The organism is Enterobacter sp. 04-C-12-SI-ECC, from assembly GCF_047530715.1.
Taxonomy (GTDB): Bacteria; Pseudomonadota; Gammaproteobacteria; order Enterobacterales; family Enterobacteriaceae; genus Enterobacter; species Enterobacter bugandensis.
In genome coordinates this window covers 1-54,949 of the sequence record NZ_JBLKDI010000003.1, presented here as the reverse complement: position 1 = coordinate 54,949, position 54,949 = coordinate 1, and the positions used below count along the sequence as shown (strand labels likewise).

At 55.5% G+C, this 54,949-nt stretch carries 61 protein-coding genes and 2 tRNA genes (1 of these 63 cut by a window edge); 27 read left to right on the top strand and 36 right to left on the bottom strand.

The genetic code is table 11. The features are described 5' to 3' along the window. From fabD to yceD, 5 genes are all read right to left on the bottom strand, one after another. Positions 1–222 carry the 5' end (the start) of an ACP S-malonyltransferase gene (fabD, locus tag ACMWL8_RS06190; protein ID WP_045261642.1) on the bottom strand. 708 nt of this gene lie to the left of the window's left edge, so the window shows 222 of its 930 coding nt (coding positions 1–222); it begins with the start codon at positions 220–222; its stop codon lies beyond the left edge, outside the window. A 15-nt stretch (positions 223–237) separates the two neighbouring features. Continuing rightward, a complete protein-coding gene (locus ACMWL8_RS06185; protein WP_041910515.1) occupies positions 238–1,191 on the bottom strand; it encodes a beta-ketoacyl-ACP synthase III in 954 nt (317 codons plus the stop codon). A 6-nt stretch (positions 1,192–1,197) separates the two neighbouring features. Next, positions 1,198–2,232, bottom strand: coding sequence for a phosphate acyltransferase PlsX (gene plsX, locus ACMWL8_RS06180; RefSeq protein ID WP_028012715.1), 1,035 nt, complete (start codon positions 2,230–2,232; stop codon positions 1,198–1,200). An 80-nt stretch (positions 2,233–2,312) separates the two neighbouring features. Beyond that, entirely contained in the window at positions 2,313–2,486 is a 174-nt protein-coding gene (gene rpmF, locus ACMWL8_RS06175) for a 50S ribosomal protein L32 (protein ID WP_003857964.1), read from the bottom strand. Positions 2,487–2,502: 16 nt separating this feature from the next. Further along, positions 2,503–3,024, bottom strand: coding sequence for a 23S rRNA accumulation protein YceD (gene yceD, locus ACMWL8_RS06170; protein WP_021240759.1), 522 nt, complete (start codon positions 3,022–3,024; stop codon positions 2,503–2,505). A gap of 140 nt (positions 3,025–3,164) precedes the next feature. Here yceD and ACMWL8_RS06165 point away from each other — a divergent pair, with 140 nt between their 5' ends. Beyond that, on the top strand, positions 3,165–3,749 hold the full coding sequence (locus tag ACMWL8_RS06165; RefSeq protein ID WP_045261643.1) for a Maf family protein: 585 nt from the start codon (positions 3,165–3,167) through the stop codon (positions 3,747–3,749). A gap of 79 nt (positions 3,750–3,828) precedes the next feature. On the opposite strand, the gene rluC is transcribed toward ACMWL8_RS06165, so the two are convergent. Continuing rightward, positions 3,829–4,776, bottom strand: coding sequence for a 23S rRNA pseudouridine(955/2504/2580) synthase RluC (rluC, locus tag ACMWL8_RS06160; RefSeq protein WP_028012713.1), 948 nt, complete (start codon positions 4,774–4,776; stop codon positions 3,829–3,831). Between the two features lie 572 nt (positions 4,777–5,348). Between rluC and rne the strand changes: the two genes are divergently transcribed. Further along, positions 5,349–8,456 carry a ribonuclease E gene (rne, locus tag ACMWL8_RS06155; protein ID WP_241276962.1) on the top strand — a complete coding sequence of 1,036 codons (3,108 nt, stop codon included), beginning with the start codon at positions 5,349–5,351 and terminating at the stop codon, positions 8,454–8,456. Positions 8,457–8,497: 41 nt separating this feature from the next. On the opposite strand, the gene ACMWL8_RS06150 is transcribed toward rne, so the two are convergent. Beyond that, complete coding sequence (locus ACMWL8_RS06150; protein ID WP_045261645.1) at positions 8,498–9,436, bottom strand: LysR family transcriptional regulator; 939 nt, start codon at positions 9,434–9,436, stop codon at positions 8,498–8,500. A gap of 109 nt (positions 9,437–9,545) precedes the next feature. Between ACMWL8_RS06150 and ACMWL8_RS06145 the strand changes: the two genes are divergently transcribed. Continuing rightward, positions 9,546–10,760: an MFS transporter gene (locus ACMWL8_RS06145; protein WP_045261646.1), complete on the top strand. Its 1,215-nt coding sequence runs from the start codon at positions 9,546–9,548 to the stop codon at positions 10,758–10,760. Between the two features lie 75 nt (positions 10,761–10,835). On the opposite strand, the gene flgL is transcribed toward ACMWL8_RS06145, so the two are convergent. The 11 genes from flgL to flgB all read right to left on the bottom strand — a co-directional run bounded on the left by flgL (position 10,836) and on the right by flgB (position 20,684). Next, complete coding sequence (gene flgL, locus ACMWL8_RS06140; RefSeq protein ID WP_041910520.1) at positions 10,836–11,789, bottom strand: flagellar hook-associated protein FlgL; 954 nt, start codon at positions 11,787–11,789, stop codon at positions 10,836–10,838. Positions 11,790–11,803: 14 nt separating this feature from the next. After that, a complete protein-coding gene (gene flgK, locus ACMWL8_RS06135; protein ID WP_045261647.1) occupies positions 11,804–13,444 on the bottom strand; it encodes a flagellar hook-associated protein FlgK in 1,641 nt (546 codons plus the stop codon). Positions 13,445–13,519: 75 nt separating this feature from the next. Further along, a complete protein-coding gene (gene flgJ, locus ACMWL8_RS06130; RefSeq protein ID WP_045261648.1) occupies positions 13,520–14,473 on the bottom strand; it encodes a flagellar assembly peptidoglycan hydrolase FlgJ in 954 nt (317 codons plus the stop codon). Beyond that, on the bottom strand, positions 14,473–15,564 hold the full coding sequence (locus tag ACMWL8_RS06125) for a flagellar basal body P-ring protein FlgI (RefSeq protein ID WP_028012706.1): 1,092 nt from the start codon (positions 15,562–15,564) through the stop codon (positions 14,473–14,475). Before ACMWL8_RS06125 ends, flgJ begins: the two co-directional genes overlap by 1 nt. Positions 15,565–15,576: 12 nt before the next feature. Beyond that, positions 15,577–16,275, bottom strand: a complete 699-nt coding sequence (gene flgH, locus ACMWL8_RS06120) for a flagellar basal body L-ring protein FlgH (RefSeq protein ID WP_410396266.1) — start codon at positions 16,273–16,275, stop codon at positions 15,577–15,579. A 57-nt stretch (positions 16,276–16,332) separates the two neighbouring features. After that, positions 16,333–17,115 carry a flagellar basal-body rod protein FlgG gene (gene flgG, locus ACMWL8_RS06115; protein WP_000625853.1) on the bottom strand — a complete coding sequence of 261 codons (783 nt, stop codon included), beginning with the start codon at positions 17,113–17,115 and terminating at the stop codon, positions 16,333–16,335. Positions 17,116–17,126: 11 nt separating this feature from the next. After that, the gene (locus ACMWL8_RS06110; RefSeq protein ID WP_028012705.1) at positions 17,127–17,882 is read right to left on the bottom strand and encodes a flagellar basal body rod protein FlgF; all 756 of its coding nucleotides are present in this window, start codon (positions 17,880–17,882) and stop codon (positions 17,127–17,129) included. A 20-nt stretch (positions 17,883–17,902) separates the two neighbouring features. Continuing rightward, on the bottom strand, positions 17,903–19,111 hold the full coding sequence (flgE, locus tag ACMWL8_RS06105) for a flagellar hook protein FlgE (protein ID WP_041910523.1): 1,209 nt from the start codon (positions 19,109–19,111) through the stop codon (positions 17,903–17,905). Between the two features lie 26 nt (positions 19,112–19,137). After that, positions 19,138–19,848, bottom strand: a complete 711-nt coding sequence (gene flgD / locus ACMWL8_RS06100; protein ID WP_045261649.1) for a flagellar hook assembly protein FlgD — start codon at positions 19,846–19,848, stop codon at positions 19,138–19,140. Between the two features lie 11 nt (positions 19,849–19,859). Continuing rightward, the gene (gene flgC / locus ACMWL8_RS06095) at positions 19,860–20,264 is read right to left on the bottom strand and encodes a flagellar basal body rod protein FlgC (protein ID WP_013097138.1); all 405 of its coding nucleotides are present in this window, start codon (positions 20,262–20,264) and stop codon (positions 19,860–19,862) included. A 3-nt stretch (positions 20,265–20,267) separates the two neighbouring features. Further along, positions 20,268–20,684: a flagellar basal body rod protein FlgB gene (gene flgB, locus ACMWL8_RS06090; RefSeq protein WP_008500815.1), complete on the bottom strand. Its 417-nt coding sequence runs from the start codon at positions 20,682–20,684 to the stop codon at positions 20,268–20,270. Between the two features lie 157 nt (positions 20,685–20,841). On the opposite strand from flgB, the gene flgA reads away from it, so the two are divergent. From flgA to flgN, 3 genes are all read left to right on the top strand, one after another. Further along, positions 20,842–21,501, top strand: a complete 660-nt coding sequence (gene flgA, locus ACMWL8_RS06085) for a flagellar basal body P-ring formation chaperone FlgA (protein ID WP_028012702.1) — start codon at positions 20,842–20,844, stop codon at positions 21,499–21,501. A 93-nt stretch (positions 21,502–21,594) separates the two neighbouring features. Continuing rightward, entirely contained in the window at positions 21,595–21,888 is a 294-nt protein-coding gene (gene flgM / locus ACMWL8_RS06080; protein ID WP_014883360.1) for a flagellar biosynthesis anti-sigma factor FlgM, read from the top strand. A gap of 4 nt (positions 21,889–21,892) precedes the next feature. Beyond that, positions 21,893–22,318 carry a flagella biosynthesis chaperone FlgN gene (flgN, locus tag ACMWL8_RS06075; RefSeq protein WP_028012701.1) on the top strand — a complete coding sequence of 142 codons (426 nt, stop codon included), beginning with the start codon at positions 21,893–21,895 and terminating at the stop codon, positions 22,316–22,318. 59 nt (positions 22,319–22,377) lie between these two features. Here flgN and murJ read toward each other — a convergent pair whose 3' ends face one another. The 4 genes from murJ to rimJ form a co-directional block, all read right to left on the bottom strand. Continuing rightward, complete coding sequence (gene murJ, locus ACMWL8_RS06070; RefSeq protein WP_028012700.1) at positions 22,378–23,913, bottom strand: murein biosynthesis integral membrane protein MurJ; 1,536 nt, start codon at positions 23,911–23,913, stop codon at positions 22,378–22,380. Between the two features lie 129 nt (positions 23,914–24,042). Further along, positions 24,043–24,966 carry a Gfo/Idh/MocA family protein gene (locus tag ACMWL8_RS06065; RefSeq protein ID WP_045261650.1) on the bottom strand — a complete coding sequence of 308 codons (924 nt, stop codon included), beginning with the start codon at positions 24,964–24,966 and terminating at the stop codon, positions 24,043–24,045. 2 nt (positions 24,967–24,968) lie between these two features. Continuing rightward, positions 24,969–25,616: a YceH family protein gene (locus ACMWL8_RS06060; protein ID WP_045261651.1), complete on the bottom strand. Its 648-nt coding sequence runs from the start codon at positions 25,614–25,616 to the stop codon at positions 24,969–24,971. Between the two features lie 9 nt (positions 25,617–25,625). Further along, positions 25,626–26,210, bottom strand: coding sequence for a ribosomal protein S5-alanine N-acetyltransferase (rimJ, locus tag ACMWL8_RS06055; RefSeq protein ID WP_013097146.1), 585 nt, complete (start codon positions 26,208–26,210; stop codon positions 25,626–25,628). A gap of 236 nt (positions 26,211–26,446) precedes the next feature. Here rimJ and mdtH point away from each other — a divergent pair, with 236 nt between their 5' ends. The 9 genes from mdtH to ACMWL8_RS06010 all read left to right on the top strand — a co-directional run bounded on the left by mdtH (position 26,447) and on the right by ACMWL8_RS06010 (position 33,133). Beyond that, a complete protein-coding gene (gene mdtH, locus ACMWL8_RS06050) occupies positions 26,447–27,655 on the top strand; it encodes a multidrug efflux MFS transporter MdtH (RefSeq protein WP_045261652.1) in 1,209 nt (402 codons plus the stop codon). A gap of 123 nt (positions 27,656–27,778) precedes the next feature. Further along, entirely contained in the window at positions 27,779–28,339 is a 561-nt protein-coding gene (locus ACMWL8_RS06045; protein ID WP_028012696.1) for a lipoprotein, read from the top strand. Positions 28,340–28,465: 126 nt separating this feature from the next. Continuing rightward, entirely contained in the window at positions 28,466–29,512 is a 1,047-nt protein-coding gene (pyrC, locus tag ACMWL8_RS06040; protein WP_045261653.1) for a dihydroorotase, read from the top strand. Positions 29,513–29,586: 74 nt separating this feature from the next. Then, complete coding sequence (gene dinI / locus ACMWL8_RS06035) at positions 29,587–29,832, top strand: DNA damage-inducible protein I (protein WP_028012694.1); 246 nt, start codon at positions 29,587–29,589, stop codon at positions 29,830–29,832. 272 nt (positions 29,833–30,104) lie between these two features. Next, complete coding sequence (gene bssS / locus ACMWL8_RS06030) at positions 30,105–30,359, top strand: biofilm formation regulator BssS (RefSeq protein ID WP_023299782.1); 255 nt, start codon at positions 30,105–30,107, stop codon at positions 30,357–30,359. A 116-nt stretch (positions 30,360–30,475) separates the two neighbouring features. Further along, positions 30,476–31,594 (top strand): N-methyl-L-tryptophan oxidase, encoded by a 1,119-nt coding sequence (gene solA, locus ACMWL8_RS06025; protein ID WP_045261654.1) that lies wholly within the window; start codon positions 30,476–30,478, stop codon positions 31,592–31,594. Between the two features lie 60 nt (positions 31,595–31,654). Next, positions 31,655–31,768: a YceO family protein gene (locus tag ACMWL8_RS06020; RefSeq protein ID WP_052683044.1), complete on the top strand. Its 114-nt coding sequence runs from the start codon at positions 31,655–31,657 to the stop codon at positions 31,766–31,768. A 218-nt stretch (positions 31,769–31,986) separates the two neighbouring features. Next, the gene (locus tag ACMWL8_RS06015; RefSeq protein ID WP_028012692.1) at positions 31,987–32,553 is read left to right on the top strand and encodes a cytochrome b; all 567 of its coding nucleotides are present in this window, start codon (positions 31,987–31,989) and stop codon (positions 32,551–32,553) included. A 1-nt stretch (position 32,554) separates the two neighbouring features. Continuing rightward, positions 32,555–33,133 (top strand): YceI family protein, encoded by a 579-nt coding sequence (locus tag ACMWL8_RS06010; RefSeq protein WP_045261655.1) that lies wholly within the window; start codon positions 32,555–32,557, stop codon positions 33,131–33,133. Positions 33,134–33,174: 41 nt separating this feature from the next. On the opposite strand, the gene ACMWL8_RS06005 is transcribed toward ACMWL8_RS06010, so the two are convergent. After that, entirely contained in the window at positions 33,175–34,224 is a 1,050-nt protein-coding gene (locus ACMWL8_RS06005) for a rhodanese-related sulfurtransferase (protein WP_028012690.1), read from the bottom strand. Positions 34,225–34,445: 221 nt separating this feature from the next. Between ACMWL8_RS06005 and ACMWL8_RS06000 the strand changes: the two genes are divergently transcribed. The 3 genes from ACMWL8_RS06000 to ACMWL8_RS05990 all read left to right on the top strand — a co-directional run bounded on the left by ACMWL8_RS06000 (position 34,446) and on the right by ACMWL8_RS05990 (position 37,202). Further along, positions 34,446–35,372 carry a Kdo(2)-lipid IV(A) acyltransferase gene (locus ACMWL8_RS06000; protein WP_028012689.1) on the top strand — a complete coding sequence of 309 codons (927 nt, stop codon included), beginning with the start codon at positions 34,446–34,448 and terminating at the stop codon, positions 35,370–35,372. Positions 35,373–35,512: 140 nt separating this feature from the next. Continuing rightward, on the top strand, positions 35,513–36,730 hold the full coding sequence (mdtG, locus tag ACMWL8_RS05995) for a multidrug efflux MFS transporter MdtG (protein WP_045261656.1): 1,218 nt from the start codon (positions 35,513–35,515) through the stop codon (positions 36,728–36,730). Positions 36,731–36,827: 97 nt separating this feature from the next. Then, on the top strand, positions 36,828–37,202 hold the full coding sequence (locus tag ACMWL8_RS05990; RefSeq protein ID WP_028012687.1) for a MysB family protein: 375 nt from the start codon (positions 36,828–36,830) through the stop codon (positions 37,200–37,202). 6 nt (positions 37,203–37,208) lie between these two features. On the opposite strand, the gene ACMWL8_RS05985 is transcribed toward ACMWL8_RS05990, so the two are convergent. From ACMWL8_RS05985 to mdoG, 3 genes are all read right to left on the bottom strand, one after another. Next, the gene (locus ACMWL8_RS05985; RefSeq protein WP_013097162.1) at positions 37,209–37,436 is read right to left on the bottom strand and encodes a YceK/YidQ family lipoprotein; all 228 of its coding nucleotides are present in this window, start codon (positions 37,434–37,436) and stop codon (positions 37,209–37,211) included. Between the two features lie 84 nt (positions 37,437–37,520). Next, complete coding sequence (mdoH, locus tag ACMWL8_RS05980) at positions 37,521–40,049, bottom strand: glucans biosynthesis glucosyltransferase MdoH (RefSeq protein ID WP_041910533.1); 2,529 nt, start codon at positions 40,047–40,049, stop codon at positions 37,521–37,523. Then, on the bottom strand, positions 40,042–41,595 hold the full coding sequence (mdoG, locus tag ACMWL8_RS05975; protein WP_028012685.1) for a glucans biosynthesis protein MdoG: 1,554 nt from the start codon (positions 41,593–41,595) through the stop codon (positions 40,042–40,044). The genes mdoH and mdoG overlap by 8 nt, the downstream gene beginning before the upstream one ends. 254 nt (positions 41,596–41,849) lie before the next feature. Between mdoG and mdoC the strand changes: the two genes are divergently transcribed. Next, the gene (gene mdoC / locus ACMWL8_RS05970; protein WP_041910534.1) at positions 41,850–42,989 is read left to right on the top strand and encodes a glucans biosynthesis protein MdoC; all 1,140 of its coding nucleotides are present in this window, start codon (positions 41,850–41,852) and stop codon (positions 42,987–42,989) included. Positions 42,990–43,024: 35 nt separating this feature from the next. On the opposite strand, the gene ymdB is transcribed toward mdoC, so the two are convergent. From ymdB to csgB, 5 genes are all read right to left on the bottom strand, one after another. Continuing rightward, positions 43,025–43,567 carry an O-acetyl-ADP-ribose deacetylase gene (ymdB, locus tag ACMWL8_RS05965; protein WP_028012683.1) on the bottom strand — a complete coding sequence of 181 codons (543 nt, stop codon included), beginning with the start codon at positions 43,565–43,567 and terminating at the stop codon, positions 43,025–43,027. Between the two features lie 103 nt (positions 43,568–43,670). Further along, positions 43,671–43,991: a type 1 fimbrial protein gene (locus ACMWL8_RS05960; RefSeq protein WP_045261657.1), complete on the bottom strand. Its 321-nt coding sequence runs from the start codon at positions 43,989–43,991 to the stop codon at positions 43,671–43,673. A gap of 150 nt (positions 43,992–44,141) precedes the next feature. Beyond that, the gene (gene csgC / locus ACMWL8_RS05955) at positions 44,142–44,474 is read right to left on the bottom strand and encodes a curli assembly chaperone CsgC (RefSeq protein ID WP_041910536.1); all 333 of its coding nucleotides are present in this window, start codon (positions 44,472–44,474) and stop codon (positions 44,142–44,144) included. 60 nt (positions 44,475–44,534) lie between these two features. Continuing rightward, positions 44,535–44,993: a curli major subunit CsgA gene (csgA, locus tag ACMWL8_RS05950; protein ID WP_028012680.1), complete on the bottom strand. Its 459-nt coding sequence runs from the start codon at positions 44,991–44,993 to the stop codon at positions 44,535–44,537. A gap of 41 nt (positions 44,994–45,034) precedes the next feature. After that, positions 45,035–45,490: a curli minor subunit CsgB gene (gene csgB / locus ACMWL8_RS05945; RefSeq protein ID WP_028012679.1), complete on the bottom strand. Its 456-nt coding sequence runs from the start codon at positions 45,488–45,490 to the stop codon at positions 45,035–45,037. Positions 45,491–46,244: 754 nt separating this feature from the next. Between csgB and csgD the strand changes: the two genes are divergently transcribed. The 4 genes from csgD to csgG are packed head-to-tail and all read left to right on the top strand — an operon-like array spanning position 46,245 to position 48,586. Beyond that, positions 46,245–46,895 (top strand): biofilm master transcriptional regulator CsgD, encoded by a 651-nt coding sequence (csgD, locus tag ACMWL8_RS05940; RefSeq protein ID WP_028012677.1) that lies wholly within the window; start codon positions 46,245–46,247, stop codon positions 46,893–46,895. Between the two features lie 4 nt (positions 46,896–46,899). Beyond that, positions 46,900–47,289 (top strand): curli production assembly/transport protein CsgE, encoded by a 390-nt coding sequence (gene csgE, locus ACMWL8_RS05935; RefSeq protein WP_045261659.1) that lies wholly within the window; start codon positions 46,900–46,902, stop codon positions 47,287–47,289. A gap of 23 nt (positions 47,290–47,312) precedes the next feature. Next, on the top strand, positions 47,313–47,726 hold the full coding sequence (gene csgF, locus ACMWL8_RS05930; protein WP_028012675.1) for a curli production assembly/transport protein CsgF: 414 nt from the start codon (positions 47,313–47,315) through the stop codon (positions 47,724–47,726). A 26-nt stretch (positions 47,727–47,752) separates the two neighbouring features. Then, complete coding sequence (csgG, locus tag ACMWL8_RS05925) at positions 47,753–48,586, top strand: curli production assembly/transport protein CsgG (protein WP_028012674.1); 834 nt, start codon at positions 47,753–47,755, stop codon at positions 48,584–48,586. A 45-nt stretch (positions 48,587–48,631) separates the two neighbouring features. Here the strand turns inward: csgG and ACMWL8_RS05920 are convergent, their stop codons facing one another. The 4 genes from ACMWL8_RS05920 to ghrA form a co-directional block, all read right to left on the bottom strand. After that, on the bottom strand, positions 48,632–49,114 hold the full coding sequence (locus tag ACMWL8_RS05920) for a DUF1097 domain-containing protein (protein ID WP_072252624.1): 483 nt from the start codon (positions 49,112–49,114) through the stop codon (positions 48,632–48,634). A gap of 96 nt (positions 49,115–49,210) precedes the next feature. Beyond that, complete coding sequence (locus tag ACMWL8_RS05915) at positions 49,211–49,765, bottom strand: molecular chaperone (RefSeq protein WP_045261661.1); 555 nt, start codon at positions 49,763–49,765, stop codon at positions 49,211–49,213. 20 nt (positions 49,766–49,785) lie between these two features. Then, on the bottom strand, positions 49,786–50,523 hold the full coding sequence (locus ACMWL8_RS05910; protein ID WP_028012671.1) for a phosphatase: 738 nt from the start codon (positions 50,521–50,523) through the stop codon (positions 49,786–49,788). Positions 50,524–50,607: 84 nt separating this feature from the next. Further along, positions 50,608–51,546, bottom strand: coding sequence for a glyoxylate/hydroxypyruvate reductase GhrA (ghrA, locus tag ACMWL8_RS05905; RefSeq protein WP_028012670.1), 939 nt, complete (start codon positions 51,544–51,546; stop codon positions 50,608–50,610). Between the two features lie 232 nt (positions 51,547–51,778). On the opposite strand from ghrA, the gene ACMWL8_RS05900 reads away from it, so the two are divergent. After that, positions 51,779–51,866: transfer RNA gene (locus tag ACMWL8_RS05900), tRNA-Ser, on the top strand. A gap of 243 nt (positions 51,867–52,109) precedes the next feature. On the opposite strand, the gene ACMWL8_RS05895 is transcribed toward ACMWL8_RS05900, so the two are convergent. Beyond that, positions 52,110–53,015, bottom strand: a complete 906-nt coding sequence (locus tag ACMWL8_RS05895; protein WP_059356856.1) for a LysR family transcriptional regulator — start codon at positions 53,013–53,015, stop codon at positions 52,110–52,112. A 109-nt stretch (positions 53,016–53,124) separates the two neighbouring features. Between ACMWL8_RS05895 and ACMWL8_RS05890 the strand changes: the two genes are divergently transcribed. The 3 genes from ACMWL8_RS05890 (at position 53,125) to ACMWL8_RS05880 (ending at position 54,908) form a co-directional block, all read left to right on the top strand. Further along, complete coding sequence (locus ACMWL8_RS05890; RefSeq protein WP_045261663.1) at positions 53,125–53,985, top strand: pirin family protein; 861 nt, start codon at positions 53,125–53,127, stop codon at positions 53,983–53,985. A 20-nt stretch (positions 53,986–54,005) separates the two neighbouring features. Next, a complete protein-coding gene (locus ACMWL8_RS05885; RefSeq protein ID WP_045261664.1) occupies positions 54,006–54,683 on the top strand; it encodes an isochorismatase family protein in 678 nt (225 codons plus the stop codon). Between the two features lie 137 nt (positions 54,684–54,820). Next, positions 54,821–54,908 (top strand) — tRNA-Ser (locus ACMWL8_RS05880). Positions 54,909–54,949: the final 41 nt, after the last annotated feature.

The window sequence follows — 54,949 nt, the reverse complement described above, 5'->3', positions numbered from 1 at the left end:
CCACAGCGCAACAGACGCAGTCAGCAACGCTGGCTGAGTTTGCCAGGTTTTGTTCAGCTCTTCGGCTGGACCCTGTTGGGTCAGCGCCCACAGATCATAACCCAGCGCATCAGAAGCTTCACGAAAAGTCTCTTCAATGACCGGGTAGTTTGCTGCCATTTCAGACAACATCCCAACGGTTTGAGAACCCTGGCCCGGGAACACAAAAGCAAATTGCGTCATTTTTTATTCCTTATACTAGAAACGAACCAGCGCGGAACCCCAGGTGAACCCGCCACCGAAGGCTTCAAGCAAGACCAGCTGGCCCCGTTTGATTCGTCCGTCGCGTACCGCTTCATCAAATGCGCACGGTACCGACGCCGCAGAGGTGTTGCCGTGACGATCCAGCGTCACCACAACGTTATCCATCGACATGCCCAGCTTTTTAGCGGTGGCGCTGATGATACGCAGGTTCGCCTGATGCGGCACCAGCCAGTCGAGCGCGGTGCGTTCAAGGTTATTTGCTTCCAGCGTCTCATCGACAATGTGCGCAAGCTCGGTCACCGCCACCTTGAACACCTCGTTACCCGCCATGGTCAGGTAGATGGAGCTGTCCGGATTAACGCGATCGGCGTTAGGCAGCGTTAACAGCTCGCCGTAGCGGCCATCGGCATGCAGATGCGTGGAGATGATACCCGGCTCTTCGGACTGCCCCAGCAGCACCGCACCGGCACCATCACCGAAAATAATGATCGTTCCGCGATCGGTTGGATCGCAGGTACGCGCCAAAACGTCAGCACCGATAACCAGCGCATATTTGACGGAGCCAGATTTAACATACTGATCGGCAATGCTCAGCGCGTAGGTAAAACCTGCGCACGCGGCGGCAACGTCAAACGCCGGGCAGCCTTTAATACCGAGCATGTTCTGCACCTGACACGCCGCGCTTGGGAAAGCATGCGTGGCAGACGTCGTGGCAACCACGATCAAGCCAATCTCTTCTTTATCGATACCCGCCATTTCGATAGCGCGCTGTGCGGCTTCGTAACCCATGGTGGACACGGTTTCGTCTGGCGCGGCGATACGACGTTCACGGATACCTGTGCGCGTGACAATCCACTCGTCAGACGTATCTACCATTTTTTCCAGATCGGCGTTGGTACGCACTTGTTTTGGCAGGTAGCTGCCGGTACCTAAAATCTTCGTATACATGTACGCTCAGTCACTTTTAGCTAATACAGATTCCAGGCGAGCGGCAATCCGCTGAGGGACTTGTCGCTGCACCGCCTGCACTGCCTGTTCAATGGCGACAGAAAATGCTCGCTGATTGGCGGCGCCATGACTCTTAATCACGATGCCGCGCAATCCTAACAGACAGGCGCCATTATACTGGTCGGGGTTGAGGTGACTGAATCGCCGCGTCAGGCTCTTTTGTAACCAACGCTTCAATAAAATCAACCACCAGGCGCTTTTTTTGCCTTCTCCCTGAGATTTCAGCAGAGAAAGGAACATGCGCACGACCCCTTCCATGGTCTTCAACGTTACGTTTCCGGTGAAGCCATCGCACACCAGAACATCCGTTTTTCCCGTCAGCAACTCATTGGCTTCGAGATAACCAATATAGTTGATGGAGGGAACCTGTTTGAGCATTTCAGCAGCGTCGCGAATGCTGTCCAGGCCTTTGGTCTCTTCTTCACCAATATTCAATAACGCAACGCGGGGATTGTTGATCCCGACCACGTCTTCTGCCAGCACCGACCCCATTACGGCGAACTGAGCCAGCATGGTACTATCACAATCCACGTTAGCGCCCAAATCGAGCACCACCGTTTTCCCCTTCTGCTGATGCGGTAACACCGTCACCAGCGCCGGGCGCTCAATGCCCTCAATCGGCTTGAGCAGTAATTTCGACAGCCCCATCAGCGCGCCGGTATTGCCGGCGCTGACGCAAGCCTGCGCTCGTCCTTCTTTTACCAGCTCCAGCGCCATGCGCATAGAGCTGCCACGGCTATTACGAATCGCCTGCGAGGGGCGTGCATCACTGGCAATAACTGACTGCGCAGGAATAATCTGCAGACGCGAACGTTGTTCAAAGTCAGCTTTTGCAAGTAATGGCGTGATTGTGTCGGGATTGCCGACTAAAAGAAGTGTGAGTTGCGAATTAGAATTCAGTGCCTGCAATGCTGCAGGCACTGTCACGGAAGGGCCAAAATCTCCCCCCATGACATCTAACGCCAGGGTTAGACGTGTCAAGGTATCGTCGCAGCCTGGTTCGGTAACTTCCCCGTTTGCACGGGGAAATCCTCACTAAGCCTAATCACGCTTTCGCGCGATTACTTAGTGATAACCTTGCGGCCGCGGTAGAAACCGTCAGCGGTGATGTGGTGACGCAGGTGTTTCTCACCAGAAGTCTTGTCTACAGACAGGCTGGTAACTGCAGTCAGCGCGTCATGGGAACGACGCATGCCACGTTTGGAACGGGTTGGTTTATTCTGTTGTACGGCCATGGACCTTACTCCTCAATTACTTACGCTTTAAGCTGGCTAATACGGCAAATGGGTTTGGTTTTTGCGCTTCATCAGGCAGTTCCCCAAAGACCATGTCCGCCTCGGACACTTCACAGTGTTCAGAATCATGCACCGGAACGACTGGCAAGGAGAGGATGATTTCATCTTCAACCAGAGCCAGAAGATCGATTTCACCGAATTCGTTAACCTCAATCGGCTCATACGCTTCCGGGAGTGCTTCAGCCTGTTCGTCAGAACGAACCGGACTGAAACAATACGTTGTGTGAACATGCTGTACAAACGGTTTCCCGCAACGCTGACACTCGAGCGTTACCGTTACCTTTGCATCACCGGTTAAAACGGCGAGACGCTGGTTGTCGATAGCGAACGACATGGAGCATTCTACATCACTGTCCACACTGACTACAGATTCGGCAATACGCTCGGCCTGATCGGAAGTATAGATACCTTCGTAATCAAGGCGTTTTTGAGCCGTACGAACCGGATCAAGAGTCAGGGGTAATTTTACCTTTTGCATAGGGCGCGCATATTAACTTTGTAACGTCATAGAGTCAAAGAAAAAGGCAACCAGAGCTGCCTTTTGCCAATTATTCGCACACATTGCGGCCTGTAGTTTAAAATGGCTGGCATCGATACGCTATATCTGGTGATAAAAATATGCCAAATCTCGTCCTTGCTTCCACTTCTCCCTACCGTCGAACGCTGCTGGAAAAGCTCGGGATCCCGTTTGAATGCGCCGCGCCGGACGTTGATGAGACGCCGCAGCCGGGCGAATCACCGCGTCATCTGGTAACGCGTCTCGCTAAGGAGAAAGCGCAATCGCTGGCCGCACGGTATCCTGCACATTTGATTATAGGCTCCGATCAGGTTTGCGTGCTGGACGGCGAAATCACCGGCAAGCCCCATACGGAGGAGAATGCCTGCCAGCAGCTTCTGCTTGCGCGGGGCACTATCGTGACCTTTTACACGGGCCTGGCGCTCTATAACTCCGCCTCCGGCCATCTGCAAACCGAATGCGAGCCGTTCGACGTGCACTTCCGCCATCTTAGCGAGCTGGAGATTATGGACTACGTGCGCCGGGAACGTCCGCTGAACTGCGCAGGAAGCTTTAAGAGTGAAGGACTGGGGATTGCGCTGTTCGACAAACTGGATGGGCGGGATCCGAACACACTGGTGGGATTGCCGCTGATTGCCTTGTGTCAGATGTTACGGCGAGAAGAGTGTAATCCGCTGATCGTGTAAGTTATGCCCAGCGGCGCTTCGCTTGCATGGGCCTACGGGTTTCGTAGGCCGGGTAAGCGCAGCGCCACCCGGCACATAATCAGCCGCGCAGAACCTTCAGGCAGCGTTTCAACTGCTCGTCCAGCGGCGCTTCAATACGGATAACTTCCCCGGTATTAGGATGGGTAAACTTCAACGCTGCCGCATGCAGGAACAGACGCGACAGGCCCGTGCCCGCCAGCTGTTTATCAAATTCCCGGTCGCCGTAGCGGTCATCAAACGCAATCGGATGGCCCGCAAACTGGGTATGCACGCGAATCTGATGGGTACGCCCCGTCACCGGACTGCAGCGCACCAGCGTGGCAAACTCGTAGCGCTCTTCAACCTTAAAGCGCGTCTCCGACGGTTTCCCTTCCTGGCTCACGCGCACAATGCGCTCGCCGCTTTGCAGAATGTTCTTCAGCAGCGGGGCCTGCACCACCTTCACGTGGGACTGCCACTGACCGCGCACCAGCGCCAGATAATCTTTCTGCATGCCCTTCTCACGCAGCTGCTCGTGCAGGGAACGCAGCGCTGAACGCTTTTTCGCTACCAGCAGCACGCCTGAGGTATCACGGTCCAGGCGGTGAACCAGTTCGAGGAAACGGGCTTCCGGACGCAGCGCACGTAACCCTTCAATCACGCCGAAGCTCAGACCGCTACCACCGTGGACCGCGGTACCCGATGGCTTATTCAGCACCAGAATATGATCGTCCTCATAAAGGATGACATCGCTCAGGGCCGCGACTTTTTGCAGCTTCGGCGACACCACCTCTTCTTCACGTTCAGCCACGCGAACCGGTGGAATACGCACTTCATCACCGGCTTCGAGCTTATACTCAGGCTTCACGCGTTTTTTATTCACCCGCACCTCGCCCTTACGCAGGATGCGGTAAATCATACTCTTTGGCACGCCCTTCAGTTGGGTGCGCAAGAAGTTATCGATGCGTTGCCCCGCGTAGTCATCCGCGATAGCAACCATTTTTACGGCTGGAGTCTCTGTTTTCATGGTTGGCGATTCTAAATATCGTCAGCCATTAGCGCCACTCATTTTTCTATGCTTATATTTACTTTTATCCGGCCTGCGCCCCGTTTCACGCAATCGATTTGGTGGTTATTAAACCAATCACCACCTTGAGGTGAAGAAACTGTGAGTAACCGGGTGATAATTGGTAAAAGTCATCTTGCTATAACCCGGCGAGCAGTGGAATAATGGGGCTGTTTTCCGCGTTAAATCCGGGTTTTGTAAGGATGTCGACGGAATGACCAATTTTGTCTGACCGATCATCCACGCAGCAATGGCGTAAGACGTATTGATCTTTCAGGCAGTTAGCGGGCTGCGGGTTGCAGTACTTCCCGGTATAAGGATTGTTCTCTGGAGAGTTCTACCCAGGCAATTCCCCTGATAATTGCGCTGTGTTTCCGTATGAAATACAGGCAACCGACACTCTGCGCCTCTTAAGCGAGCGACAACCGTGAGGTTGGCGACGTGAACAGACACGAGGCCATCGGTTCATACCCCGGAAAGCGTCACCTTGCCCGCAGCTTTGTCGTCAATGTAAGAATAACGAGTAAGTTACGATGAAAAGAATGTTAATCAACGCAACTCAGCAAGAAGAGTTGCGTGTCGCCCTTGTGGATGGGCAGCGCCTGTACGATCTGGATATCGAAAGTCCTGGACACGAACAGAAAAAAGCGAACATTTACAAAGGTAAAATCACCCGCATTGAACCAAGCCTTGAAGCTGCATTTGTCGATTACGGTGCTGAGCGTCATGGTTTCCTCCCTCTGAAAGAAATCGCCCGCGAATATTTCCCTGCAAACTACAACGCCCATGGCCGCCCAAACATCAAAGATGTTCTGCGTGAAGGTCAGGAAGTTATCGTTCAGATTGATAAAGAAGAGCGCGGCAACAAGGGTGCCGCACTGACCACCTTTATCAGCCTGGCGGGGAGCTATCTGGTGCTGATGCCAAACAACCCGCGCGCGGGGGGCATCTCTCGCCGTATCGAAGGTGATGACCGTACCGAGCTGAAAGAAGCGCTGGCAAGCCTTGAGCTGCCGGATGGCATGGGGCTTATCGTACGTACCGCGGGCGTGGGCAAATCTGCCGAAGCGCTGCAGTGGGACCTGAGCTTCCGTCTGAAGCACTGGGAAGCTATCCAGAAAGCCGCAGAAAGCCGCCCTGCTCCGTTCCTGATCCACCAGGAAAGCAACGTTATCGTGCGTGCCTTCCGTGATTACCTGCGTCAGGACATCGGTGAGATTCTGATCGATAACCCGAAAGTGCTTGAGCTGGCTCGCCAGCACATCGCCGCGCTGGGTCGTCCGGATTTCACCAGCAAAATTAAACTGTACACCGGTGAAATCCCGCTGTTCAGCCATTATCAGATCGAATCCCAGATCGAGTCCGCCTTCCAGCGTGAAGTGCGCCTGCCGTCCGGCGGTTCTATCGTTATCGATACCACCGAAGCGCTGACCGCTATCGACATCAACTCCGCGCGTGCAACCCGCGGCGGGGACATCGAAGAGACGGCCTTCAACACCAACCTTGAAGCCGCTGATGAAATCGCCCGCCAGCTCCGCCTGCGCGACCTGGGCGGTCTGATTGTTATCGACTTCATCGACATGACCCCTGTTCGCCACCAGCGCGCGGTTGAAAACCGCCTGCGTGAAGCGGTGCGTCAGGATCGCGCGCGTATCCAGATTAGCCACATCTCGCGCTTCGGCCTGCTGGAGATGTCCCGCCAGCGTCTGAGCCCGTCGCTGGGTGAGTCCAGCCATCACGTCTGCCCGCGCTGCTCCGGCACCGGTACCGTGCGTGATAACGAATCTCTGTCTCTCTCTATCCTGCGTCTGATTGAAGAAGAAGCGCTGAAAGAGAACACCAAAGAGGTTCACGCCATTGTGCCTGTGCCGATTGCCTCCTACTTGCTGAACGAAAAACGTGCAGCGGTCAGCGCAATCGAAGCGCGTCAGGGCGGCGTTCGCTGCATCATCGTGCCAAACGACCAGATGGAAACCCCGCACTATCACGTGCTGCGTGTCCGTAAGGGCGAAGAGACCAGCACCCTCAGCTACCTGCTGCCGAAGCTGCATGAAGAAGAGATGGCGCTGCCTTCCGATGAAGAACCTGCCGAGCGCAAACTCCCAGAGCAGCCTGCGTTAGCGACCTTCATTATGCCTGAAGCCCCACCGGAAGCGGCGCTGGAAAAACCGGCAGCCAAACCGGCGGCGCAGAAACCAGAAGCCGCGGCCGCGAAAGTCCAGCCGGCGCAAACGGGTCTGCTGAGTCGCTTCTTCGGCGCGCTGAAGAAGATGTTTGCGGGTGAAGAAGTTCAGCCAGAGCAGCCGAAAGAAGAACCTAAAGCTGCCAAACCTGAACGTCAGCAGGACCGTCGCAAGCGTCAGAACAACCGCCGCGATCGTAACGACCGCAGCGACCGTAACGAGCGTCGTGACAGCCGTTCAGACAATAACGAAGGCCGTGAACAGCGCGAAGACAACCGTCGCAACCGTCGCGAGAAACAGCAGCAGAATGTTGAAGATCGTGAAATTCGCCAGCAGGCGGGCGATGAGTCCGAGAAGAGCAAGCAGCGCGACGAGCAGCAGCCACGCCGCGAACGCAACCGTCGTCGTAACGACGAGAAGCGTCAGGCGCAGCAGGAAGTTAAAAACCTGAACCGCGAAGAGCCCGCTGAGCAGCAGGACGGCGAGCAGGAAGAACGTACTCAGGTGATGCCTCGTCGTAAGCAGCGCCAGCTGGCACAGAAAGTGCGCATTGGTGCGGCTCCGGTAGAAGAAACCACCGTAGTTGCGGCTGAAGCGGCAGAAACCGCAACAGGCACGCAGGTTGCAAAAGTTGACCTGCCAGCCGTTGTGGACAATAACGTTGAGCAGGATGAAAACGGTGAAAACCGTGACAACGCAGGTATGCCGCGTCGCTCCCGCCGTTCTCCGCGTCATCTGCGCGTAAGTGGCCAGCGTCGTCGTCGCTACCGTGACGAGCGTTATCCGACTCAGTCTCCAATGCCTTTGACCGTGGCGTGCGCGTCACCAGAAATGGCATCCGGCAAAGTCTGGATCCGTTATCCGGTCGCTCGCCTGGAGCAGGCTGTTGAAGAGCAGGCTGTGACCGAAGAGGTGATTGCTCCTGTAGCAGCGGTTGAAGATGCTATGACCGAAGCAGCAACCGTGGTTGAACCTCAGGTTGTTGAAGCGGCAGAACCACACGCAGTGGACGTCGAAACTACCCATCCTGAAGTGATTGCCGCGCCGGTTGATGCCGCACCGCAGATTATCGCCGAAGAAGATGTCGTGGTGGCTGAGGAAGTCGCTGAAGAAGCTGAACCAGTAGCCGCAGTGGAAGAAGCCGCTGAAACCCTCGTCGAAACCACCACTGAAGAAATCGTTCAGGACGTTGAGATTCAGGTTGAACCGGTTGTTGAAGAAGCGAAAGCGCCTGAAGTGGAGCCAGAGCCGGTTAAGGTTGTTACCGCTCCTGCGCCTGCTCACGTTGCGACAGCGCCGATGACGCGCGCTCCGGCACCAGAGTATGTGCCTGAAGCACCGCGTCACAGCGACTGGGTTCGCCCGGCGTTCAGCTTTGACGGTAAAGGCGCTGCAGGCGGTCACAGTGCAACGCATCAGGCGACTGCACCAGCGACGCGTCCACAGCCTGTCGAATAACGACGCAGAAAGTAAAAAGCCGACCTTCGGGTCGGCTTTTTTTATGGCTGCTGCACGGGCTTTCTCATCCCGGTGACCTCCGGCATGATCTGCCGCATTAGCTCCAGAAATCGCCGCAAGCGCGCCGGATAATACCGGGACCAGGGGTAAACCAGATGCACCGGTAACGCCGCCGGCTGCCACTCTGGCAGCAAATGTACCAGCCGACCTTCCCGGATATCATCCTGTACCGTCCAGCTGGATACTACCGCCACGCCAAGACCGGTGAGTGCCGTATTGCGTGCGACATACAGACTGTCGGTGCTCAGGCGTGGGGTAATTATCACGCGCGCGGTGGCGGATGATGCCTCGTGAAAAAGCTCCACATGGCGCTGGTAGAAAGAGCTGATGGCAATCCAGGGAAGCTGCTGCAGATCCTCCGGGGTGTTAACCGTCGGAAAGCGGTCCAGCAATGCCGGAGAAGCCACCACCGAGCGCGGTACTTCGGCCAGCAGCACGGACACGGTCGCCGGGTCGACTTCCATTCCCACCCGAATAGCGCAGTCAAGGTTGTCGCCCAGAAAATCAGCCGACCGATCGTTGAGCATCCACTCAATAGAAAGCTGCGGATAACGCTGTAGAAATTCGGTTAGTGGTTTCAGGAGCTGATCCTGACCAAACGCATGCGGTGCCCGCACCCGCAGCACGCCTACAGGTTCATCTTCCGTCTGCCCCACCTCATCTTCCAGCGCCAGCCAGCTGTCAATTACCCGGCGGGCATGCTGATAGCAGCGCTCCCCGTCATCCGTCAGCCGCGTCGTGTGGGTGGTGCGCAACATCAGACGCACGCCCAGCATTGTCTCAAGCGACTGCAGCCGCCGGCTCACCGTGGCCTGGGTGGTGTCCAGCTGCCGTGCCGCCGCAGAAAGGGAACCCGCCTCCACAATGCGGACAAACGTCCGCATCAGCTCTACCCTGTCTATACGCTCAACTCTTTTCATTTACTTTTCATCTATACGTTCAACGTATAAGCGTTTTACCACCGCGCTCGCTACCGCCGCAAGGCGTACTGATGAAAAATAGCCTCACACGATGAATGAGGAACGTCTTATGAATACAACAACCGCCGCCCATGCCGTAAGCCGCTGGGTAATCTTAATGCTGGCGCTCGGTGCAGGCTTCAGCGTGGCATCCATCTATTATGCCCAGCCTCTGCTGCCTCTGATGGGCGCCGACCTTCACCTGAGTATCGAAGGAATGGGCCTGGTCCCGACCCTCACCCAGGCGGGATATGCCTTAGGGATCCTGTTCCTGCTGCCGCTCGGCGATCGCCACGACCGCAGAACATTAATCCTGATAAAGAGCGCGGCCCTGGCGCTGTTCCTGCTGGGCTGTAGCCTGACCGGACAGATCCACTCCCTGCTGCTGGCAAGCCTGCTCATCGGCATGGCCGCCACCATGGCGCAGGATATTGTCCCGGCTGCGGCAATCCTTGCGCCGGAAGGCAAACAGGGGAAAACCGTGGGTACGGTGATGACCGGTCTGCTGCTGGGCATTTTGCTCTCCCGAACCGTCAGCGGCGTGGTGGGCGAAGCGTTTGGCTGGCGCGTGATGTATCAGCTGGCTGCGGCAAGTATTGCGTTTATCGGCGTGGTAATGTGGGCCGTACTCCCTCGTTTCGCCGTTCACTCCACGCTGAGCTATCCCGCTCTGCTGCGCTCGATGGAACATCTGTGGCGTCGCTATCCCGCTCTGCGCCGTGCCGCGCTGGCCCAGGGTTTTCTGTCGATAGCCTTTAGCGCCTTCTGGTCTACGCTTGCGGTCATGCTGCTGGAACGCTATCACCTCGGGAGTGCCGTCGCCGGTGGTTTTGGTATCGCAGGTGCAGCCGGTGCGTTGGCAGCCCCGCTGGCGGGCGGCCTGGCGGATAAACTGGGTGCCGGGAAAGTCACGCAGCTTGGTGCCGTCCTTGTGACCGTCTCGTTTGCCCTGATGTTCCTGATGCCTGCCCTGGGAGTTCACGGACAGCTGATTCTGATTGCCGTCTCTGCTATCGGGTTCGATCTGGGCCTGCAGTCCAGCCTGGTCGCGCACCAGAATCTGGTTTACAGCCTTGAGCCACAGGCACGGGGTCGTCTGAACGCCCTGCTCTTTACCGTGATCTTCATCGGCATGGCGTTGGGTTCCGCGTTAGGCAGCAATATTTACACGCTGGCTGGCTGGACGGGCGTGGTTGCGCTGGCAACGGTTTGCGGCATCATTGCGCTGGCAATCCGTATGATTGAAAGCGCGCGGGTCGCCTCGGCACCAGCAGAAATGGCATAAAAAAAATGCCCAATCCAGACGGATTGGGCAGTAAAACATGCCCAGTTTCAAGACATGTTCCAAGAGGTCAAGATGTTATTTGTTCAGCTGGAACAGAGACATGCCCTGCATATCGCTAAACGCTTTATAAGAAGCCTGCAGGGCCGCCTGCTGCATGGTGTAAGAGGAAATCGCTTCGTTCCAGTCCACGTCCACCAGGTCGCTCATCTGCTTAGTCTGACCCAGCGCGCGGTCGTCACCCAGGGTATCGAGTTTTTCCAGTTCGTTCAGTTTAGTACCCACATCCGCAACGACCGTCAGGACGTTGTTTTGAGCGTTTTTAATACCGATCTGCGCGTTGGAAATCACCTGACCTTGCGCGGCGGCTGCGGCCGGATCGTTCTCAATCGGCGTTTTCAACGAAGCAATGGCGGAATCAAGGATTTTAAACATGTTGGTATCGCCATACCCACCGCCCGGCAACTCTTGTGCATTGCTGGTAATGCTCTCAAAGATCTGCTGGCCGGTATGGCTGATCGCCATGTTTCGCGCCGTATCGACCTGCTGAGTGATCGCCTCAGTACCACCATTGTAGGTGCCGGTTGCGGCATCAAACGGTGCACTCTCGGTTTTGTATCCCGCAAAGATAAAGCGACCATTGCCATCCGTCGTGTTAGCCAGGTTCATCAGCTGGTCGCGGATCCCCTGGATATCGGTCGCCAGAGAGAGACGGTCGTCATCGCTTAAGGTGCCGTTTGACGCGTAGACCAGCTTCTCACGCACGCTTGATAAAGCGGTGTTCACCTGGGTCAGCACGTTATCTTCCAGCGACACTTTTTGCGTGGCAAAGGTGCGCGCTAACGCGAACTGGCTGTTTTGAGACTGAGACTGTGACAGCACAATAGACTGTGAAGCCGCGATAGGATCGTCCGACGGACGGTTAACGCGCTTGCCGGTGGACATTTGTTCACCGTAGCTCAGCCATCTGCTCTGGGAATCGGTGATCCCGCGCATGTTCTGTTCGTACATCATCTGGGTGCTAATACGCATTTTTCACCTCAACCTTAACGAATGTTGATAATTGCATCGAAGAGCGTACTGGCAGTCTGAAGCACCTGCGCGTTGGCGAGGTAATACTGCTGATAACGCTGCAGGTTGCCATACTCTTCGTCGAGGTTTACCCCAGAGATGGTCTGCTGCTGCTTAATTAACTGCGTTTCCACATTGGCTTTCGTCTGGCTACTGACTTTCAGTGAAGCGGTGGTGCTCCCTACGGTGCTCACCAGTGAGGCATAGGCATCGTTAAAGGTTTTGTTCCCGCCAACCACTTTGCTGTTTTGCAGATCGAGCATTTTCTGCCCGTTGCGGTTGTCGCTCTCACCGCCGTTCTGCACCGCGGCCATAGCCAGTTTGGATTCGTCACTGATGGACAGTTCCATGTTCATGATGACGTCAGAGACGGGCTTCACGGTAAAGCTGTCTTTGGCGTTGGCCGAACCGCTGACGTTCACGTTGAGACCGTCAAAAGACAGATTGCCGCTGGCATCCGGGCTCATGGTAAAGCTGGTCTTGTCCGACGTGCGGGTGATGGTCCAGTCGGTGCCGTTAAACTGCAGCTTATAGTCCGTTGCCTGAACTTTGGTGCTGTCCGCAACGGTGGCATTGACGACCGCCGTGCCGCTATTTTTGCTGTTGGAAAGCACAGCCGGAGAACCGAAGCCGAACAGCTTGCCGCCCGCATCGCCGTTGGCATCAAAGCCGGCCTCGTGCTGCTTGTTCATCGCGTCGGCAAACGCCAGCGCCATCTGGTTCAGGTTATTACGAGCCTTATCCAGATCTTCCGCGCGGAAGGTCAGCAAACCGCCTAACGAACCGGTGGTGATCATCTTTTCCGGGATCTCGACATTACCCGCAACTTCATCGACGTAGGCGATAGTGGTGCGGGAAGGATCGGCGCTGGACTTCACGGCAGCCAGCTGGTTAGCTTTGCTGCCCTGCACCAGGCTGTAGCCGTTGCCGAAAGAGATGTTATACGTGCCGCTATCCTGCACAGAGACTTCCACGCCCACGATTTTGTTCAGCTCAGTGACGAGCTGATCGCGCTGGTCGAGCAAATCATTCGGGGATGCGCCCGCGCCAACGCCGGTCAGACGGGAGATCTGATCGTTCAGGTTGGCAATCTGTTTGGCGTAGTTGTTGATCTGCGACACGCTGGTTGAAATCGCGGTATTCACCTGCGAATCCTGGTCGCGAAGATACTGATCGTTAGTTTTAAACTGGTTAACCAGACCATCCGCTTTTCCCAGCACCGTCTGACGCGCAGCCGGGTCTTCCGCGTTGCTCACCAGCGTTTGCAGGCTCTTAAAGAAATCCTGCAGAGTGGTGGAAAGCGAGTTGGTGGTATCGGAGAGCACATCGTCAATTTTTGACATCTGCTGATAGCGCGTGGTCAGGCCGCTGCTTTGGGTCTGCGCGGCGCGCAGCTGGTTGGTGATGAAAGCGTCATATTCACGCTGGACACCGGAGACATACACCCCGTTACCCACCCAGCCACCGCCGGTCAGCGTGCTGTTAGATGCACCCAGCACCGTCGTCTGGCGGGTGTAACCTGCCACGTTATAGCTTGAAATATTATTACTGACGATATTGAGTGCCGACTGCGCGGCACTGAGGCCACTCATGGCGCTGTTAATCAAACTGGACATGGGGGTTCCTTTTATACGTTCAGACACGAGTCCTGATGAAGGTTATCGGCAACCTCCACCGGGACTTGAGAACTTTCAGAACAGATTTTCAATATCTGTGCTATAGGCTTTACTGACCTTCTCGCCCATGGATTTCAGCTGCTGGATCATGCTGGTAAGCTTGCGCGCGTAGTTCGGGTCGGTCGCGTAGCCCGCGTTTTGCAGGGCCTGAGCGCCCTGCTCCGCCGTTGCCGCCTGCGTAACGGCGGTATAACGCGGATTTCGGCTCAGCAGGCCTACATAATCGGATAAGGCTTCCAGATACGAGCTGTAGACGCGGAATTTGGCTTTCACCTTCACCGCCGCGCCGTTCTCGTATTCCGTAGTCGTGATCTCGGTGGTCGGCCCCTTCCAGCTGGAGGTGGCCTTCACGCCGAAGATGTTGAAGCTCGGGTCGCCGTTTTCCTTGCGGATCTGGCGCTGACCCCAGCCCGATTCCAGCGCGGCCTGGGCCAGAATCAGGTGGTGAGGCACGCCGCTCTGTTCACTGGCAAGCCGTGCCGGCAGAGAAAGCTGCGCCAGGAAGTCTTTGCTGTCACCGGAGAGCGCCTCGTCGCCGCTGCCCGTTGCCTTCGGTATCGCTTTACGCACCATCTGCGTCAGCGCCTGGTTCTGATAACTGGTCACCGTTTCGAGGTCGAACTTCATCGGCACCTGCTGCGGCTGCTCTTCTGGCTGAACACCCTGTGCGGCGGCGGTCTGTTTGACAATCATGTCAGCCAGACCGAGGCCTTTACCGGCGGTCATCTGCTGCGCAATCTGCTGGTCGTACATGCTGGTATAAAGACGCGTTGAATCGCTGCTGAACATCCCGTCTTTCGGCAGGGTTTCGCGCATGCTCTTCAGCATCATCTGTACAAACATCCCTTCCACCTGGCGGGCAACCGGGCGGATATTCGCCGCCGGGTCTTTACCTGCTTTGGCTTTCAGTTCGTTGAGCGACTGGGCATCCCAGGCGGCACTGGTCAACAGTTTGCTATCGGTCAACATTAGATGATTTCCAGTTTGGCGCGCAGGCAGCCCGCGCTTTGCATCGATTGCAGAATGGACATCAGATCCATCGGCGTCGCGCCCAGCGCGTTCAGGGCACGCACCACGCTGTTCAGGTTGGCGCTGGAGCGCACGCTCTGCAGGGAACCGCCGCTCTGGCGTAAATCAATCTGCGTTTGCGGCGTCACTACCGTCTGGCCGCCACCAAACGGTGTATCCGGCTGGCTGACGTTGGCGGAACGGTTAACCGTCACCGACAGGTTACCCTGCGCCACGGCACAGCTATCCAGCGACACTTCCCGGTTCATCACCACGGAGCCCGTACGGGAGTTGATGATCACTTTGGCATCCTGCACCGGCACGTTCACTTCCAGATTCTGGATATCCGCCAGCATGCGCACCTGGTTGCTGCTGCCGGTGGAGGTGCGGATCTGCACGGTACGCGCATCCAGTGCCGTGGCATTGCCATAGCTGCGGTTGATGGTGTCGGCAATCTGCTGCGCCATCGTGAAGTCTTCATTATTCAGCTGCAGGTTGATGGTGTTGCCCGCGCCAAACTGGGTCGGCAGTTCACGCTCGATGATCGCACCGTTGGTGATGCGCCCGCCGTTCAACTGGTTCACCTGGACGCTGCTTCCGCCAGCGGATGCGCCTGCCCCGCCGACCAGGATGTTCCCCTGCGCCAGCGCGTAGACCTGGCTGTCGACGCCTTTCAGCGGGGTCATCAGCAGCGTACCGCCGCGCAGGCTTTTGGCGTTACCCATTGAGGAGACCACCACGTCAATGGTCTGCCCCTGGCGCGCAAACGCCGGGTAGGAGGCAGTGACCATAACCGCGGCCACATTTTTTAGCTGCATGTTGGTTCCCGCCGGCACGGTAATGCCGAGCTGGGAAAGCATGTTGTTTAAGCTTTGGGTGGTAAACGGCGTCTGGGTCGTCTGGTCACCGGTACCGTCCAGCCCCACCACCAGGCCATAGCCAATCAGCGAGTTCCCGCGGACGCCCTGAACGCTGGTGAGATCTCGAATGCGATCGGCCTGGGCAAACGTTGCGACAAGAACCAGCGCTGCGGCGAAGATCGATTTAAACATGGGTCACCTCGCTTACATCGGCGATAAATTAAGGAAGAAGCGCTGCAGCCAACCCATATTCTGCGCTTCATTAATGTAGCCGTTACCGACGTACTCAATGCGCGCATCCGCCACCTGGGTGGACGGAACGGTGTTGGTGCCGCTGATGGTGCGTGGATTCACCACGCCCGAGAAGCGAATGAATTCAGTGCCCTGGTTAATGGCGATCTGTTTTTCACCCACGACGTGTAAATTGCCGTTAACCAGCACCTGGTCAACCGTGACCGTCAGCGTACCGCTGAAGGTGTTGCTGGCGTTCGCGCCACCTTTACCGTTAAAGGTGTTGCCGCCGGAGGCCTCAACATCCGCACGGGCATTGCCGAACAGGCCCTGCAGATAGCGTGGAACGGTGTCAAAGCCAAAATTGGTTTTGCCATCGCGGCTGGCGTTCGCCGACGAGCTCTTGCTCGCGCTGACGTTTTCCTGCAGCACAATGGTCAATGTATCGCCGACATTACGCGGGCGGCGATCTTCAAACAGCGGCTGATAGCCGTAGTTAATCGGCTGCGCGGTCTGGAAAATGGAGCCGTTTACAACTGGCGCAGGGCCAGGAACGGGTTGGGCAGTCGTCGCACCCTGGACCAATGGTTTAGATGGGATCAAAGCGCACCCGCTGAGGGTGACGGCCAGAACAGCCAGTATCGGATAACGAAACGCCGCGTTTTTTTGCATTGCCTTCATCTTCGAAAACAGGGAGCCGGTGCGGGGTTTACCGCACCGGGCTACACCTTAGAGTTGCGTCAGTTTCTGCAGCATCTGATCGGTCGTAGAGACTGCTTTACTGTTAATTTCATACGCGCGCTGGACCTGGATCATATTCACCAGCTCTTCCGCCACGTTCACGTTGGAGGTTTCGACATACCCCTGGTACAGCAGCCCCGCACCGTTCAGGCCTGGCGTACTTTCATTTGGCGTGCCGGAGGATTGCGTTTCGGTGTAGAGGTTCTCACCAATGCTTTCCAGACCGGTATCGTTCATGAAGGTGGTCAGGTTGAGCTGGCCGACCTGGACCGGAGCGGCCTGCCCCTGCTGGGTCACGCTCACGATGCCGTCGCGGCCGATGGTAATGCTCAGGGCGTTCGCCGGAATGGTGATCGCAGGCTGAACCTGGAAACCGCCCGCCGTCACCAGCTGACCGTTCTGATCGACCTGGAAGGAACCGTCACGGGTGTAGGCAGAGGTCCCGTCAGGCAGCTGCACCTGGAAGAAGCCCTGGCCTTTGATCGCCACGTCTTTGCTGTTGTTGGTCTGAGACAGGTTGCCCTGGCTGTGCAGACGCTCGGTCGCCACCGGGCGAACGCCGGTACCGATCTGCAGGCCTGACGGCAGCGTCGTCTGTTCAGAAGACTGCGCGCCCGGCTGGCGGATGGTTTGATAAAGCAAATCTTCGAAAACGGCGCGCTGACGCTTGAAACCATTGGTGCTCACGTTTGCCAGGTTGTTGGCAATCACATCCATGTTGGTTTGCTGCGCGTCCAGGCCAGTTTTCGCGATCCATAAAGAACTGATCATAAAGAGTCCTGTTAACTCATCGACAGAAGTTGGTTAGCCTTGCCCGCGTTTTCGTCCACGCTGCTGATAATTTTCATCTGCATTTCAAAACGACGGGCGCTGGCGATCATGTCGCTCATAGCGGCTACCGGCTTAACGTTGCTGCCTTCCAGAACGCCGGACATCACGCGGATGCTCGGATCGGCCTGTAATGTGGCACCACGGGTAGCCTGAGCTGCCTGGGTCAGACGGAACATGCCGTCGTCGCCGCGCTGCACCTCTTTGCCTTCCGCTTTGACCAGCTTCAGACGCCCGACGGGGGCAACGGTGTTGGCCGGATCGCCCGGGTTCAGCGCCGAGATGGTGCCGTCCGCGGCGATGGTCAGCTCAGAGCCTTCCGGCACGGTCAGCGGGCCCGCTTCACCCATCACCGGATGCCCCTGAATCGTCAGCTGGCCGGTCGCGCTGACCTGGATATTCCCGTTACGGGTATAGCCTTCGCCACCGTCCGCCGTTTGCACCGCCAGCCAGCCGTCCTGCTGCAGAGCAACGTCCAGCGGGCGTGAGGTGTAATCCATCTGCCCTGGCGTCATGTCTGCGCCCGGGGTGGATGCCGCCACCAGCGTACGGGTCGGCAGGGAGAGCCCTTCCACCGGCACCGCGCGCAGCGCATTCAGCTGCGCGCGAAAGCCCGGCGTAGAGGCGTTTGCCAGGTTGCTGGCGGTAACGGCCTGCTGGCTGAGCGTCTGACTTGCCGCGCCCATCGCGGTATATATTGCGTGATCCATTGCGCTTTCCTGTTAGCCGCTTAACGCAGGTTAACCAGCGTGTTGAGGATCTGATCCTGGGTCTTGATGGTCTGCGCGTTCGACTGGTAGTTACGCTGCGCGACAATCATGTTCACCAGTTCTTTACTCAGGTCCACGTTTGAGGCTTCCAGCGCGCCGTTGGTCAGCGTGCCGAAGTTACCGGAGCCCGCGGTGCCCAGCAGGGCAACACCGGAAGACTGCGTGGCAGACCAGACGTTATCGCCTTCAGATTTCAGACCTTCGTTGTTGGCGAAGTTTGCCAGCACGATCTGGCCCAGCACCTGAGTCTGCTCGTTGGAGTAGTTCCCGACGACGGTGCCGTCATCGTTAATCTGATAGCTCACCAGGTCGCCCGGCTTGAAGCCGTTCTGATTGGTTGCCACGATATTGTTTGCACCGGTGTTCTGCTGCATGGAGTTAGCAAAACTCATCGCGAAGGTCGCCGGGTCTGCACCTGGGATAGTCGCGGTAGTGATGTTGATGTTTCCACCCCCGATCAACGTACCGTTATTATCGAAGGTCAAGGTCGTGGCCACTGCCGCCGCGCTGCCTGCCACGCTGCCGTCCTGGGCATACACTTTCCAGGAGTTAGCCGGGGTCGCATCTTTGACGTAAAACAGGTTCATGTTGTGCGCATTACCCTGGCTATCAAAGACGGTTACCGTACCTTTTTTGTTGTAGGTATCCGGGTTGGCCGGATCGAAGGCGGCGGTTGGTGCAGCATCGGTGGAGTTGAGGTTAATCTGCTGGGAAGCCGTGGTGGTGGACTTCGCGGCCATCAGCGTGGTCGGGATATTAATCGCCTGTGGATTCGCACCGGTCTGAACCGTTGATGGCGTTCCGGCAACCGGATACCCCGTTAATTGCATCCCCTGCATGTTCACCAGGTTACGGTTTTCGTCCAGCTTGAACTGGCCGTTACGGCTGTAGAACACCGAGCCGTTTGCATCGACCATACGGAAGAAACCGTTCTGGCTGATGGCAACGTCCAGGCCACGACCGGTGTTGGTGGTGGTACCGTCGGTAAAGTCCTGAGTGATGCCCGCAACTTTTACGCCCAGACCCACTTTGGAACCGGCAAACATATCTGCAAAAGACGCAGAACCGGATTTGAAACCATAGGTCGCGGAGTTGGCGATGTTGTTGCCAATGACGTCCAGGTTGGTGGCCGCAGCATTCAGGCCGCTGACCGCTTGAGAAAAGGCCATGACTTACTCCTGATAAGTGTTAAGGCTTAGATAATCTGCCGAACTTCGTCGAGTGTGGTGGTACCGGAAGTACCCAAATCCAGTTTGTTGCCGTCGCCCCCTTTAATCACGCCCTGAACCAGCGCGAACTGCAGCGACTGCGCCACCAGTTGGGTCGTCCCGTTGCTGGCGCTAATCGCGACTTTGTAGGAGCCATTTGGTGCTTTCGTGCCGTCGGTCAGGCTGCCGTCCCAGGTAAAGGTGTGAACGCCCGCTTTCAGCTCGCCGATGTCGATGGTGCGAACCACGGCGCCGGTTGAGTCGGTGATCGTCGCCGTCACTTTGTCAGCCGCCTGCTGCAACTCAACGCCGAACGGCGTAGTGGTGGTGGTCGATGTACCGTCGGTGGTGCTGGTGCCCGCCAGGATCGTGGTCCCCGGGATCATCACGCCGTGACCAATCAGGCTTGCCGCCTGCAGGGACTGAGCGCTGTTAATCTGACCGGAGACGGAACCGAGGGTGGTGTTCAGTTTCTCAATGCCGCTCACGGTACTGATCTGCGCAAGCTGCGTGGTCAGTTCGTTGTTCTGCATTGGGTTAGTCGGATCCTGGTTCTTAAGCTGCGCAACCAGCAGCGTCAGAAAACTGCTCTGCAAATCGGAGGCATTGCTTCCCGTCAGGGAGCTGGAGCTTGTCGAACTTTTGGTGTTGTTAACACCCGTGTTCGTCGGATCATTCACATTTACGGCGATGGACATGCATGTCTCCTTTACTGGCCGAGAGTGAGTGTTTTGAGCATCATGCTCTTCACGGTATTAAGCACTTCGACGTTCGCCTGGTAGCTACGGGACGCCGACATGGAGTTCACCATCTCGCCTACCACATCCACGTTTGGCATCTTCACGTATCCGTTAGCGTCCGCGAGCGGGTTACCGGGCTCATACACCAGCTTGTCCGGCGCCTGGCTCTCAACCACGTCAGACACCTTCACACCGCCCGTTGCCGCGCCTGGCGCAGCGTCGACCTGAAACACAACCTGTTTGGCACGATAAGGCTGTCCGTCAGGTCCGGTCACGCTGTCGGCGTTCGCCAGGTTACTGGCGGCCACGTTCAGACGTTTGGACTGGGCGGTTAACGCCGAGCCGGCGATATCAAAAATATTCAGCAAGGCCATTTATCAGTTGCCCCCCTGCAGGACGTTCATCATGCCTTTGATTTGTCCGCCGAGTACGGTCAGGCCCGTCTGGTATTTCAGGCTGTTATCGGCAAACTGCGTACGCTCCCGGTCCATATCCACGGTGTTACCGTCGAGTGAAGGCTGGTCAGGGATGCGATAAAGTAAATCGGTCGCTGGCGCGGTCATCGCCTGAGCGGGAATATGGCGAGAGGATGTCATGGCGAGTGCAACACCCGTTCCTTCGGCACGTCCACGCTCCATCACCTTTTTGAGCTCACTGGAAAAATCAATATCGCGCGCCTGATACCCGGGCGTATCGGCGTTAGCGATGTTGGCGGCTAAAATCTCCTGCCGCTGGGCGCGTAAATTGAGCGCTTCCTGCTGAAAACGTAACGCGGCGTCGAGTTTATCGAGCATGTCTCCTCCGCTGATGGCAAAATTTCAGTTCACAGCTTAAATCTCACCCGGTCTCCCCTATCGACGGAATAAGCACAAAATGCGTCGCTATTTATTCCGTTGATGCAAAACCACTGCAGGTAGAATTCATCCAACTCTGGAAACGGTGGAACTTGCGATGCAAACGTTAAAACGTGGCCTGATGGCAACCTTCTTGCTGTTTAGCCCTCTGGTGAATGCCGGGGATTTACAGGATGCGCTGACGAATTTTTTTGCCCAGAAGCTGGCGGGCTTTAGCGATGACGTTAACGTGACCATCCGCACGCCGCCGAATCTGTATCCGACCTGCGAGCAACCGTCATTCAGCGTGACGGGGACCACGAAGCTGTGGGGCAATGTGAACGTCCTGGCACGCTGCGCCAACGAAAAACGCTATTTACAGGTTGCAGTTCAGGCGACGGGCAATTATGTTGTCGCCGCCGTACCCATTGTGCGTGGCAGCGCGCTGCAGGCAAACAGCGTGACGTTAAAGCGCGGGCGTCTGGATCAGCTCCCGCCGCGGACAATGCTTGACATTAACCAGGCACAGGACGCCGTCAGCCTGCGCGATGTCGCGCCGGGCCAGCCGATTCAGCTCTCCATGCTGCGCCAGGCGTGGCGTGTCAAAGCGGGACAGCAGGTGATGGTCGTTGCCAACGGAGACGGCTTTAGCATCAACAGTGAAGGGAAAGCGTTAAACAATGCCGCGGTAGCGCAAAACGCCCGCGTCAGAATGTCCTCAGGCCAGGTGGTGAGCGGAACCGTCGATTCTGATGGGAATATTCTGATTAACCTATAATCTTTTTAAAGATTTCGCGGCGCGTGCCGATAAATATTCCACTAATGATGATGTCAGGCGCAAACGCCGCGAACCCTCGATGAGGACAACACTATGAGCATTGATCGTACATCAGCCCTGAAGCCGGTAAGCGCTGTACAGCCTCGCGAAACGAACGACGCTACCCCTCAGAAAACGCGTCTGGAAAAACCGTCAACGTCTAACAGCACCAGCGTGACCCTGAGCGATGCCCAGGCAAAACTGATGCAGCCAGGCAGCAACGATATCAATATGGAACGTGTTGAAGCGCTGAAAACGGCTATTCGCAACGGTGAGCTGAAAATGGACACCAGCAAAATCGCTGATGCCCTGATTCAGGAAGCACAGAGTTTCTTACAGAGTAACTAACCGTATGAGTCGACTGTCAGAAATACTGGATCAAATGACGGTTGTCCTGAACGACCTGAAAACGGTAATGGATGCTGAACAACAGCATCTCTCTTCCGGTCACATTAACGGCAGCGCGCTGCAGCGTATTACTGAAGATAAGAGTTCGCTGCTGGCCACGCTGGATTATCTGGAGCAGCAGCGCCGCGCCGAGCAGGACTCGAAGCGCAGCGCCAATGACGATATTGCTGAGCGCTGGCAGACCATTACCGAAAAAACCCAGCATCTGCGCGATCTCAACCAGCATAACGGCTGGCTGCTTGAAGGCCAGATAGAGCGTAATCAGCAGGCGCTTGAGGTGCTGAAGCCGCATAAAGAAACCGGACTGTACGGCGCGGATGGTCAGACGGCGACGGCACGTATTGCGGGTGTAAAAAAGATTTCGATTTGACGCGTAAGCGACAAATCTTGCAGTGGGGAGCACCCTGAGGTGAACTCCCCTTTTGGCGTTTATGCCGTCCGGCGGGTAAACTCTTTCACTTTGAAGCCCAGCACGGCGAGCGTAGCAAAATACGCTACCACCCCAACGCCCACCACGGCCATCAGCCGCATCAGACGATAAGGCATCGTGCCCAGAGACCACTCCGGCATGACGTACATCATCCCGATGAGTGCCGCAGACATCACCAGCACCGCCACGACCAAACGCACGAGGAAACTTGCCCACCCCGGCTGCGGCGTAAAGATATCCTGCTTGCGCAGCTGCCAGTAAAGCAGCCCGGCATTCAGACAGGCCGCCAGACCAATAGACAGCGACAGGCCGGCATGCTTCAGCGGGCCGATAAATGCCAGGTTCATCAGCTGCGTCATAATCAGCGTTACAATGGCAATTTTCACCGGCGTTTTAATGTCCTGACGTGAATAGAACCCCGGTGCCAGCACTTTGACGACAATCAGCCCCATCAATCCCACCGAGTAAGCGACCAGCGCGCGCTGGGTCATCGCGGCGTCAAACGCGGTGAATTTCCCGTACTGGAACAGCGACACCGTCAGCGGCTTGGCGAGGATCCCCAGCGCCACCGCGCTTGGCAGGGCCAGCAGGAAGCAGAGACGCAGGCCCCAGTCCATCAGGCGGCAGTATTCGTCATGGTTGCCGCTGGCAAAGCTTTTCGACAGCGACGGCAGCAGGATGGTCCCCAGCGCCACGCCCAGCACGCCGGACGGGAACTCCATCAGGCGGTCAGCGTAGTACATCCACGAGACGGAACCCGACACCAGGAAAGAGGCAAAAATGGTGTTGATAATCAGCGAGATCTGGCTGACGGAGACGCCAAGAATGGCGGGCCCCATCTGCTTGATAACGCGCATCGCCCCGGCATCTTTCAGGTTGATGCGCGGCAGCACCAGCATGCCGATTTTCTTCAGATGCGGCAGTTGATACGCCAGCTGCAGCACGCCGCCTACGGTGACCGCCCAGGCCAGGGCCAGCACCGGCGGGTTGAAGTGCGGCGCGGCGAACAGCGCAAAACCGATCATGCTGACGTTGAGAAACGTCGGCGCAAACGCCGGAACGGAGAAGCGGTTCCAGGTGTTCAGGATAGCCCCCACCAGCGAGGCCAGCGAGATCAGCAGAATATAGGGGAAGGTAATGCGCAGAAGCTGCGAGGTCAGCGCAAATTTATCCGCCGTGTCGGCAAAGCCGGGCGCGGTCACCATAATGACCCAGGGCGCGGCCAGCATACCGACTACCGTCACCACGGCCAGCGCCAGCGTCAGCAACCCGGAGACATAAGAGACAAACACGCGCGTCGCGTCTTCACCCTGCTTGCTTTTATATTCCGCCAGAATAGGCACAAACGCCTGGGAGAACGCCCCTTCAGCAAAAATGCGACGCAACAGGTTCGGCAGCTTGAACGCCACGAAAAAGGCGTCCGTTGCCATCCCTGCACCAAAGACCCTTGCCACAATGGCATCGCGCGCAAAACCGAGAACGCGAGAGAACATGGTCATCGAGCTGACGGCCGCCAGCGATTTTAATAAGTTCATTAACGTGAATTTCCAGAACCATACGGATTTATAGACCGGGAAAGCACAAGCGCCACCCGGCAAAGCCAACAAGCGGCGCTTAGTCTAACCCGATTTCAACGAATTACTATCCGCAGATGTTACAGCGAGTTATTCACTCATGGCCTCGCGCCAGAGCCGTTCTACAATGCGCTGAGCCAGAATAGCCTGCTCGCCGGACGTTTCAGGAACCGTCTGATTTTGCACGCAGGTGATAAAGTGGCGGGCACATCCTGCGAAACCTCGTTGCTCCAGAGTGCTTTGCCAGCCGGGGACCGGCTGCATCACCACGCCGCCGCCCTTCTCTTCCCGCCATTCACGCATGTCGGTAACGTCGTACAGCGCGCCGCCGGTTACCGCCTGCACGGATTCCCGCTGGCTGCCCGCGCGGCGGTGCATGCTGGTGGTGACCTGAAGATGCTCAACGGCAAAATGGTGTTCCGCATACACCATCTGCCCCTGTTCGTTGGTGACAAGAGTGCCGCTTTTCAGCAGCGCTTCGCCGTTAGCCAGCCACAGCGCGGTGTCCACCACGTGGAGGTAGTCATCGAGAAGGGTAAAGCGCAGATCGTTTGGTCCCACGCTGTCGGTGCGGTGCTTATCCATGCGCAGCGAGGCCATATTGCCGGACTGCGCCTTCAGCTGCTGGTAAAGCGGCGCGAAGCGGCGGTTGAAACCGACCATCAGCGTCAGTTTTTTACGTGCCGCCAGCTCAATCAGCCGTTCAGCGTCCTGAACATTTTCCGCCAGCGGTTTATCCACGCAGACGTGAACCCCCGCATTGAGCAACTCGCTCACCACCTGATAGTGGGTTGCCGTTGAGGTATGCACAAAGACCGCATCGCACTCGCGGGCCAGATCCTGGAGCGATGCCGCATACGGGATACGCCAGGTTTCACAGATACGTTCTGCCTTTTCTCGGGTGGGTGACCATGCCCCTTGCAGCGTCCAGTCAGACGCAGCGCCCAATACGGGCAGCCAGGCTTTCTGCGCAATACCGCCCAGCCCCACCACGCCAATGCGTAATTTTTTCACCGTTAGTCTCCCAAATGTGCCAGCAGTGCATCCAGACGCTGTTTCAGCCCGGCCACCTCGTCTTCCAGCGCCTCTACGCGCGCGGCAAGGTCGTCACGGGTTGCAGGGCTCGATTCCGTCGCCGCGCTTGCGGCGTCAACGTCGCCGCTGAAGAGATGCATGTAGCGGCTCTCACGTTTACCCGGCTCGCGCGCCAGGCGCACCACGAAAGGGCCATCCTCACGCACGGCCAGCCCTTCCAGGGTCTGCTCGACTTCCTGCATGTCACTGAACTCATGCATTCGGGAAGCGCGCGTTCGCAGTTCCCCCGGCGTTTGCGCCCCGCGCAGCAGCAGCGTGGTAATAACCGCCACTTCCGCGCTGTTCAGCTTCAGATCGCCAAATTCGGAGTTACAGAAGCGCTGCTCGTATTTGGTCACGCGGTTGCCGAAGCCGCTGACGGTGCGCAGATAGTGGCGCTTCACCAGCGCATCCAGCACGTCCTGAACCTCATGCTCGCTGAGATTCATCACCGGCTCGCGGTTGGTCTTCTGGTTGCAGGCCATGGTCACGGCGTTAACAGATAGCGGATACTGCTCCGGCGTGGTGACCTGTTTTTCGAGTAAGCACCCAATCACGCGCGCTTCCGTACCGTTTAGCTGATACTTCATCTTTTCTCCTTAACGACCTGCGGTCCAGTCACGGGTGGTTAATGCCGTCAGAACGTGGTCGCGCCACTCTCCGTCTATCAGCAGATAGTCTTTGGCATAACCCTCTTTCTCAAACCCTAAACGCGCCAGCAAATTCCCGCTGCGCTGATTATGCGGCATGTAGTTCGCCATAATGCGATGGATATGCTGCGTGCGTTGCATATAGCGGATGGCTACCGTTAACGCCTCGTACATCAGCCCCTGCCCCTGCCATTTCTGGCCGATGGAATAGCCAAGGTAGCAGGCGTGAAACGATCCCCGTACCACGTTTGAAAAATTGGCGATCCCGATAATCTCTTTCTCTTCTGGATCCAGCAGCGCGAAATAAAACGCGCTGCCCTGCTTATGAAATTCAGCGATCATGCTGAGGCGTGCCTGCCAGCCGGAGGGGTAACAATGGCTCTCATCCCGAACGGGTTCCCAGGGTTTTAAAAACTGGCGATTCTCGGCGTAATAATCCGCCAGACGCCAGGCATCACGCTCATGCACAAGACGAACGACCAGCCTGTCCGTTGTCAGACGCACTTTTGGCACATTACTGCGATAGCCAAACATCAATACCACTCCTTCCCGTCACTTCAGCTTACCCATTAGCTTTACTATACCTGCGCCCGTGCCGTCTGTGAAAACAGTGACATACCATTTTGACCTCTTTTCACATTTTTCGATGAGAACTCTCTATCAAAGCACCGTTTTGATAAAAAAATATTGTCGCGCCCGGGGGTGGGAAAAAACGCGGCGACACCGCAGAATGTTAGCGTGCTCACCTTCTTATTTTCCCTGGAGGGAAAATGTCCCGCGTATCACAGGCCAGGAGCCTGGGTAAATATTTCCTGCTCGTCGATAACATGCTGGTCGTGCTCGGCTTTTTTGTTGTGTTCCCCCTCATCTCGATCCGCTTTGTCGATCAAATGGGCTGGGCGGCATTAATGGTTGGGATTGCCCTGGGGCTACGTCAGTTTGTCCAGCAGGGGCTGGGCGTCTTTGGCGGCGCGATCGCTGACCGCTTTGGCGCTAAACCGATGATCGTGACCGGTATGCTGCTCCGCGCGGCAGGCTTTGCCACGATGGCGATCGCCCAGGAGCCGTGGCTGCTGTGGTTCTCCTGCTTTCTCTCCGGTATCGGTGGCACCCTGTTTGACCCGCCGCGCACCGCGCTGGTGGTAAAGCTGATTCGTCCTCAGCACCGCGGCCGCTTCTTCTCCATTCTGATGATGCAGGACAGCGCCGGGGCGGTTGTTGGCGCCCTGCTGGGCAGTTGGCTGCTGCAGTACGATTTCCGTCTGGTTTGCGCGGCCGGGGCGGTGCTGTTTATTCTGTGCGCCCTGTTTAACGGCCTCTACCTTCCGGCCTGGAAGCTGTCGACGGTAAAAGCCCCGGTGCGCGAGGGGCTAGGACGCGTCCTGCGCGACAGGCGTTTTGTCACCTACGTGTTGACCCTGACCGGCTATTACATGCTCGCCGTACAGGTGATGCTGATGCTGCCAATCATGGTGAACGATATTGCGGGCACGCCTGCTGCCGTAAAATGGATGTACGCCATCGAAGCCTGCCTGTCATTAACGCTGCTTTATCCGATTGCCCGCTGGAGTGAACGGCGTTTTCGCCTGGAGCATCGCCTGATGGCCGGGCTATTTCTGATGACGCTGAGCATGATGCCGATCGGTCTGGTAAACACGCTTCAGCAGCTTTTTACGCTGATCTGCACCTTCTATATCGGCTCCATCATCGCCGAGCCCGCCCGCGAAACGCTGAGCGCCTCGCTTGCGGATGCGCGTGCGCGCGGCAGCTATATGGGCTTCAGCCGCCTGGGTCTGGCCTTTGGCGGTGCGCTGGGTTACGCCGGCGGCGGCTGGCTGTTCGATGCCGGCAAAGCGCTGAACCAGCCTGAACTCCCCTGGATGATGCTCGGCGTGGTGGGCGTCATGACGCTTCTCGCCCTGTGGTGGCAGTTCAGCCAGAAGCGCAGCGCGAGCGGCATGCTCGAGCCTGGCGCGTAGCCTTTCCCTCGGGCGGGAGCCTCTCCCGCCCCACTTCTCAGTTTTTTCTGCTGGTTTCTGCCCATTCACGCTGACATACTGGCGTAACAGGACAGAAGCGCCGATTTTTCGTTGAGGAGCACTATGAAGAAAATTGTCTTAGCCGCGGCATTCGTTGTCAGCGGTCTGCTGGTCGGCTGTAACCAGCTTACGCAATACACCGTCAGTGAGCAGGAAATTAATCAGGCGCTGGAAAAACATAACAATTTCTCTAAAGACATTGGCGTGCCGGGGCTGGCCGATGCCCACATCGTGCTCACCAATCTCACCAGCCAGATTGGTCGCGAAGAGCCGAATAAAGTCACTCTCGCAGGCGATGCCGCGCTTGATATGACGTCCCTTTTTGGCAATCAGAAAGCCAACATCAAGCTCAAGCTGAAGGCGCTCCCCGTTTTCAACAAAGAGAAAGGGGCGATATTCCTGCAGGAGATGGAAGTGGTCGATGCGCAGGTTTCGCCGGACAAAATGGCGCCGGTACTGCAAACCCTGATGCCCTATCTGAACCAGTCGCTGCGAAACTACTTTAACCAGCAGCCGGCGTACGTCTTAAGCGAAGACAACAGCAAGGGTGAAGCCCTCGCGAAGAAATACGCAAAAGGGATAGAGGTGAAACCGGGAGAGATCGTTATTCCTTTCACCGATTAACCTTAAGGGCGCTGCGGCGCCCTTTTTTTTACGGAAAAGTGTGCAAACGAAAACGTTTCCGCTTATGATTTGTGTCCGGCAAAAACAGCCATCCTTATGACTGATTCCTGACAAGCCGGAGCTTCCATGACTGCACAACCCCAGGTTCTTAAAATCCGCCGCCCAGACGACTGGCATATCCATCTGCGCGATGGCGATATGCTGAAAACTGTCGTGCCCTATACCAGTGAAATTTATGGCCGCGCGATTGTCATGCCAAACCTGGTTCCGCCAGTCACCACCGTCGATGCCGCCATTGCCTACCGTCAGCGCATTCTGGATGCCGTTCCGGCGGGACATGATTTCACCCCGTTGATGACCTGCTACCTGACCGATTCACTGGATCCGAACGAAGTGGAACGCGGGTTTAACGAAGGCGTATTTACGGCGGCGAAACTCTACCCGGCGAACGCCACCACCAACTCCAGCCACGGCGTCACCAGTATTGATGCCATCATGCCGGTGCTGGAGCGCATGCAGAAACTGGGCATGCCGCTGCTGGTACACGGTGAAGTAACGCATGCGGAGATTGACATCTTTGACCGTGAAGCCCGTTTTATCGAAACCGTGATGGAGCCCCTGCGCCAGCGCCTGCCGGCGCTTAAGGTGGTCTTTGAGCATATCACCACCAAAGACGCGGCAGAGTATGTTCGCGACGGTAACGAGCTGATCGCTGCGACCATTACCCCCCAGCATCTGATGTTTAACCGTAACCATATGCTGGTGGGCGGAGTGCGCCCTCACCTGTACTGCCTGCCGATCCTCAAGCGCAACGTTCACCAGCAGGCGCTGCGCGAGCTGGTCGCCAGCGGATTCACGCGTGCGTTCCTGGGCACAGACTCCGCGCCTCACGCCCGCCATCGCAAAGAGGCAAGCTGCGGCTGCGCGGGCTGTTTCAACGCCCCAACGGCGCTTGCCAGCTACGCAACCGTATTTGAAGAGATGAACGCGCTGGAACATTTCGAAGCGTTCTGCTCCCTCAACGGCCCGCGCTTCTACGGCCTGCCGGTCAATGACACTTTCATTGAGCTGGAGCGCAAAGCGAGCCAGGTTGAGGATTCTATCGCGCTGACGGATGACACGCTGATCCCCTTCCTGGCAGGTGAAACCGTAAGCTGGACGGTAAAACGCTAAAAAATCAACGCCCCTTGTTGTCAAACCGATAATATGCCTGTATAAATAAACAGTATATTACACAGGGGGCATTTATGCGTATTGAAGTCACCATAGCCAAAACTACCGTTCTGCCTGCCGGCGCGCTTGACGCTCTGGCAGGCGAATTATCCCGTCGTATTAACAACACCTTTCCCGACAACGCGGGCGCCGTAACGGTGCGTTACGCCGCAGCGAACAACCTCTCCGTCATGGGTGCCGCAAAAGAAGATAAAGATCGCATCAGCGAAATCCTGCAGGAAACGTGGGAAAGCGCAGACGACTGGTTCATAACCGATTAACACTGCTCCCTCATTGTGTTTTTTGCCGGGTCGCCCCGGCTTTTTTTTGCCTGTAATTTCGAAAGTTCAAATTAATTCAGCGTGTTCTTAAAAAATCGTGAACGAGATGGTGTTTTATTGTTCGAACAATCCTAAAAAGCAGAAAAATGTGTTGCTACCTGTTTATTTTTCCCTTTGGAACCCTTATTACTTGGTATACTGAAGAAGCTTACAGAAAAACATGCATTGAACCTCAGAGCCGTTGTCTTCTAACACGCATTAAGGGGGTTATAATGGAAAAGAATAACGAAGTCATCCAGACCCATCCGCTTGTAGGCTGGGATATCAGTACCGTAGATAGCTACGATGCACTGATGCTGCGTTTGCACTACCAGACCCCAAATCAACTCAACCGTGACGAAGCGGAAGTTGGACAGACGCTGTGGCTAACAACAGACGTCGCCCGTCAGTTTATTTCTATTTTAGAGGCAGGCATTGCAAAAATAGAATCTGGCGACTATCAGGAAAATGAGTATAAACGGCACTAACCTTATGCCCACTTTTCACTCAACAGGCACCCTCGCGGTGCCTTATTTATTTCCCGCTTGTTTACGCCCGCGTTGTTAATTACTCTGCTAACAAACCGTAAGTTTACGAGATGCATATGAGATACGACTTAATCATTATTGGTAGCGGCTCCGTTGGATCGGCCGCCGGTTATTACGCAACGCAGGCAGGGCTAAACGTCCTGATGATTGACGCCCACCTGCCGCCGCATAGCGAAGGCAGCCATCATGGCGATACCCGCCTTATCCGCCATGCGTATGGCGAAGGCGAGCGCTATGTCCCGCTGGTGCTTCGCGCCCAGACGCTGTGGGACGAGCTGGCGAAACAGACTGAAGATCGCATTTTCGAACGTACCGGCGTTATCAATCTGGGCCCGGCCCACTCTGAATTTCTCGCCAACGTCGAACGCAGCGCGAAAGCCTTTAATCTTGACGTTGAGAAGCTGGACGCGGCGGCCATTACCTGGCGCTGGCCTGAAATTACCGTCCCGGAGGATTATATCGGCCTCTTTGAAGCCAACTCCGGTGTGCTGCACTGTGAAACGGCGATCAAAACCTGGGTCGATCTTGCCGCCAAAGCGGGCTGTGCGCAGCTGTTCAATTGCCCCGTAGAGGCCATCACGCATGATGCAAACGGCGTTACGGTGAAAACCGTAGACGGGGAATATTCGGCTTCCCGCCTGCTTATTAGCGCAGGAACCTGGGTTACCCGCCTGCTCCCGGACCTGCCGATCCAGCCGGTACGCAAGGTCTTCTCCTGGTTCCAGTCGGACGGGCGTTACAGCGCGCAAAATAAATTCCCGGCGTTTACCGGCGAGTTACCCAACGGCGATCAGTTCTACGGTTTCCCTTCCGAGAAGGACGCTCTCAAGATTGGAAAACACAACGGCGGGCAGGTCATCTCCTCACCAGAGGAGCGCAAGCCGTTTGGCGCCTGCCCGCAGGACGGCTCAGAAGCCTTCTCGTTCCTGCGCACTATTCTCCCGGGCGTCGGTGGCCTGCTTTATGGCGCGGCCTGCACCTATGACAACACGCCGGATGAAGACTTTATCATTGATACGCTGCCGGGGCATGACAACACCCTGCTGATTACCGGGCTGAGTGGCCACGGCTTTAAGTTCGCTTCGGTGTTGGGTGAAATCGCCGCGCAGTTTGCCCAGGGTATCACGCCGCAGTTTGATCTGACGCCGTTCTCACTCTCGCGTTTTAACGGATAATCGGCCACGGGCTCCGGCGGCATCGGGGCCCGTTTTCTTCGTACTCATTTGTGGGGCGTTATGCGCAGGATAGTGGATTTCCTCATCAATAACATTCGCGAACACTTTATGCTCTACATCTTATTGTGGGCGCTGCTCGCTATCATTGATGTTATTTACATTGTGTTTTATTGAAAGTGACAATTGACGTTAACTGACGTTACTTTATGTTTATTTAAGGTTTTTTCTTCTGCTAAATACGTCTTGCACGAAGCCATTGAATTAATCTTGCCGTTTCTTTTCAAAATCGCTGAAATAAATAAAATAAAAATCAATAGTCAATTATTTCAGTTGCAATATCGCGTCTTCCCGTTCATTTTTACCTTTCGGTTAATTTGAAAATGGACATTCTGATGCAATTGCGTAACTCCTCCCGGCGCTACGGAATAATATCCATAAGTTTGCACTGGATATTTGCCATTGCCGTCTATGGTATGTTCGGACTTGGGCTCTGGATGGTCACGCTCAGCTATTACGATGGCTGGTATCATCAGGCACCCGAGCTGCATAAAAGCATCGGGGTTCTGCTGATGCTGGGGCTGGTATTTCGCGCCATCTGGCGACATATTTCCCCACCGCCCGCGCCACTAAAGACATACGGAAAAATAACACGCGTCAGCGCCGTTGCCGCGCATATTGCGCTCTACGCGCTGCTCTTCGCCATTCTGATCAGCGGCTATCTCATTTCAACGGCAGACGGCAAACCGATTAGCGTTTTTGGCCTGTTCGAGGTTCCGGCAACGCTCAGCGATGCCGGGGCTCAGGCCGATACGGCAGGCGTCGTTCACCTCTGGCTTGCCTGGAGCGTGGTGATCCTGTCCGTACTGCACGGGCTCGCCGCCCTTAAACACCATTTTATTGATAAAGACGATACGCTTAAGCGCATGCTTGGCCGCTCGTCAGTTGACTCTGGAGCATAAAATGAAAAAACACCTGCTGGGTATTGCCCTCGGTTCTCTGTTATTCACCGCCGGTTCTGCCGTAGCGGCTGACTATAAAATTGATAAAGAGGGCCAGCACGCTTTCGTCAATTTCCGCATTCAGCACCTGGGATACAGCTGGCTGTACGGTACCTTTAAAGATTTCGACGGCACATTTACTTTTGACGAGAAAAATCCTGCGGCAGATAAAGTCAATGTGACCATTAATACGAACAGCGTCGACACGAACCATGCTGAGCGCGATAAACACCTGCGCAGCGCAGAGTTCCTCAACGTCACAAAATTCCCACAGGCCACCTTCACCTCCGCGGAAGTTAAGAAAGACGGTGATAAATTGGCTATTACCGGGAATCTGACGCTGAATGGCGTAACCAAACCCGTTACTCTGGATGCGAAATTGATCGGTCAGGGCGACGATCCGTGGGGCGGAAAACGCGCAGGTTTTGAAGCGGCGGGTAAAATTCACCTGAAAGATTTTAATATCACAACGGATTTAGGCCCGGCGTCGCAGGACGTTGAGCTGGTTATTTCCGTTGAAGGTGTGCAGCAGAAGTCGTAATAGATTCGCCCGGCAGGCTTTCGCCGTGCCGGGCGTTATTATCATTCCGGGTCAGGAATACCCAGTTTGGTATTCAGACGGCCGCGTGATTTATTAAAAATCTTATTACCGTTTTCACGCCCCGCGCGACGACGACGCTGCTCTTCTTCCGGCAGGACGCTCTCTTCGCTGCACAGCTCGCTACAGCAGCCGTTAAACTTCTCGGCACAGGCCGGGCACTGAATAAACAGCAGATGACACCCGTCGTTTTTGCAGTTGGTGTGGGTATCGCACGGCGCGCCGCACTGGTGGCACTGGGCAATCACATCTTCTGAAATGCGCTCGCCCATGCGCTCGTCAAAGACGAAGTTTTTACCGATAAAGCGTACCGGTAAGCCCTGCTCACGGGCGCGGCGGGCGTACTCGATAATACCGCCTTCAATGTGCCAGACCTTGTTGAACCCATTGTGCTTCATCCACGCGCTGGCCTTCTCGCAGCGGATACCGCCGGTGCAGTACATAACGATTTTTTTATCCTTATGCTCCTGCATCATCTCCACCGCTTTAGGCAGTTGCTCGCGGAAGGTATCGGCCGGAATCTCCATCGCGTTTTCGAAATGCCCCACTTCGTACTCGTAGTGGTTACGCATATCAATGAACACGGCATCCGGATCGTCCAGCATCGCATTCACTTCCGCGGCCTTCAGATATTCGCCGACGTCCGCCGGGTTAAACTCAGGATCGTCAATACCGTCCGCCACGATGCGTTCACGCACCTTCATGCGCAGCACCCAGAACGATTTTCCATCGTCATCCAGGGCAATGTTCAGGCGTAAGCCGTTGAGGGCCGGATCGAAGCTATAAAGCGCGTCGCGGAACGCATTCACTTTGCTTTCCGGCACGCTAATCTGCGCGTTAATCCCTTCGCGGGCAAGGTAGACGCGCCCGAAAACGTTCAGCGCCGTGAAGGCCTGATAAAGCGCATCGCGGGTCGCCTGCGGATCGTCGATGGTGAAGTATTTGTAGAAGGAGATGGTTGTGCGCGGTTCGGTTTCAGCCAACATGCGCGCCTTTAACATCTCATTCGAAACGCGGTTGTGTAACACTGGCATGGTGTACAAGTCCTGCAATCGTCAGAGAGAATCAAAATCGGTCGGCATCATATAGCAAACAAAACCAATTTACATCCACACAATTTACGCTACATTTCACACACCCTGATGAATCAGGCTTAACAATTGCCGTCGTCGTGCAGGTTTCGACGGCAGATATTTTGGCTACGTCTCAAAAAATGCGACAATAGCGAAACAGGACGTTTGAACACAGGAAAGACATGACCCAGTTACCAAAATTTACCGTCGCCCTTTTGCACCCCCGCTATTGGATGACCTGGCTTGGCATTGGCTTTTTATGGCTACTGGTACAGCTTCCCTACCCTGTTATCTTCCGGTTAGGTACATCATTAGGCCGACTCGCGCAAACGCTTATGAAGCGCCGCGCCCGCATCGCGTATCGTAACCTTGAGCTGTGCTTTCCGCAGATGAGCGAGGCAGAGCGCCATGATATGGTCTCGAAGAATTTCGAATCCGTCGGCATGGGTCTCATGGAGACCGGAATGGCGTGGTTCTGGTCGGACAAACGTATGGCCCGCTGGAGCAAGGTTACAGGCACCGGCATGGAGCCGGTGCATACGCTTCAGGCCAATCAGACCGGCGTGCTGCTGATCGGCGTCCATTTCCTGACGCTCGAAATCGGGGCGCGTATGTTTGGCATGCAGGCGCCCGGCATCGGGGTTTATCGTCCTAACGACAACCCGGTTATCGACCTCATCCAGACCAACGGCCGCATGCGCTCCAACAAAAGCATGATCGACCGTAAGGATCTGAAGGGCATGATCCGCGCGCTGAAGTCCGGTGAAGTGGTCTGGTATGCCCCCGATCACGACTATGGCCCCCAGGCCAGCGTCTTTGTCCCCTTCTTCGCCGTTGATGAGGCCGCCACCACGACCGGCACCTGGATGCTGGCGCGGATGTCCAAAGCCGCCATCGTTCCCTTTGTTCCCCGCCGTATGCCGGATGGCTCAGGCTACGAGCTGATGATGCTTGAGCCGGAACTCGCGCCACCGCTGGAAGATGCGGAAACTACCGCGCGCTGGATGAACGGCGTTGTGGAGAAGTGCATCATGCTGGCACCCGAGCAGTACATGTGGCTGCATCGACGCTTTAAAACGCGGCCAGAAGGCACGCCTTCCCGCTATTGATCCTCATGCGGCCCTCAGGGCCGCATGCTATTTTAGCTTTAAAAGCTCCCCCTCATTGCGGCAATCATAACCCAGGCGCATAATTAGCAGGCTTATTACTTCATGCCTCAGGTGCTCTGCACCTCACTATGCGGATTGTTATGACACCCTCAGATGCCCCCATAAACTGGAAGCGTAACCTCACGGTTGCGTGGCTTGGCTGTTTTCTTACCGGCGCGGCGTTTAGCCTGGTCATGCCTTTCCTGCCGCTCTACGTCGAACAACTGGGCGTGACGGGCCATAGCGCGCTCAACATGTGGTCTGGCCTGGTATTCAGCATCACGTTTCTCTTTTCCGCCATTGCCTCCCCCTTCTGGGGCGGCCTTGCCGACCGCAAGGGACGTAAAATCATGCTGCTGCGTTCAGCGCTGGGGATGGCAATAATCATGGCGCTGATGGGCATGGCGCAGAACGTCTGGCAGTTCCTGATATTGCGCGCATTGCTGGGCTTATTGGGCGGATTTATTCCCAACGCGAACGCCCTGATCGCCACGCAAATTCCTCGCCATAAGAGCGGCTGGGCGCTTGGCACGCTCTCAACCGGTGGCGTGAGCGGCGCCCTGCTTGGGCCGCTGGCGGGGGGATTACTGGCGGATAACTACGGCCTGCGCCCGGTCTTTTTCATCACCGCCAGCGTGTTGTTCCTGTGCTTTATCGTCACCCTGGTTTGCATCCGTGAAAAATTTACGCCCGTCGCCAAAAAAGAGATGCTTCACGCCAGAGACGTGCTGACCTCGCTTAAAAATCCCAGACTGGTGCTGAGCCTGTTCGTAACGACATTGATCATTCAGGTGGCAACCGGATCGATCGCTCCTATTCTCACCCTATACGTTCGCGACCTGGCGGGTAACGTCAGCAATATTGCGTTTATCAGCGGACTGATTGCCTCAGTGCCCGGCGTGGCGGCGCTGGTTAGCGCACCGAGACTGGGGAAATTGGGTGACCGGGTCGGCCCGGAAAAGATCCTGATCTGCGCCCTGATCATTTCCGTCCTGCTGCTTATCCCCATGTCGATGGTGCACTCTCCGTGGCAGCTGGGCGTGCTTCGCTTTTTGCTGGGCGCCGCCGACGGGGCGTTGCTGCCCGCCGTACAGACCCTGCTGGTCTACAACTCCACGAACCAGATTGCCGGGCGTATCTTTAGCTATAACCAGTCGTTTCGCGATATCGGTAACGTCACCGGGCCGCTTCTCGGGGCGGGTATTTCCGCCAGCTTCGGTTTTCGCGCCGTCTTTATCGTGACGGCAAGCGTGGTGCTGTTCAACGCGATTTACTCGTGGTTCAGTTTATCCCGCGCGTTACGGCCGGTGACGGAATAAGAAGAACGCCTGACGGCTTATTTTCGCATTCATACTTGCAGAATCTGATATTCAGCTATTCTTTCCCTGAAACCTTCTGGAAAACAGGGAGACACCAATGACCATGTACGCCACGCTGGAAGAAGCTATTGATGCCGCTCGTGAAGAGTTCCTTGCCGATAATCCCGGCGTTGAGGAAGAAGATGCTGACGTGCAACAACTTAATATCCAAAAATATGTTCTGCAGGATGGAGATATTATGTGGCAGGCCGAGTTCTTTGCCGATGAAGGCGAAGAAGGAGAATGTTTGCCGGTCCTGAGCGGTGCAGGTGCGCAGGCCGTGTTTGATGGCGACTATGATGAAATCGAGTTACGCCAGGAATGGCTGGAGGAGAATACGCTGCACGAGTGGGATGAGGGCGAATTTCAGCTCGAGCCACCGCTGGATACGGAAGAAGGTCAAACCGCAGCCGATGAATGGGACGAGCGTTAATTTACGCTACTCGTACGGGCCGTGGCTGGCATCGATGGGCAGCAACAGCGTGTCGAAAATCAGCGAGAACGGCAGATCGAGCACCGTCAGGTAGCGCCATGCGGAATCACGGACATCCCATTTTACGCCCGGGTAGTACTGGTTGCCATGGCCCTGACCTGGAATAGTGCGGCTGATGATGCTGCCGCAGCCGCTCAGCAGGCATGCCATCATGACGACGATGATTATTTTCATCAGTAACCTCTAAAAAAATACCGGCCTCACAGCCGGTATTTTATCTGGCGGGTGGCGCTTTGCTTACCCGCCTTGCTTAACCGCTTACTTCGCCTTCAGCGCCAGCGGGTTCAGCTTCAGCTCTTTGTAGTAGTTCACCCACGAAGAGTACTTCTCCGGAGCGGACCATACGCGATAGTGAAGTCTTGCCATCGTGACCGGATCGCTCAGCAGCACCAGACGACGGTCGCGATTGAGTTTTTCCGGAGTCTCATTAAGCGCCTGCTCAACGTGACGATCGCGGGCAATCTCCAGCACCTGGCTTGCGCGGTGGCGCGCGGTGGCCATTGCCGTCGCCAGAGCGTTGAATGACGGATTAAACACGGCGTGCATAAAGCCATCGTCCAGCGTGCGGTTACGGTTCTGCTCCAGATAGGTATCGGTATCCACCAGCACCTGCGGCGGGGAATACTCTTCCGGGATAAGGAACAGTTTCCAGCGTTTGGTACGCAGCCCTACCGTTGAACGGCTGGAGATCACGGACACAAACGGCGACAGGATCAGCGAGAAGACAATCGGCGCCAGCCAGAACAGGAAGCGCAGATCCAGCCAGGCCATTCCGGCCGCCCACACCAGGCCCAGCAGCAGCTGAGAGCCGTGGCGCATGAAGGCTTCACTCCACGGCGTGGAGTCGTCATCACGCTGCGGTGAGTTCCAGACCACTTCCCAGCCCAGGAAGGCACTGACCACAAACACGGTGTGGAACAGCATACGCACCGGCGCCAGCAGCACGGAGAACAGCACTTCCAGCAGTAGCGAAAGGGTGACGCGGAAGAATCCGCCGTACTCTTTCGAGCCTTTGCACCAGATCAGGATGATACTGAGCAGCTTAGGCAGGAACAGCAGCACCATGGTGGAAGCAAACAGCGCAATCGCCAGCTCCGGACGCCACTGCGGCCACACCGGGAACAGCTGGCGCGGTTGCAGGAAGTATTGCGGCTCCGTCAGGGCATGGACGACCTGCAGCGCAGTGGAGAGCGCGAGGAACATAAACCACAGCGGTGCGGAGAGATAAGACATTACGCCCGTCAGGAACACCGCACGGTGAACCGGGTGCATCCCTTTTACGAGGAACAGGCGGAAGTTCATCAGGTTACCGTGACACCAGCGGCGGTCGCGCTTGAGCTCGTCCAGCAGGTTCGGCGGCAGCTCTTCGTACGATCCCGGCAGGTCGTAGGCAATCCAGACGCCCCAGCCAGCACGACGCATCAGCGCCGCTTCCACGAAGTCATGCGACAAAATCGAACCGGCAAACGAACCCTCGCCCGGCAGCGGCGCCAGCGCACAGTGTTCGATGAACGGCTTCACGCGGATAATGGCGTTGTGGCCCCAGTAGTGCGACTCACCCAACTGCCAGAAGTGCAGACCGGCGGTAAACAGCGGGCCGTAAACACGGGTGGCGAACTGCTGGCAGCGCGCGTACAGGGTGTCCATGCCGGATGCTTTTGGCGAAGACTGAATGATCCCCGCGTTCGGGTTGGCTTCCATCAGACGCACCAGACCGCTCAGGCAGTCACCGCTCATGACGGAGTCAGCATCCAGCACGACCATGTAGCTGTACTGGTTACCCCAGCGGCGGCAGAAGTCATCGATGTTGCCGCTTTTACGCTTCACGCGACGGCGGCGGCGGCGGTAGAAGATCTGTCCTTCGCCCTGCACTTCTGCAATCAGCTCCATCCAGGCTTTTTGTTCTGCCACGCAGATATCCGGGTTGTAACTGTCGCTCAGGATGTAAACGTCGAAATGCGCCGCATTACCGGTTGCCTTTACGGACTCCCAGGTTGCACGCAGCCCCGCAAATACGCGGTCAACGTCTTCGTTACAGATAGGCATAATCAGTGCGGTACGGTGCTCGGGATTGAGGGGTTCATCCCCGACCGTTGACGCCGAAATGCTGTACTTGTCCCGTCCCATCAGCAGCTGCAGGAAGCCCATCAGCGCGGTCCAGAAACCGGCCGAGACCCAGCAGAAGAGGACCGCGAACAGCAGGAGAATGCCGCTCTGCAGGATATACGGTAGCAGCTGCATGAAGGAGACCCAGAGATCCTGGCCCATCATGTCCGTCGGGTTGATAAACGCCCAGCCCTGGTAAGGCAGAATGGTTTTCATATACCAGGTCGCGACAACCGTCTGCGCCAGCGTCAGAAGCAGCAGGATATAACGGCGAATTGTCCCCACGGTACGCCATTTCTGTTCGGAGGCCTGCTCTTCTTTCGTCAGGCGCGACAGATAGCGCGGCGTGACGTCACGCCCGCGCAGGCGATCCCAGAAGCGGCCAACCGGGTTGGTGCGCCATGGATCGGGGAACATTGAGGAACGCGTCGCTTTCGGCATCGCCTGAAGCTGATCGCGTCCTTCGTCGTCTTTAATCAACTGCCCTTCTGCCAGCGAGTCCGGCCAGGCCTGCTCCAGACGCGCCTTGACTGACCCCAGCGGCGTATCATCATCACGGGAAAACTGACGATGTTCGCCATCCAGCGCGGTATGAACCGCGCGGATGTCGCTCTTAGGCAGCGCCGCTTTTTCGATATCCGTCAGCGGCATGGCATCAATATATTCAGATGTATTATTCATTGGCAGGTAGCTGGTAGCTCCAGGTTTCACTCAGCGGCTGATCTTCACTGACCAGCGCAGCACGCATTTCAGTGGTCTGTTTCGGATCTTTCACTTTCACGCGCAGGGTCAGACGCCAGCCTTTGGTTACCGGGTTGTAACGCACGGTGTTCTCTACGATTTCACCGTTGTCACCGATGCTGGCCTGGGCCGACACCGCAGTATCAGGAGACAGTTTCTTCATATCCTGGCCGGTGAAGTCCACAACAAACGCTACCGTACCGTCAGGCTGACGGATCAGGTTAGACTGCTTCACGTCACCCGTAGAGCGGCGAGTCTGCGTCACATACGCGTTATCCGGCGCATGCAGCTTATCTTCGTCGCGGCTGAAGGTAATGGTGTACTTGAAGTTCATCTCTTTACCGGCTTCCGGCAGCTGATCCGGCGTCCAGTATGCGACGATGTTGTCGTTGGTTTCGTCGTTGGTTGGGATTTCAACCAGCTCTACCTTGCCTTTACCCCAGTCGCCTTTCGGCGTAACCCAGGCGCTTGGACGCAGGTCATAGCGGTCGTCGAGATCTTCAAAGCGAGAGAACTGACGGCCACGTTGCAGCAGGCCAAAGCCCTGCGGGTTTTCCATCGCAAAGCTGCTGACCGCCAGATGTTTCGGGTTATTCAGCGGACGCCAGATCCACTCACCGTTACCGGCATGAATAGACAGACCGTTGGAGTCATGCAGTTCCGGGCGGAAGTTGGTTGCCGGTGACGGCTGGTTCGGCCCAAACAGGAACATACTGGTCAGCGGAGCGACGCCCAGTTTGCCCACTTTGTCACGCAGGTAAACCTTAGACTGCACGTCAACGACCGTGTCACGACCTGGCATAATCACAAAGCGATAGGCACCGGTTGCGCGTGGGGAATCCAGCAGCGCATAAATAGTCAGACGTTTGTCCGTTGGTTTTGGACGCTCAATCCAGAACTCGCGGAAACGCGGGAACTCTTCACCTGATGGCAGCGCGGTATCAATAGCCAGACCGCGCGCAGAAAGCCCGTACACCTGCCCCGCGCCAATCACGCGGAAGTAGCTGGCGCCAAGCATGCTAACGATTTCGTCGTTTTTATCTTTGCTGTTGATCGGGTAAAGCACCTTGAAGCCTGCGAAGCCCAGGTCTTTCACCGTATCTTTATCGTGCTGCACATTGCCAAAATTGAAGTAATCCGGGCTGTACTTGATCTTACGTACCGCGGTCGCCGTCACTTCATTGATGGCAACAGGCGTGTCGAAGTACATACCCTGATGATAAAATTCAAGCTTGAACGGGGTTTTAACGTTGTTCCAGTACGCTTTATCGTGGTTGAACTGGATCTGCTGATAGTCCGCATACTTCATGTCGCGGAAAACGGAGGGCAGGTTACTTTTCGGCGCTTCGTAGCTCTTGCCTGCCATCGATTTTGCCTGTTTTGCGACATCGTCGATGTTAAAGGCCAGTGCCGATGAGGTATACAGTGATAACACCACCGCAACACCCAACCAACGCATTTTCATCATCTGTGGTTTATGTTTCATAATAAGTAAGCACTTCCCCCTTTGTGTGCTTATATCGATCCGATCCATTTTAATGGAAACTCAGGCAATCCGACAACATAATCACTGCTTTGTTCAGCTGCTGGCTCATGGATTAAGCAAATGAAAGAACCCGTTATTCACTTTGCGTGCTTATCCTGGAGACAGTGTGTCGGTCTTGGTGTAGGGTTGGCGTCGAATGTAACCATTATGAGCCTTAGGGATAAGGCGAAAAGTCTGAGAATGCGCAACGTTATATGAGCACAACACCGATACAACGGGAATATTTCCTCGACTCGATCCGGGCATGGCTGATGCTATTGGGGATCCCCTTTCATATTTCACTGATTTACTCCAGCCACACGTGGCATGTTAATAGCCAGATGCCCTCCTGGTGGCTGACGCTGTTTAATGACTTTATTCACGCCTTCCGCATGCAGGTGTTTTTTGTCATCTCCGGCTATTTCTCGTACATGCTTTTTTTACGCTATCCGCTTAAGCGCTGGTGGAAAGTGCGCGTGGAGCGCGTAGGTATTCCCATGTTAACCGCCATACCGCTCCTGACGCTGCCGCAGTTCATTATGCTGCAATACGTTAAAGGCAAGGCGGAAAACTGGCCGAATCTCTCGCTGTATGAAAAGTACAACACGCTGGTCTGGGAGCTGGTGTCTCACCTCTGGTTCCTGCTGGTTCTGGTGGTGCTGACCACGGTCAGTCTGGTGATTTTCAGCCGCCTGCGCCGTCATCTCAGCACAACAGCAGACTCTTTCTTCGCTAACGTCACGCTGGGCAAGCTGTCGGTGCTCTTTTTACTGCTGGGGATCGCCTATGCCGCGGTGAGACGCACGCTTTTTATTGTCTATCCACCGATACTGAGCGACGGCCTGTTCAATTTTGTGGTGATGCAGTCGCTGTTCTACATTCCGTTCTTTTTGATTGGCGCGCTGGCCTTTATTCATCCGAGGCTTAAAGCGCTGTTTACCACCCCGTCACCGTGGTGCGCGGTGGGTGCGGCCATCGCGTTTGCGGCCTACCTGCTGAACCAGCGCTACGGGAGTGGCGACGCCTGGATGTATGAAACGGAAAGCGTGATCACCATGCTGTTGGGCTTGTGGATGGTGAACGTGGTGTTCGCGCTCGGCCACCGTTTGCTGAACTTTAAGTCCAGCCGCGTGACCTACTTCGTCAATGCCTCACTGTTTATCTATCTGGTGCACCACCCGTTGACGCTGTTCTTCGGGGCATACATCACGCCGCATATCGCATCCAACACGCTGGGCTTCTTTACCGGGCTGGTGTTTGTGGTGGGGATTGCCGTCGTACTCTACGAGATCCATCTGCGGATCCCTCTTCTGCGCTTCCTGTTTTCAGGAAAACCTCAGCCGAAAGCCGCCTGAGCAGCGCGGCGCACTCACGGTGCGCCGCCTTCGCTTCAGCTCTCCAGCTCTTGTCTGCGCTGAGTCAGAAGCCGCTGATAAAGATGCGTGGTGTCTTCATCGAAGCAGACAAAAATCACCTTCTCTGGCAGCGGTTTAAGCGACAAATAGCGGTAAACCGTTTCGACGGCGATGGTCGCCGCTGCCGCCTTAGGATATCCATACACGCCGGTGCTGATGGCCGGGAACGCCATCGTTTTATAGCCGTTGTCGGCGGCAAGCCGCAGACAGTTTCGGTATGCCTCCTCCAGAAGGCTCGCTTCATGCTGGTCTCCGCCGTGCCACACGGGCCCGACAGCATGAATCACCGCTTTGGCAGGAAGGTTGCCCGCCAGCGTAATCACCGCATGGCCCGGTGGGCATTCACCCTGTTGCTGACGCACGATTTTACAGGCTTCCAGTAACTGCGGTCCGGCAGCCCGGTGAATAGCGCCGTCTACGCCTCCTCCCCCCATCAGGGAAGGATTGGCCGCATTGACGATGACGTCGACATGAACTGTCGTAATATCGCCATGAATAACTTCAATTTGCGGTTTCATAAAGCCCCTCTGCTGCCCGCCTTTTTTATAAGTGTATCGCAGAGGGGTTATTGAGAAAAACGATAGGCATAAAACCGCGCCCGCCGACGGGCGTGCACGGGTATTAACGGTACTGGATCTGAACAACCGCGAGCGTTTTTTCAGGATTCAGGTACGTCATATTCACTGTCGCCAGGCCGGAAGCCGTCGCCTTGCCGTTCAGCGCGTCGCCGTAACTCACCATACGCGTTTGCATACGATTTTTTTCCGGACACGACACCGCCAGCTGCCGCTGCTGCTGGGTAACTTCGCAAGGGTCAGCAACGATTGCGCCGCGAAAGTGAATAACGCCGCCCTGCGCGAGCGTGGCCGAATAAGCTGGAGCGATAAATGCCGAAACAAGCAGGCCCAGGCCTGAAATAAGATGTGCAAAAGAGTGGGTCACGATATGTACTCCTCAATGAAAATCGTCCATGAGGGGCAAACGCGCTTCATTATGCAAACGAAGGCTGACGTTACGGAACCTAACAACGCAGTTCCTGATAACAGCTTAGTTCAACGGCAAATATTCACAATGCATTGATTTCATGAATATTTACAGCGCACCCCCGGCTGGCGACCACTGCTGTGATAAATGAAGCGCTTTTCCATCCGTGACGGTGACAACGATGTTGATCGTGTCTTCCGCAGAAATAGTTAAACTCAACCGCGTTAAATCAATCGGCTGATTAGCGGGAATAAAAAGGGTATTTTGCTGTCGCGAAGCACTTTGCCCACTCTGCCCTTCCTTCAAAGAGAGGATCTGAACCTGACAATCACACGGTTCCGTCAAAATGACCTGCGGAATAATAGTCGTCATATTTCCCTGCTGTGACGTTTGAAAGGTTATCTGCCCGGAAAGCGCGGCAAGGAGAATGAAGGTATTCATGAGGAACTCCCGAAAAAAAACAGGGCATCGGCCCTGTTTTTTGTAGTACAGATTTCAGTATCAGTACTGATGCGCTGTCGCGTGGTTACCAAAGCCGATCTGGGTAACGTTGACGGTGGAGTTAGACGCCGTCTGGTCAACGAGCGCACCGTTAAGGCCGCCGTACTGGCTAACATTCATAACGGATTTTTTGCTGTTCCACTGATCGAGTGTCGCACTGTTGCCAAAGCCGTTCTGGGTCAGGTTGATTTTGCTGTCGTCAGAACCCTGACCGACATCAGCCCCGTTACCGCCACCGGTCTGGCTAATATTAAGAACGGAATTTCTGGCATCTGTCTGCAACGCCAGCGCGGAGTTACCGCCACCGTTCTGATAAATATTCAGGGTTGAATTTGGACCACTGTTTCCGCCCTGGCCATGACCGTGTCCATGACCCCATCCGCCCTGATTAATCATACCAGCCATAGCACTACCAGAAACGACGATTGCTGCAAGTGCTGCCACTTTGATAAATTTCATGGTAAACCCCCATCGGATTGATTAACGTCGTCGCGAATTAGCTAGCGCTGAATAACGCGAATTGCCATCTGCGACTGTTTCTGCACTACAACTGCGGTTTTCTGCGTACCGTACTGCGTAATATTTGCTCTATTACCCGACCCTTTCTGGATAATTTTCGCACTATTACCATATCCATCCTGCGTAATACCTGCATCGTTCCCGTTACCGCTCTGATCGATCCAGGCAATATTGTAAGTCCCTGATTGATCAACTCTCGCTCTGTTGCCTGCCCCATCCTGAGAAATGACGGACAAGAGTTTCGATCCTTCCTGGCGAAGCTGAGCGTCATTAAATACGCCCTGTTGACCAATAATGGCTGCCTGATTTAATGATGAATAACTTAATTCATTAACCGCAAAATTATATTCAGCGTTTGCTAAATCTGAATTCGCGGCGGTTACAAATCCAGGCGCACCCAGTAATGTAAACATCAAAAATAACGATGTGTTTTTCATGTTGTCACCCTGGACCCGGCTACCTGAAAACACCCTGATCGTATTTCGTATTAAACGACTCGTTTTTGTTAACGCGTCGTTACGGTGAAGAGTATGTCCGCTGAAACATTTTAAATATCTCACCCGCGCGGCTTATTTTTATTTTTCAGGTCACCACAAAGTTGTAATTTGCACCATAAAAGGCATGACACAGGCCGTTTTTATTTTTTATGAAATATTTATGCGCGACATATTGTACAACGGCGAGACAGTCGTCCATGCCCCTTCCCGCGTTGTTTAAGCGTAACGCCAGGATGACATTTTCTTCAGGGCGTGACACAAGGCGAGTTTTCTTAAGCCAGAAAAACCAGAGCGGCATGACTTAGAAAGCATCAGTTACTCATACTTGGGTACAAACTAAAGAAAATAATAAATACTTATAAATATTAACTGGTTAATTATATTTCTATGATTTTTAAAATCTATGCACAACTATTTCCATGTACAACTTTCATATCAAATAGCAACATTCAAAATCTGCAATTTTCACAAATTAATATTGATTTTTACATATTGTTACATGATTAACACTTGCTTTAAAATTCGTAAAAGCTAGATTGAAATTAGATGTACGAAATTGGTTTTATATTTACCTCCCTGTGGAGGTTATGTTCTGATTCTACACACAGCAGTGCAACATCTGTCAGTACTTCTGGTGCCCTCTTCTTTACAGAGAGGGCGGCTGTCAGGTGCCAAAAATAAGTGGGGTTTCATCATGTATAATGAAGTCCATAGTTTACATGGTCATACATTACTGTTGATCACAAAACCTTCTCTGCAAGCGACAGCTTTATTACAACATTTAAAGCAATCTCTATCACTGAACGGGAAATTGCATAATATTCAACGTTCTTTTGATGATATTGCGCCTGGCAGCATCATTCTGTTTGATATGATGGAAGCCGATAAAAAGCTTATCCATTACTGGCAAGATAACTTAAGCAGGAAAAACAATAATATCCGCGTGTTATTATTGAATACGCCTGATGAATATCCTTTCAGAGATATTGAAAGCTGGCCGCATATCAATGGCGTGTTCTACGTCACTGAAGAAGAGGTTCGGGTGGTAGATGGTCTGCAAGGCATATTGCGCGGCGAATGCTATTTCTCGCAAAAGCTGGCCAGCTACCTCATCACGCACTCCGGAAATTACCGCTATAACAGTTCGGAATCAGCGCTGCTCACCCACCGTGAGAAAGAGATCCTGAACAAATTACGCATTGGTGCTTCAAATATTGAAATCGCCCGTTCGTTATTTATCAGCGAAAATACGGTAAAGACGCACCTTTATAATCTTTTCAAGAAGATAGCTGTTAAAAACCGAACTCAGGCGGTTTCATGGGCAAACGATAACCTCAGGCGTTAATCACATGAAGCGCACGTTGAGTTGGATCGCCGCAGCGAGTCTCCAGCTCGCTGCAGGGAACCTGCAGGCCGTTGAGGTCGAAGTTCCCGGATTGTTAACTGACCACACTGTCTCATCGATCGGGCACAGTTTTTACCGGGCCTTCAGCGATAAATGGGACAGTCCTTACACGGGTAATTTAACAATCAACGAGCGGCCCAGTGCACGTTGGGGAAGCTGGATAACCATAACGGCCAATCAGGACGTTATTTATCAAACGTTTTTATTCCCCTCGAAAACAGACTTCGAAAAAAACGTAGCCTTAGCACTGGCTCAAACTGAAGACGCTATTAATCGCCTGCAAATAGATAAAGCCCTATTAAGCACCAGCGATTTAGCAAAAGATGAGTTCTAGCGAACCGATATGCGGAGGCTGTCATGCGTATTGCATATGCAGTTGTTTCGATCATGCTTATTGCTCCCCTGAGCTGGGCCGGAAATATGACCTTCCAGTTCCGTAACCCTAACTTTGGCGGTAACCCCAACAACGGTGCCTTTCTGCTGAATCAAGCTCAGGCACAAAACTCCTATAAAGATCCGAGCTTTCAGGATTTTACCGTTGATACCCCTTCCGCACTGGATAACTTCACCCAGGCTATCCAGTCGCAGATTTTAGGGGGATTGCTGACCAACATTAATACCGGCAAACCCGGCCGAATGATGACCAACGACTTTATCGTCGACATCGCCAACAGGGATGGACAGCTCCAGTTGAATGTGACCGATCGTAAAACCGGAAAAACTTCCACCATAGAGGTTTCCGGCCTGCAAAATAATTCAACTGACTTTTAAACAATAGCTAAATAAGGACAACGACCATGCAGCGCTTCCTGATATTTGTTGCAGTGTGCTTATTGAGCGGTTGTTTAACTGCTCCGCCTAAAGAAGCTGCAAAACCCACATTAATGCCGCGGGCCCAAAGTTACCGTGATTTAACCCATTTGCCTTCACCTACGGGCAAGATATTTGTCTCGGTATACAACATTCAGGATGAAACCGGACAATTTAAGCCTTATCCGGCAAGTAACTTCTCCACCGCGGTGCCGCAAAGCGCCACCGCCATGCTGGTGACTGCACTTAAAGATTCGCACTGGTTTATTCCGCTGGAACGCCAGGGGCTTCAGAACCTGTTAAATGAAAGAAAAATCATTCGTGCCGCGCAGGAGAATGGCACCGTTGCGGACAATAACCGGATGCCTCTGCAGTCTCTGGCCGCCGCAAACGTGATGATTGAAGGGTCGATTATCGGTTACGAGAGCAACGTGAAATCGGGTGGCGTGGGCGCGCGCTACTTCGGTATCGGCGCAGATACCCAGTACCAGCTCGACCAAATTGCGGTTAACCTGCGCGTCGTGAACGTCAGTACCGGTGAAGTCCTCTCTTCGGTCAACACCAGCAAAACGATTTTGTCTTATGAAGTTCAGGCTGGGGTATTCCGCTTTATTGATTACCAGCGCCTGCTGGAGGGAGAAATTGGCTACACCTCTAACGAACCGGTCATGATGTGTCTTATGTCAGCCATTGAAACCGGCGTGATCTTCTTAATCAACGATGGTATCGATCGCGGGCTGTGGGATCTGCAAAACAAAGCGGACGTGCAGAACCCGATCCTGGTGAAATACCGTGATATGTCGGTGCCTCCGGAATCCTGACGGGCAGCGCATAAAAAAAGGCGAGATGATTATCTCGCCTTTTTTTTATTCACTCATCGCGGTGATGTTTTGCGTTTTTTCCCGTCGCGCCGCCAGCCAAAGACCGCTGTTCTTCATGGCGTAGCCAAACAGCAGCCCCAGCGCCAGGGAAGGAACCACCAGCTTCCAGTCCCCCTGCCCGGCAAAGGTTGCGCAGGCCCCCATAAAGGTTCCCGGCACAAACGACAGCAGCAGATGCTTCGCCTGGATGCACATCAGGAAGGCGACGACACCCGTCATGACGTACCCCAGCATCTCCAGATGCGGCGCCAGCGCGCTGCCTTTCATGATGACCAGCGCCCAGATAACGCCGCTCATCAGCGTGCAGCCTGAGATAAAGAGCCCTTTCAGCCCCCCCTGAGGACAGGCGAAATAGGCCGTGCAGCCCAGGAAGCCAGCCCAGCTTAACAGACCGAGAGACACCGCTACCCATCCCCAAATACCGGAGAGGATGCCCGTCGTGATTGCAATACAAAGTAATATGTTCATGGCGCGCATCTTAGCAGAAGCGCGCCATAGAAATGAGATCAGAAGCACATTACGTGCAAGTTGAAATGTATCGTTGCAGGATTTCTGTGATTTACATCACTCTTTGCTCTCTTCTTCCAGCTCGTCCCACATTGCTGCAATGGCGTCACGCGTCAGCGGGGCCAGCGTTCGCCAGAACGGAGAGGTGGCATGAGCTTCCACTTTACCCAGGAAGGTCCCCACCCACGGCAGCAGATACGTTTCGAAGAGGATCCCGATGGCTTCATTTTCATCGTCGCCAGCGTTGTCTTCGATCCAGGACGCGGCCAGCAGCAGCGTACCGATATGATCGGCTGGGGTATCGCTCAGCGGCATCCCGCGTTCTGAAAGGAATGCCCGCACTTCCGCTTCGGTCGCTCCTTCCTGCCAGGCGGAACGATACGGCGACACGCGGCACTCTTCGCCCACGAACAGAGCATTGTAGTCCGTTGAGATCTGCTGCATATCGCAGTTTTTCTGCAGGCGCTCCAGTAACTCATCCTGTTCCAGCGGCCAGTTCTGCGCCAGTTTACCTTCGCGAATCAGCGTAAACAGCGGCACCAGCAGCGGGTCCTGCGGCTGGCGGTAATACAGGGAGCCCAGCACGCGGCAAAGGATGGAAAATTCATTCATTGTTTTATTCCGTTATTCAATTAAAGATCGGCAAATTCATCAATCGGCGCCATGCCGCGCGACTCGAGGAAATCAAGCATACGACGCGGCGTGACGTTCAGGATGCGCTCTTCCGGGAAATCCACATCCTGCAATATTTTCAGGCACTCGCTAAAATCCCCCAGCGTGAAGGCCGTGTGCGAATCAGAGCCCAGCGCCACCATGCCACCCGCATCACGCACGGCGGCAGCCACTTCGCGACAGTTGGCTTCACTGCCTTTACGCGAGTGCACGAACGAGGAGTTATTAATCTCCAGCGCCACGCGGTGTTTCGCCGCGGCCTGCGCCACGGCCTGAATATCAATCGGGTATTTCGGATTGCCCGGATGGCTGATGATGTGCACATTGCCGCTGGCAATAGTGGCAATCATCGCCGCGGTATTGGTTTCTTTATCCTGCGGCGGGAAAACCGGCTCATGGAAGCCGGCAAGGATCAGATCTAAGGAGGTCAGCATCGGGCCGGTACAGTCAATTTCACCGTCGGTGTTTTTGATGTTCGCCTCAATGCCGCGCAGTATCCCAATGCCGTCCACCAGACGTGGCCAGATACGCATATTCACAAAATGCCAGTAGTGCGGCGCATCCGCCATATCCGGGCCGTGATCGGTTATCGCGAACAGCTTGATGCCCTTAAGCTTCGCCTGGGCAATATAATCATGGAGGTTGCTATACGCGTGGGTGCTGGCGACGGTGTGCATATGCAGGTCAACGGGATACATCTTTCTCTCCTCTGCGTTTTTTCCAAAGGATAGCAGTTATCAGCGGCGAATATTAGCAAAAACCCGGCGAACGCCGGGTTTCTATCAGTAGCCGCGCTGTCGGTCGACCTGTCCGGTGACCGGGTTACCCTTCTCTATTTCACCGATCGTGTGCGAGATATAGGCCACCGCCTCGGCAGGTCGCGTCACGGCGGCAACGTGCGGAGTCATTGCCACGCGCGGGTGTCGCCACAGCGGGCTTTCCTCCGGCAGCGGCTCACGGCTGTAGACATCCAGCATGGCGCCTTTAAGCTTCCCGCTATCCAGCGCCTTCAGCAGATCCGGCTCGACCAGATGCACGCCGCGCGCCAGGTTCATCAGGTAGCTCTGGTCGTCCAGCTGGTTGAGCAGGCCTTCATTGATAATCCCCACCGTTTCCGCCGTATTGGGCAGCAGGTTAATCAGCACACGCGTGCCGTTCAGGAAGGCCGGAAGCTCATCCGTTCCGGCAAAGCTCTCAACGCCCGGATAGTCTTTACGGCTACGGCTCCAGCAGCGCAGCGGGAAACCCCACGGCGCGAGCGCTTCAGCCACTTTCGAACCCAGCACGCCCGCGCCGAGGATACCAACGGTAAACGCTTCGCGCGGATATTCAGGCAACGGCTCCCAGCGGGATTGCTGCTTAAGCGCCTGATAGTCATCAAAGCGGCGGAACCAGTGCAGCACCTGGCTGACGGCATATTCCTGCATTTGCTGGCCCATACCGGTATCTTCCAGGCGGAACAGAGGAATATCTTCCGGCAGCATTTCAGGGTGTGCTTTCAGCTTGCTCAGAATGGAATCCACGCCGGCCCCGAGCGCGAACACGGCCTTCAGCTTACGGCCCTGGAGCATTTCTACCGGCGGATGCCAGACCAGCGCGTAGTCAGCATGTTCGTTATCGCCCCGCTTCCACTCACGAACGCGAGCGCCTGGCAGTGCCGCAGAAAGTGCCTTAATCCAGTAAGCCGTATCAAAAGTGGGGTGATAGAAGAGTATATCCATAGTCAATCCTGCCTTTTATTGCGCTGATTTATTTTGCTTTTTAACTGGATGGTCAGCATAGCAAATTTCTTGCGCGACCGTGTTGTTGATAAAAAAGACGCTTTCAGCACATTTAAGAATCATGTTGCCTGAAGTTTGTCTAAACGCGCTAAATTACTGAAAAAGTGGGTTGACGGCAGTTCGGCTTTTCCTTACATTAGCGCCCGTCCCAGCAACAACGGGATGACAATATGGTGAGGTGTCCGAGTGGCTGAAGGAGCACGCCTGGAAAGTGTGTATACGGCAACGTATCGGGGGTTCGAATCCCCCCCTCACCGCCATATTTGAAGAAGAGCTCGCATGAAAATGCGGGCTTTTTTTTCGCATGTTGCACGCCTGCGGGGGGATGAGAATCCCCGACCGGGGTTCGACAACTGGCGCAGCCAGTTGGACAGACTGTGAGCAAAGCGAACAGGCTGCCCGCAGGGCGAGCGAAGCGAGTCAATCCCCCCCGGTGCTATATTCAGCTCGGTGCAGCCTGAGCGCCTCACCCTAACCCTCTCCCCAAAAGGGCGAGGGGATCGTTACTCCTCCACCATCCGCGCATACTCTTCAGTAAGAAAATCCACCAGCGTTCTGACGGACGGCAGCAAACCTCGCCTGGAAGGATAAACAGCGTGAATCACTTCCCGTCGGGGTTCCCATGCGTCCAGCACCCTTACCAGTTCCCCGGATGCCAGCTGATCCTTGACCATCAAAATCGGCAGCTGCACCACGCCCACCCCCGCCATCGCCGCTTCACGCAGCGCCAGCATGTCGGTGGTAATAAAGCGCGGCGTGTAATGAATCGCGGCTTTCGCTCCTTCCGGCCCGCTCAGCTCCCATCTGTGCAGCTGCTTTCCCACCCCCATGCTCAAACCCGGCCACTCGCTCAGCTCAGAGGGCACGGCAGGGTGACCCATCCGCGCAATCAGCGCAGGGCTCGCCACCAGGCAGTGTCCCCTGTCTGCCAGCACTCTTAACACCAGGTCGCTGTCATCAAACGGACGTGGACGAACGCGGATCGCCACGTCGATGCCCTCTCCCACCAGATCAACCCGTCGGTTGGTGGCCTCAAGCTGAAGATTGATCCCCGGATAGCGCGCCATAAACCGCGCCAGCATGGGCCCCACGTGCACGTGCAGCAAGGTGACCGGACAGGTGATCCTGACCACGCCGCGTGGCTCGGCCTGCAACGCCGCCACCGCCTCTTCCGCAGCTTCGGCCTCTACCAGCATGGCTTTACAGTGCTGATAGAACGTCTGCCCCACTTCCGTCACCGTAAACTGCCGGGTGGTGCGCTGGATCAACCGCACGCCAAGGCGCTCTTCCAGCTGGGCAATTCGCCGGCTCAGTTTTGACTTGGGCTGATCGAGCGCCCGACCCGCCGCCGCAAATCCACCATGGTCCACCACCTTCACAAACCACGCGAAATCATTGAGATCCTGCATACGCCCTCATCGTTCCATATTCAGAACAGTGAATGTCATTTTCACTATCTACCGGGATATTAACCCTGAATATAAGCTAATTACATCAACAGAACATCAGGAGTACATCATGAAAAACGTAACAGGCGTTTATACCGCACCTCGTCCGCACTGGGTGGGTGACGGTTTCCCGGTTCGTTCAATGTTTTCTTACCAGACGCACGGCGAGCCGCTGAGTCCGTTTCTGCTGCTGGACTATGCCGGACCGTACACCTTCCCGGCTGACGGCGCGAAACGCGGCGTGGGCGAGCATCCTCATCGCGGCTTTGAAACGGTGACCATCGTTTACGCCGGCGAAGTAGAGCATCGCGACTCCACCGGCAGAGGCGGCGTTATTGGCCCCGGCGACGTGCAGTGGATGACGGCGGGCGCAGGCATCCTGCACGAGGAGTTCCACTCCAGCGCCTTCGCGCAGAAAGGCGGTGAACTAAAAATGATGCAGCTGTGGGTCAACCTGCCCGCCAAAGACAAAATGGCGACGCCCGGCTACCAGAGCATCACTAAAGCGGATATCCCGGTGGTCACGCTGCCGGATAACAGCGGCACGCTGCGGGTCATCGCCGGTCGCCTTGAGGACGTGACGGGCCCGGCCCATACCTTCTCACCGCTGAACGTCTGGGATATCGCGCTTAACCAGGGCAGCCATCTGACGCTCAACCAGCCCGAAGGCTGGAGCACGGCGCTGGTGGTACTTGAGGGCAGCGTAACGGTGAACGGCACCACGCCAGCGGGTGAAGCGCAGTTGGTTGTGCTAAGTCAGAGCGGTGAAAAGCTGCATCTGGAAGCGAACAGCGACGCGAAATTGCTGCTGATGGCCGGTGAGCCGCTGAATGAACCGATTGTGGGCTACGGCCCGTTTGTGATGAACAGTAAAACCGAGATCGCGGAAGCCATTCGTGATTTCAACTCCGGCCGCTTTGGCCAGATCTGAACGTAATTAAGGAGCGCAATATGTCTACCCCTGCAAACTTCAACGGTGAACGTCCCGTCATTGACGTAAATGATGCCGTCATGCTGCTTATCGACCACCAGAGCGGGCTGTTCCAGACCGTCGGCGACATGCCCATGCCGGAGCTGCGCGCCCGTGCGGCGGCGCTGGCAAAGATCGCCACGCTGGCGAAGATCCCGGTGATCACCACCGCCTCCGTTCCACAGGGACCGAACGGCCCGCTTATCCCGGAGATCCACGCCAACGCGCCGCATGCGCAGTATGTGGCCCGCAAAGGTGAGATCAACGCCTGGGATAACCCGGAATTCGTGGCGGCGGTAAAAGCTACCGGTCGCAAGACGTTAATTATTGCAGGCACGATCACCAGCGTCTGCATGGCCTTCCCGTCCATCAGCGCGGTGGCGGACGGATATAAAGTGTTTGCGGTGATTGATGCCTCCGGCACCTACAGCAAAATGGCGCAGGAGATCACCCTGGCCCGCGTGGTCCAGGCAGGCGTGGTGCCGATGGATACCGCCGCTGTGGCCTCTGAGATCCAGCGAACCTGGAACCGTGAAGATGCGGCTGAATGGGCTGAGGTATACACCCACATCTTCCCGGCCTACCAGTTGCTGATCGAAAGCTACGGCAAAGCGCAGGAGGTGGTGAAAAACAGCGAAGTGCTCGATTCGCAGCGTTAATCCTGCGCTGTACGACATAAGCTGATTAAGGCTTAACCGAACAAGCACGAATGCAGAAAATCTGCTTGACCGCTTTCGCGCAACTCCCTATAGTAGCGCCCCGTTGCCCCCCAAGCGGTCAGGCAGCAAAACAATATGGTGAGGTGTCCGAGTGGCTGAAGGAGCACGCCTGGAAAGTGTGTATACGGCAACGTATCGGGGGTTCGAATCCCCCCCTCACCGCCATATTTGAAGAAGAGCTCGCATGAAAATGCGGGCTTTTTTTT

Excerpts from the sequence above, each read along its gene's own strand:
- flgM (WP_014883360.1), top strand. The coding sequence starts at position 21,595 with ATGAGCATTGATCGTACATCAGCCCTGAAGCCGGTAAGCGCTGTACAG.
- csgE (WP_045261659.1), top strand. The coding sequence starts at position 46,900 with ATGAAGCGCACGTTGAGTTGGATCGCCGCAGCGAGTCTCCAGCTCGCT.
- mdoH (WP_041910533.1), bottom strand. The coding sequence starts at position 40,049 with ATGAATAATACATCTGAATATATTGATGCCATGCCGCTGACGGATATC.
- rimJ (WP_013097146.1), bottom strand. The coding sequence starts at position 26,210 with ATGTTTGGCTATCGCAGTAATGTGCCAAAAGTGCGTCTGACAACGGAC.
- csgA (WP_028012680.1), bottom strand. The coding sequence starts at position 44,993 with ATGAAATTTATCAAAGTGGCAGCACTTGCAGCAATCGTCGTTTCTGGT.
- flgA (WP_028012702.1), top strand. The coding sequence starts at position 20,842 with ATGCAAACGTTAAAACGTGGCCTGATGGCAACCTTCTTGCTGTTTAGC.
- ACMWL8_RS06005 (WP_028012690.1), bottom strand. The coding sequence starts at position 34,224 with ATGCCAGTGTTACACAACCGCGTTTCGAATGAGATGTTAAAGGCGCGC.
- flgN (WP_028012701.1), top strand. The coding sequence starts at position 21,893 with ATGAGTCGACTGTCAGAAATACTGGATCAAATGACGGTTGTCCTGAAC.
- csgD (WP_028012677.1), top strand. The coding sequence starts at position 46,245 with ATGTATAATGAAGTCCATAGTTTACATGGTCATACATTACTGTTGATC.
- mdoG (WP_028012685.1), bottom strand. The coding sequence starts at position 41,595 with ATGAAACATAAACCACAGATGATGAAAATGCGTTGGTTGGGTGTTGCG.
- flgB (WP_008500815.1), bottom strand. The coding sequence starts at position 20,684 with ATGCTCGATAAACTCGACGCCGCGTTACGTTTTCAGCAGGAAGCGCTC.
- ACMWL8_RS06110 (WP_028012705.1), bottom strand. The coding sequence starts at position 17,882 with ATGGATCACGCAATATATACCGCGATGGGCGCGGCAAGTCAGACGCTC.
- ghrA (WP_028012670.1), bottom strand. The coding sequence starts at position 51,546 with ATGGATATACTCTTCTATCACCCCACTTTTGATACGGCTTACTGGATT.
- ACMWL8_RS05985 (WP_013097162.1), bottom strand. The coding sequence starts at position 37,436 with ATGAAAATAATCATCGTCGTCATGATGGCATGCCTGCTGAGCGGCTGC.
- ACMWL8_RS06060 (WP_045261651.1), bottom strand. The coding sequence starts at position 25,616 with ATGAAGTATCAGCTAAACGGTACGGAAGCGCGCGTGATTGGGTGCTTA.
- flgE (WP_041910523.1), bottom strand. The coding sequence starts at position 19,111 with ATGGCCTTTTCTCAAGCGGTCAGCGGCCTGAATGCTGCGGCCACCAAC.
- ACMWL8_RS05915 (WP_045261661.1), bottom strand. The coding sequence starts at position 49,765 with ATGAATGAATTTTCCATCCTTTGCCGCGTGCTGGGCTCCCTGTATTAC.
- ACMWL8_RS06000 (WP_028012689.1), top strand. The coding sequence starts at position 34,446 with ATGACCCAGTTACCAAAATTTACCGTCGCCCTTTTGCACCCCCGCTAT.
- ACMWL8_RS06010 (WP_045261655.1), top strand. The coding sequence starts at position 32,555 with ATGAAAAAACACCTGCTGGGTATTGCCCTCGGTTCTCTGTTATTCACC.
- ACMWL8_RS06150 (WP_045261645.1), bottom strand. The coding sequence starts at position 9,436 with ATGAAAAGAGTTGAGCGTATAGACAGGGTAGAGCTGATGCGGACGTTT.
- mdtH (WP_045261652.1), top strand. The coding sequence starts at position 26,447 with ATGTCCCGCGTATCACAGGCCAGGAGCCTGGGTAAATATTTCCTGCTC.
- ACMWL8_RS05895 (WP_059356856.1), bottom strand. The coding sequence starts at position 53,015 with ATGCAGGATCTCAATGATTTCGCGTGGTTTGTGAAGGTGGTGGACCAT.
- flgC (WP_013097138.1), bottom strand. The coding sequence starts at position 20,264 with ATGGCCTTGCTGAATATTTTTGATATCGCCGGCTCGGCGTTAACCGCC.
- csgF (WP_028012675.1), top strand. The coding sequence starts at position 47,313 with ATGCGTATTGCATATGCAGTTGTTTCGATCATGCTTATTGCTCCCCTG.
- flgJ (WP_045261648.1), bottom strand. The coding sequence starts at position 14,473 with ATGTTGACCGATAGCAAACTGTTGACCAGTGCCGCCTGGGATGCCCAG.
- ymdB (WP_028012683.1), bottom strand. The coding sequence starts at position 43,567 with ATGAAACCGCAAATTGAAGTTATTCATGGCGATATTACGACAGTTCAT.
- mdoC (WP_041910534.1), top strand. The coding sequence starts at position 41,850 with ATGAGCACAACACCGATACAACGGGAATATTTCCTCGACTCGATCCGG.
- ACMWL8_RS05990 (WP_028012687.1), top strand. The coding sequence starts at position 36,828 with ATGACCATGTACGCCACGCTGGAAGAAGCTATTGATGCCGCTCGTGAA.
- ACMWL8_RS06165 (WP_045261643.1), top strand. The coding sequence starts at position 3,165 with ATGCCAAATCTCGTCCTTGCTTCCACTTCTCCCTACCGTCGAACGCTG.
- ACMWL8_RS06020 (WP_052683044.1), top strand. The coding sequence starts at position 31,655 with ATGCGCAGGATAGTGGATTTCCTCATCAATAACATTCGCGAACACTTT.
- rne (WP_241276962.1), top strand. The coding sequence starts at position 5,349 with ATGAAAAGAATGTTAATCAACGCAACTCAGCAAGAAGAGTTGCGTGTC.
- ACMWL8_RS06185 (WP_041910515.1), bottom strand. The coding sequence starts at position 1,191 with ATGTATACGAAGATTTTAGGTACCGGCAGCTACCTGCCAAAACAAGTG.
- mdtG (WP_045261656.1), top strand. The coding sequence starts at position 35,513 with ATGACACCCTCAGATGCCCCCATAAACTGGAAGCGTAACCTCACGGTT.
- yceD (WP_021240759.1), bottom strand. The coding sequence starts at position 3,024 with ATGCAAAAGGTAAAATTACCCCTGACTCTTGATCCGGTTCGTACGGCT.
- dinI (WP_028012694.1), top strand. The coding sequence starts at position 29,587 with ATGCGTATTGAAGTCACCATAGCCAAAACTACCGTTCTGCCTGCCGGC.
- flgL (WP_041910520.1), bottom strand. The coding sequence starts at position 11,789 with ATGCGTATTAGCACCCAGATGATGTACGAACAGAACATGCGCGGGATC.
- ACMWL8_RS06015 (WP_028012692.1), top strand. The coding sequence starts at position 31,987 with ATGCAATTGCGTAACTCCTCCCGGCGCTACGGAATAATATCCATAAGT.
- pyrC (WP_045261653.1), top strand. The coding sequence starts at position 28,466 with ATGACTGCACAACCCCAGGTTCTTAAAATCCGCCGCCCAGACGACTGG.
- ACMWL8_RS05920 (WP_072252624.1), bottom strand. The coding sequence starts at position 49,114 with ATGAACATATTACTTTGTATTGCAATCACGACGGGCATCCTCTCCGGT.
- solA (WP_045261654.1), top strand. The coding sequence starts at position 30,476 with ATGAGATACGACTTAATCATTATTGGTAGCGGCTCCGTTGGATCGGCC.
- flgH (WP_410396266.1), bottom strand. The coding sequence starts at position 16,275 with ATGCAAAAAAACGCGGCGTTTCGTTATCCGATACTGGCTGTTCTGGCC.
- rpmF (WP_003857964.1), bottom strand. The coding sequence starts at position 2,486 with ATGGCCGTACAACAGAATAAACCAACCCGTTCCAAACGTGGCATGCGT.
- csgB (WP_028012679.1), bottom strand. The coding sequence starts at position 45,490 with ATGAAAAACACATCGTTATTTTTGATGTTTACATTACTGGGTGCGCCT.
- ACMWL8_RS05885 (WP_045261664.1), top strand. The coding sequence starts at position 54,006 with ATGTCTACCCCTGCAAACTTCAACGGTGAACGTCCCGTCATTGACGTA.
- ACMWL8_RS06145 (WP_045261646.1), top strand. The coding sequence starts at position 9,546 with ATGAATACAACAACCGCCGCCCATGCCGTAAGCCGCTGGGTAATCTTA.
- flgG (WP_000625853.1), bottom strand. The coding sequence starts at position 17,115 with ATGATCAGTTCTTTATGGATCGCGAAAACTGGCCTGGACGCGCAGCAA.
- csgG (WP_028012674.1), top strand. The coding sequence starts at position 47,753 with ATGCAGCGCTTCCTGATATTTGTTGCAGTGTGCTTATTGAGCGGTTGT.
- flgK (WP_045261647.1), bottom strand. The coding sequence starts at position 13,444 with ATGTCCAGTTTGATTAACAGCGCCATGAGTGGCCTCAGTGCCGCGCAG.
- ACMWL8_RS06125 (WP_028012706.1), bottom strand. The coding sequence starts at position 15,564 with ATGTTTAAATCGATCTTCGCCGCAGCGCTGGTTCTTGTCGCAACGTTT.
- ACMWL8_RS05890 (WP_045261663.1), top strand. The coding sequence starts at position 53,125 with ATGAAAAACGTAACAGGCGTTTATACCGCACCTCGTCCGCACTGGGTG.
- ACMWL8_RS05910 (WP_028012671.1), bottom strand. The coding sequence starts at position 50,523 with ATGTATCCCGTTGACCTGCATATGCACACCGTCGCCAGCACCCACGCG.
- ACMWL8_RS06045 (WP_028012696.1), top strand. The coding sequence starts at position 27,779 with ATGAAGAAAATTGTCTTAGCCGCGGCATTCGTTGTCAGCGGTCTGCTG.
- rluC (WP_028012713.1), bottom strand. The coding sequence starts at position 4,776 with ATGAAAACAGAGACTCCAGCCGTAAAAATGGTTGCTATCGCGGATGAC.
- murJ (WP_028012700.1), bottom strand. The coding sequence starts at position 23,913 with ATGAACTTATTAAAATCGCTGGCGGCCGTCAGCTCGATGACCATGTTC.
- bssS (WP_023299782.1), top strand. The coding sequence starts at position 30,105 with ATGGAAAAGAATAACGAAGTCATCCAGACCCATCCGCTTGTAGGCTGG.
- flgD (WP_045261649.1), bottom strand. The coding sequence starts at position 19,848 with ATGTCCATCGCCGTAAATGTGAATGATCCGACGAACACGGGTGTTAAC.
- csgC (WP_041910536.1), bottom strand. The coding sequence starts at position 44,474 with ATGAATACCTTCATTCTCCTTGCCGCGCTTTCCGGGCAGATAACCTTT.